Source organism: Amycolatopsis sp. NPDC059027 (assembly GCF_042739735.1).
GTDB lineage: Bacteria > Actinomycetota > Actinomycetes > Mycobacteriales > Pseudonocardiaceae > Amycolatopsis.
Genome location: NZ_JBHYIK010000066.1, coordinates 1 through 55,830, shown reverse-complemented (window position 1 = coordinate 55,830; position 55,830 = coordinate 1). Strand labels below are relative to the sequence as shown.

General features: G+C 69.8%; 55 protein-coding genes. 23 read left to right on the top strand and 32 right to left on the bottom strand.

Annotation, left to right across the window (positions count from 1 at the left end):
- Positions 1 to 44 precede the first annotated feature (44 nt).
- From ACFWY9_RS34995 to ACFWY9_RS34985, 3 genes are read right to left on the bottom strand one after another with little or no spacing between them, the layout of a single operon-like run.
- Positions 45 to 827 (bottom strand): purine-nucleoside phosphorylase, encoded by a 783-nt coding sequence (locus tag ACFWY9_RS34995; protein ID WP_378340867.1) that lies wholly within the window; start codon positions 825 to 827, stop codon positions 45 to 47.
- The gene (locus tag ACFWY9_RS34990; protein ID WP_378329461.1) at positions 824 to 1,252 is read right to left on the bottom strand and encodes an ABA4-like family protein; all 429 of its coding nucleotides are present in this window, start codon (positions 1,250 to 1,252) and stop codon (positions 824 to 826) included. The genes ACFWY9_RS34995 and ACFWY9_RS34990 overlap by 4 nt, the downstream gene beginning before the upstream one ends.
- A gap of 4 nt (positions 1,253 to 1,256) precedes the next feature.
- A complete protein-coding gene (locus tag ACFWY9_RS34985; RefSeq protein ID WP_378340866.1) occupies positions 1,257 to 2,228 on the bottom strand; it encodes a hypothetical protein in 972 nt (323 codons plus the stop codon).
- A 76-nt stretch (positions 2,229 to 2,304) separates the two neighbouring features.
- Between ACFWY9_RS34985 and ACFWY9_RS34980 the strand changes: the two genes are divergently transcribed.
- Positions 2,305 to 2,991, top strand: a complete 687-nt coding sequence (locus ACFWY9_RS34980; protein ID WP_378329459.1) for a MerR family transcriptional regulator — start codon at positions 2,305 to 2,307, stop codon at positions 2,989 to 2,991.
- On the opposite strand, the gene ACFWY9_RS34975 is transcribed toward ACFWY9_RS34980, so the two are convergent.
- A complete protein-coding gene (locus ACFWY9_RS34975; RefSeq protein ID WP_378329504.1) occupies positions 2,988 to 4,730 on the bottom strand; it encodes a serine/threonine-protein kinase in 1,743 nt (580 codons plus the stop codon). The two genes, ACFWY9_RS34980 and ACFWY9_RS34975, sit on opposite strands and share 4 nt — an antisense overlap.
- 204 nt (positions 4,731 to 4,934) lie before the next feature.
- On the opposite strand from ACFWY9_RS34975, the gene ACFWY9_RS34970 reads away from it, so the two are divergent.
- The 6 genes from ACFWY9_RS34970 to ACFWY9_RS34945 all read left to right on the top strand — a co-directional run bounded on the left by ACFWY9_RS34970 (position 4,935) and on the right by ACFWY9_RS34945 (position 12,979).
- Positions 4,935 to 6,812: a methylmalonyl-CoA mutase family protein gene (locus ACFWY9_RS34970; RefSeq protein WP_378340865.1), complete on the top strand. Its 1,878-nt coding sequence runs from the start codon at positions 4,935 to 4,937 to the stop codon at positions 6,810 to 6,812.
- A complete protein-coding gene (scpA, locus tag ACFWY9_RS34965) occupies positions 6,809 to 8,977 on the top strand; it encodes a methylmalonyl-CoA mutase (protein WP_378340864.1) in 2,169 nt (722 codons plus the stop codon). Before ACFWY9_RS34970 ends, scpA begins: the two co-directional genes overlap by 4 nt.
- A gap of 3 nt (positions 8,978 to 8,980) precedes the next feature.
- Positions 8,981 to 9,979: a methylmalonyl Co-A mutase-associated GTPase MeaB gene (meaB, locus tag ACFWY9_RS34960; protein ID WP_378329456.1), complete on the top strand. Its 999-nt coding sequence runs from the start codon at positions 8,981 to 8,983 to the stop codon at positions 9,977 to 9,979.
- 55 nt (positions 9,980 to 10,034) lie between these two features.
- Positions 10,035 to 10,349, top strand: coding sequence for a hypothetical protein (locus tag ACFWY9_RS34955; protein ID WP_378329455.1), 315 nt, complete (start codon positions 10,035 to 10,037; stop codon positions 10,347 to 10,349).
- A gap of 254 nt (positions 10,350 to 10,603) precedes the next feature.
- Positions 10,604 to 11,914, top strand: coding sequence for an amidohydrolase (locus ACFWY9_RS34950; RefSeq protein WP_378329454.1), 1,311 nt, complete (start codon positions 10,604 to 10,606; stop codon positions 11,912 to 11,914).
- A gap of 165 nt (positions 11,915 to 12,079) precedes the next feature.
- Complete coding sequence (locus ACFWY9_RS34945) at positions 12,080 to 12,979, top strand: DUF559 domain-containing protein (protein WP_378329503.1); 900 nt, start codon at positions 12,080 to 12,082, stop codon at positions 12,977 to 12,979.
- A 63-nt stretch (positions 12,980 to 13,042) separates the two neighbouring features.
- Here ACFWY9_RS34945 and ACFWY9_RS34940 read toward each other — a convergent pair whose 3' ends face one another.
- On the bottom strand, positions 13,043 to 13,495 hold the full coding sequence (locus tag ACFWY9_RS34940) for a gamma-glutamylcyclotransferase (RefSeq protein ID WP_378329453.1): 453 nt from the start codon (positions 13,493 to 13,495) through the stop codon (positions 13,043 to 13,045).
- A 129-nt stretch (positions 13,496 to 13,624) separates the two neighbouring features.
- Between ACFWY9_RS34940 and ACFWY9_RS34935 the strand changes: the two genes are divergently transcribed.
- The 8 genes from ACFWY9_RS34935 to ACFWY9_RS34900 all read left to right on the top strand — a co-directional run bounded on the left by ACFWY9_RS34935 (position 13,625) and on the right by ACFWY9_RS34900 (position 20,191).
- Entirely contained in the window at positions 13,625 to 15,028 is a 1,404-nt protein-coding gene (locus ACFWY9_RS34935; RefSeq protein WP_378329452.1) for an NAD(P)H-quinone dehydrogenase, read from the top strand.
- A 77-nt stretch (positions 15,029 to 15,105) separates the two neighbouring features.
- Complete coding sequence (locus tag ACFWY9_RS34930; RefSeq protein WP_378329451.1) at positions 15,106 to 15,567, top strand: hypothetical protein; 462 nt, start codon at positions 15,106 to 15,108, stop codon at positions 15,565 to 15,567.
- A 243-nt stretch (positions 15,568 to 15,810) separates the two neighbouring features.
- On the top strand, positions 15,811 to 16,452 hold the full coding sequence (locus ACFWY9_RS34925; protein WP_378329450.1) for a hypothetical protein: 642 nt from the start codon (positions 15,811 to 15,813) through the stop codon (positions 16,450 to 16,452).
- Between the two features lie 231 nt (positions 16,453 to 16,683).
- A complete protein-coding gene (locus tag ACFWY9_RS34920; RefSeq protein WP_378329449.1) occupies positions 16,684 to 17,349 on the top strand; it encodes a hypothetical protein in 666 nt (221 codons plus the stop codon).
- A 138-nt stretch (positions 17,350 to 17,487) separates the two neighbouring features.
- Positions 17,488 to 18,147 (top strand): class F sortase, encoded by a 660-nt coding sequence (locus tag ACFWY9_RS34915; RefSeq protein ID WP_378329448.1) that lies wholly within the window; start codon positions 17,488 to 17,490, stop codon positions 18,145 to 18,147.
- Positions 18,148 to 18,152: 5 nt separating this feature from the next.
- Entirely contained in the window at positions 18,153 to 18,701 is a 549-nt protein-coding gene (locus ACFWY9_RS34910) for a hypothetical protein (RefSeq protein WP_378329447.1), read from the top strand.
- Positions 18,702 to 18,788: 87 nt separating this feature from the next.
- Complete coding sequence (locus ACFWY9_RS34905) at positions 18,789 to 19,595, top strand: VOC family protein (RefSeq protein WP_378329446.1); 807 nt, start codon at positions 18,789 to 18,791, stop codon at positions 19,593 to 19,595.
- Between the two features lie 110 nt (positions 19,596 to 19,705).
- Positions 19,706 to 20,191, top strand: coding sequence for a hypothetical protein (locus ACFWY9_RS34900; protein ID WP_378329445.1), 486 nt, complete (start codon positions 19,706 to 19,708; stop codon positions 20,189 to 20,191).
- 79 nt (positions 20,192 to 20,270) lie between these two features.
- Here the strand turns inward: ACFWY9_RS34900 and glpK are convergent, their stop codons facing one another.
- Both glpK and ACFWY9_RS34890 read right to left on the bottom strand, forming a co-directional pair.
- Positions 20,271 to 21,785: a glycerol kinase GlpK gene (gene glpK / locus ACFWY9_RS34895; RefSeq protein ID WP_378329444.1), complete on the bottom strand. Its 1,515-nt coding sequence runs from the start codon at positions 21,783 to 21,785 to the stop codon at positions 20,271 to 20,273.
- A 34-nt stretch (positions 21,786 to 21,819) separates the two neighbouring features.
- The gene (locus ACFWY9_RS34890; RefSeq protein ID WP_378329443.1) at positions 21,820 to 22,566 is read right to left on the bottom strand and encodes an MIP/aquaporin family protein; all 747 of its coding nucleotides are present in this window, start codon (positions 22,564 to 22,566) and stop codon (positions 21,820 to 21,822) included.
- Between the two features lie 237 nt (positions 22,567 to 22,803).
- Here ACFWY9_RS34890 and ACFWY9_RS34885 point away from each other — a divergent pair, with 237 nt between their 5' ends.
- The gene (locus ACFWY9_RS34885) at positions 22,804 to 24,543 is read left to right on the top strand and encodes a glycerol-3-phosphate dehydrogenase/oxidase (RefSeq protein ID WP_378329442.1); all 1,740 of its coding nucleotides are present in this window, start codon (positions 22,804 to 22,806) and stop codon (positions 24,541 to 24,543) included.
- A gap of 386 nt (positions 24,544 to 24,929) precedes the next feature.
- Here the strand turns inward: ACFWY9_RS34885 and ACFWY9_RS34880 are convergent, their stop codons facing one another.
- From ACFWY9_RS34880 to ACFWY9_RS34850, 7 genes are all read right to left on the bottom strand, one after another.
- A complete protein-coding gene (locus ACFWY9_RS34880; protein WP_378329441.1) occupies positions 24,930 to 25,460 on the bottom strand; it encodes a GNAT family N-acetyltransferase in 531 nt (176 codons plus the stop codon).
- 10 nt (positions 25,461 to 25,470) lie between these two features.
- Positions 25,471 to 26,109, bottom strand: coding sequence for a response regulator (locus tag ACFWY9_RS34875; RefSeq protein WP_378329502.1), 639 nt, complete (start codon positions 26,107 to 26,109; stop codon positions 25,471 to 25,473).
- Positions 26,106 to 27,377 (bottom strand): sensor histidine kinase, encoded by a 1,272-nt coding sequence (locus tag ACFWY9_RS34870; protein ID WP_378329440.1) that lies wholly within the window; start codon positions 27,375 to 27,377, stop codon positions 26,106 to 26,108. The genes ACFWY9_RS34875 and ACFWY9_RS34870 overlap by 4 nt, the downstream gene beginning before the upstream one ends.
- Before the next feature lie 71 nt (positions 27,378 to 27,448).
- The gene (locus tag ACFWY9_RS34865) at positions 27,449 to 27,820 is read right to left on the bottom strand and encodes a DUF1707 domain-containing protein (RefSeq protein ID WP_378329501.1); all 372 of its coding nucleotides are present in this window, start codon (positions 27,818 to 27,820) and stop codon (positions 27,449 to 27,451) included.
- Positions 27,821 to 27,853: 33 nt separating this feature from the next.
- Positions 27,854 to 28,357, bottom strand: a complete 504-nt coding sequence (locus tag ACFWY9_RS34860; RefSeq protein WP_378329439.1) for a DUF1707 domain-containing protein — start codon at positions 28,355 to 28,357, stop codon at positions 27,854 to 27,856.
- Between the two features lie 57 nt (positions 28,358 to 28,414).
- Positions 28,415 to 30,193: an acetyl/propionyl/methylcrotonyl-CoA carboxylase subunit alpha gene (locus ACFWY9_RS34855; protein ID WP_378329438.1), complete on the bottom strand. Its 1,779-nt coding sequence runs from the start codon at positions 30,191 to 30,193 to the stop codon at positions 28,415 to 28,417.
- A 127-nt stretch (positions 30,194 to 30,320) separates the two neighbouring features.
- The gene (locus tag ACFWY9_RS34850) at positions 30,321 to 30,623 is read right to left on the bottom strand and encodes an SAV_915 family protein (protein ID WP_378329437.1); all 303 of its coding nucleotides are present in this window, start codon (positions 30,621 to 30,623) and stop codon (positions 30,321 to 30,323) included.
- A 29-nt stretch (positions 30,624 to 30,652) separates the two neighbouring features.
- Between ACFWY9_RS34850 and ACFWY9_RS34845 the strand changes: the two genes are divergently transcribed.
- Positions 30,653 to 31,384 (top strand): hypothetical protein, encoded by a 732-nt coding sequence (locus ACFWY9_RS34845; RefSeq protein WP_378329436.1) that lies wholly within the window; start codon positions 30,653 to 30,655, stop codon positions 31,382 to 31,384.
- Positions 31,385 to 31,487: 103 nt separating this feature from the next.
- Here ACFWY9_RS34845 and ACFWY9_RS34840 read toward each other — a convergent pair whose 3' ends face one another.
- Together ACFWY9_RS34840 and ACFWY9_RS34835 are read right to left on the bottom strand one after the other, a co-directional pair.
- A complete protein-coding gene (locus ACFWY9_RS34840; RefSeq protein WP_378329435.1) occupies positions 31,488 to 32,843 on the bottom strand; it encodes a dicarboxylate/amino acid:cation symporter in 1,356 nt (451 codons plus the stop codon).
- A gap of 99 nt (positions 32,844 to 32,942) precedes the next feature.
- Entirely contained in the window at positions 32,943 to 33,572 is a 630-nt protein-coding gene (locus ACFWY9_RS34835) for a Maf family protein (RefSeq protein WP_378329434.1), read from the bottom strand.
- Positions 33,573 to 33,770: 198 nt separating this feature from the next.
- On the opposite strand from ACFWY9_RS34835, the gene ACFWY9_RS34830 reads away from it, so the two are divergent.
- Positions 33,771 to 35,576: a glycoside hydrolase family 3 protein gene (locus ACFWY9_RS34830; RefSeq protein ID WP_378329433.1), complete on the top strand. Its 1,806-nt coding sequence runs from the start codon at positions 33,771 to 33,773 to the stop codon at positions 35,574 to 35,576.
- Between the two features lie 63 nt (positions 35,577 to 35,639).
- On the opposite strand, the gene ACFWY9_RS34825 is transcribed toward ACFWY9_RS34830, so the two are convergent.
- The 3 genes from ACFWY9_RS34825 to ACFWY9_RS34815 all read right to left on the bottom strand — a co-directional run bounded on the left by ACFWY9_RS34825 (position 35,640) and on the right by ACFWY9_RS34815 (position 39,637).
- Entirely contained in the window at positions 35,640 to 37,253 is a 1,614-nt protein-coding gene (locus ACFWY9_RS34825; protein WP_378329432.1) for a DHA2 family efflux MFS transporter permease subunit, read from the bottom strand.
- Positions 37,234 to 37,854: a PadR family transcriptional regulator gene (locus ACFWY9_RS34820; RefSeq protein WP_378329431.1), complete on the bottom strand. Its 621-nt coding sequence runs from the start codon at positions 37,852 to 37,854 to the stop codon at positions 37,234 to 37,236. Before ACFWY9_RS34820 ends, ACFWY9_RS34825 begins: the two co-directional genes overlap by 20 nt.
- 178 nt (positions 37,855 to 38,032) lie before the next feature.
- The gene (locus tag ACFWY9_RS34815) at positions 38,033 to 39,637 is read right to left on the bottom strand and encodes a purple acid phosphatase family protein (protein ID WP_378331511.1); all 1,605 of its coding nucleotides are present in this window, start codon (positions 39,635 to 39,637) and stop codon (positions 38,033 to 38,035) included.
- A gap of 244 nt (positions 39,638 to 39,881) precedes the next feature.
- On the opposite strand from ACFWY9_RS34815, the gene ACFWY9_RS34810 reads away from it, so the two are divergent.
- Positions 39,882 to 41,273: a hypothetical protein gene (locus ACFWY9_RS34810; RefSeq protein ID WP_378331513.1), complete on the top strand. Its 1,392-nt coding sequence runs from the start codon at positions 39,882 to 39,884 to the stop codon at positions 41,271 to 41,273.
- Here the strand turns inward: ACFWY9_RS34810 and ACFWY9_RS34805 are convergent.
- The 10 genes from ACFWY9_RS34805 to ACFWY9_RS34760 all read right to left on the bottom strand — a co-directional run bounded on the left by ACFWY9_RS34805 (position 41,266) and on the right by ACFWY9_RS34760 (position 49,383).
- Complete coding sequence (locus ACFWY9_RS34805; RefSeq protein ID WP_378331514.1) at positions 41,266 to 42,171, bottom strand: nucleotidyl transferase AbiEii/AbiGii toxin family protein; 906 nt, start codon at positions 42,169 to 42,171, stop codon at positions 41,266 to 41,268. The genes ACFWY9_RS34810 and ACFWY9_RS34805 overlap by 8 nt on opposite strands.
- Positions 42,168 to 42,770 (bottom strand): type IV toxin-antitoxin system AbiEi family antitoxin domain-containing protein, encoded by a 603-nt coding sequence (locus tag ACFWY9_RS34800; RefSeq protein WP_378331515.1) that lies wholly within the window; start codon positions 42,768 to 42,770, stop codon positions 42,168 to 42,170. Before ACFWY9_RS34800 ends, ACFWY9_RS34805 begins: the two co-directional genes overlap by 4 nt.
- Positions 42,771 to 42,893: 123 nt before the next feature.
- On the bottom strand, positions 42,894 to 43,115 hold the full coding sequence (locus tag ACFWY9_RS34795; RefSeq protein ID WP_378331516.1) for an acyl-CoA carboxylase epsilon subunit: 222 nt from the start codon (positions 43,113 to 43,115) through the stop codon (positions 42,894 to 42,896).
- A 7-nt stretch (positions 43,116 to 43,122) separates the two neighbouring features.
- Positions 43,123 to 44,760: an acyl-CoA carboxylase subunit beta gene (locus tag ACFWY9_RS34790; protein ID WP_378331517.1), complete on the bottom strand. Its 1,638-nt coding sequence runs from the start codon at positions 44,758 to 44,760 to the stop codon at positions 43,123 to 43,125.
- A 118-nt stretch (positions 44,761 to 44,878) separates the two neighbouring features.
- Entirely contained in the window at positions 44,879 to 45,550 is a 672-nt protein-coding gene (locus ACFWY9_RS34785) for a response regulator (RefSeq protein ID WP_378331518.1), read from the bottom strand.
- Positions 45,547 to 46,674: a sensor histidine kinase gene (locus ACFWY9_RS34780; RefSeq protein WP_378331519.1), complete on the bottom strand. Its 1,128-nt coding sequence runs from the start codon at positions 46,672 to 46,674 to the stop codon at positions 45,547 to 45,549. The genes ACFWY9_RS34785 and ACFWY9_RS34780 overlap by 4 nt, the downstream gene beginning before the upstream one ends.
- 78 nt (positions 46,675 to 46,752) lie before the next feature.
- On the bottom strand, positions 46,753 to 47,052 hold the full coding sequence (locus ACFWY9_RS34775) for a DUF397 domain-containing protein (RefSeq protein ID WP_378331520.1): 300 nt from the start codon (positions 47,050 to 47,052) through the stop codon (positions 46,753 to 46,755).
- Complete coding sequence (locus ACFWY9_RS34770; RefSeq protein WP_378331521.1) at positions 47,040 to 47,825, bottom strand: Scr1 family TA system antitoxin-like transcriptional regulator; 786 nt, start codon at positions 47,823 to 47,825, stop codon at positions 47,040 to 47,042. The genes ACFWY9_RS34775 and ACFWY9_RS34770 overlap by 13 nt, the downstream gene beginning before the upstream one ends.
- A gap of 155 nt (positions 47,826 to 47,980) precedes the next feature.
- Positions 47,981 to 48,910 (bottom strand): SRPBCC family protein, encoded by a 930-nt coding sequence (locus ACFWY9_RS34765; RefSeq protein ID WP_378331522.1) that lies wholly within the window; start codon positions 48,908 to 48,910, stop codon positions 47,981 to 47,983.
- 56 nt (positions 48,911 to 48,966) lie between these two features.
- Entirely contained in the window at positions 48,967 to 49,383 is a 417-nt protein-coding gene (locus tag ACFWY9_RS34760) for a MarR family winged helix-turn-helix transcriptional regulator (protein ID WP_378331523.1), read from the bottom strand.
- An 87-nt stretch (positions 49,384 to 49,470) separates the two neighbouring features.
- On the opposite strand from ACFWY9_RS34760, the gene ACFWY9_RS34755 reads away from it, so the two are divergent.
- The gene (locus ACFWY9_RS34755; protein ID WP_378340863.1) at positions 49,471 to 50,037 is read left to right on the top strand and encodes a flavodoxin family protein; all 567 of its coding nucleotides are present in this window, start codon (positions 49,471 to 49,473) and stop codon (positions 50,035 to 50,037) included.
- 127 nt (positions 50,038 to 50,164) lie between these two features.
- On the opposite strand, the gene ACFWY9_RS34750 is transcribed toward ACFWY9_RS34755, so the two are convergent.
- On the bottom strand, positions 50,165 to 51,889 hold the full coding sequence (locus tag ACFWY9_RS34750) for an FtsX-like permease family protein (RefSeq protein ID WP_378331525.1): 1,725 nt from the start codon (positions 51,887 to 51,889) through the stop codon (positions 50,165 to 50,167).
- A gap of 209 nt (positions 51,890 to 52,098) precedes the next feature.
- Between ACFWY9_RS34750 and ACFWY9_RS34745 the strand changes: the two genes are divergently transcribed.
- Positions 52,099 to 52,281, top strand: a complete 183-nt coding sequence (locus tag ACFWY9_RS34745) for a hypothetical protein (RefSeq protein WP_378331526.1) — start codon at positions 52,099 to 52,101, stop codon at positions 52,279 to 52,281.
- A gap of 427 nt (positions 52,282 to 52,708) precedes the next feature.
- Here the strand turns inward: ACFWY9_RS34745 and ACFWY9_RS34740 are convergent, their stop codons facing one another.
- Positions 52,709 to 53,467, bottom strand: coding sequence for an ABC transporter ATP-binding protein (locus ACFWY9_RS34740; RefSeq protein ID WP_378331527.1), 759 nt, complete (start codon positions 53,465 to 53,467; stop codon positions 52,709 to 52,711).
- An 11-nt stretch (positions 53,468 to 53,478) separates the two neighbouring features.
- On the bottom strand, positions 53,479 to 53,787 hold the full coding sequence (locus ACFWY9_RS34735) for a hypothetical protein (RefSeq protein WP_378331528.1): 309 nt from the start codon (positions 53,785 to 53,787) through the stop codon (positions 53,479 to 53,481).
- A gap of 129 nt (positions 53,788 to 53,916) precedes the next feature.
- Here ACFWY9_RS34735 and ACFWY9_RS34730 point away from each other — a divergent pair, with 129 nt between their 5' ends.
- The gene (locus tag ACFWY9_RS34730; protein ID WP_378340862.1) at positions 53,917 to 55,059 is read left to right on the top strand and encodes a sensor histidine kinase; all 1,143 of its coding nucleotides are present in this window, start codon (positions 53,917 to 53,919) and stop codon (positions 55,057 to 55,059) included.
- Positions 55,050 to 55,712, top strand: a complete 663-nt coding sequence (locus ACFWY9_RS34725; RefSeq protein ID WP_378340861.1) for a response regulator — start codon at positions 55,050 to 55,052, stop codon at positions 55,710 to 55,712. Before ACFWY9_RS34730 ends, ACFWY9_RS34725 begins: the two co-directional genes overlap by 10 nt.
- The last annotated feature ends 118 nt before the right edge of the window (positions 55,713 to 55,830 follow it).

Here is a 55,830-nt window from a genome sequence, read left to right as displayed (position 1 = left end):
CCTCGCATGCCATGCGAGGAAAGTCCCCTTCAGCAGCTTTTCGCTCAGGCGCGGGAGACGAGTTCGCGCAGCAGCTCGCCCATCCGGGTGGCGGCCGCGCGGCCCGCTTCGAGCACCTCTTCGTGGTTCAGCGGTTCGCCGGTCATCCCGGCCGCCAGGTTCGTCACCAGTGACAGCCCGAACACTTCCAGCCCGGCCGCCCGCGCGGCGATCGCCTCCAGCACCGTCGACATCCCGACCAGGTCGGCGCCGAGCGTGCGCAGCATCCGGATCTCCGCCGGTGTCTCGAAGTGCGGCCCGGTCAGTCCCGCGTAGACACCCTCCTCCAGCGACGGGTCGATCTCCTGCGCGACCCCGCGCAGCCGCGCGGAGTACAGGTCGGTCAGGTCGACGAAGTTCGCCCCCACGATCGGCGAACGCGCGGTCAGGTTGAGGTGATCGGAGATCAGCACCGGCTGGCCGACCCGCATCCCCTCCCGCAGCCCGCCCGCCGCGTTCGTCAGCAGCACCGTCCTGGCACCGGCGGCCGCGGCGGTGCGCACGTTGTGCACCACCGGGTCGATGCCCTTGCCCTCGTAGAAATGCGTACGCCCCAGCAGGATCAGCGCCCGTTTGTCCCCGACGCGCACCGACCGGACCGTCCCGCCGTGCCCGACCGCGCTCGGCTGGACGAACCCGGCCAGCTCGCCCAGCGGGATCTCCGCCTCCGGCGTGCCGATGACGTCCGCCGCCGGGCGCCAGCCCGATCCCAGCACCACGGCGATGTCGTGTTTCCCGACGCCCGTGCGCTCCGCGATGGCGGACGCGGCGACCTCGTGTTCTGTCATGTGCGCGAGCGTATCCGGACGCTCCTGGCCACCAGGAACGCGACCAGTCCGAACGGGGACAGGAAGATCGTCAGCGCCAGGATCGGGCTCGTGACGAGCGGGTGGATCCGGTGCTCCCGTGCTTCGAGATACATCCACCGGCCGATGAACAGGTCGAACGCGATCAGGTGCGCCCAGATCAGCGCCGTCCCGTACGGAGTGCCCAGAAACCCTTGCAGCACACCGAGATCCGGCCTGCTGACCGCCCGCCACAGCTCGCCGAAGTGCGGGATCGCGAGCGCGAAGTAGCACACCAGCGGCAGCAGCGGGACCCACGGCGAGGCCAGGATCCGGCGTGTCCACGACCACCCCGGCAGGAAGATCATCAGCGCCCAGAACGGCGCCGCGATCGGGAAGGTCCAGCCGAACAGCGTCGGAACCGTCATCGCGTCAGACCGCCGTACCGAGCTGGGCGCGCTTCGCCGGGCGGCCGATCGCGGCCAGCGCACCGAGCGTGACGGCCAGGACCAGCGCCCCGAACGCCAGCAGCGTCAACCCGTCCGGGCGCACGATCGACTGGCCGCGCTCGGCCTGCCACGTCACCAGCGCGACGAGCCCGGCGTACCCCGCCGAGCCGGCGAGCACGAGCCGGGCCCGGACCGCGCCGTCGGCCAGTACCGGGAACCGCTTCGCCAGCGCGAGCAGGCCGAGTGCCAGCAGCGGCAGCAGCTGCAGCGCGTGCATGCCGACGAAATGCGGGATCCGCAGGTCGCCACCGGCCGTGCTCCAGCCGAGGATCGGCAGGCCCGGCCCGCCGTCCGCGAGGCCGACGGTGTGCCCGCCCCGCATGTCCGGCCTGATCCCGGCGTGCGCCAGCGCGAGCTGCTCCGGCGTCGGGCTGGTCATGAGCTGGCCGAGGGCGAGGCCGACGAGCGAGATGACCCCGCCGAACCGCACCGCCCAGAACGTCCCCCGGTCCCGCTGACGGCTGAACGTCAGCAGCACGGTCAGGATCAGCGTCGCGACGAACAACGCGGCGACCATGATCGCCATGACGTTGAACACCTGGGCGTCGAACGGGGTCGCCCGGTTGAAGTGGCTCGCCGTCCCGCGGATCGCCTGCATGGTGAGCAGGACGTACTCGCCGGCGAACAACGCGACGAGCACCGTGGTGACCCACCACGCCGTCCGGCGGAACCGGGGCAGCAGCGAGACCAGCCAGCTCCAGGTGAAGAAGTACAACGCCCCCGAAATCGCGAACTTGAGCGGCTTGGCCCAGATCGGCGCGCCGGCCAGCGTCCGCTGGTCGGCGAACAGGCCGAGGACGCACAGCACGGCCGCGCCCGCCATCGCGAAGGCGAACCCGGTCGCGGGCCGGTGCCACTGCCACGGCTTGGTCCGGATGTCGGCCAAGATGGTCATGAGATCCTCCCAGAATGGATAGTCAAGCTCTCCGTTATGGGAAGTTAAACTATCCATCCTGAGGAAGTCTTCAGGGATGTCCCTGAGATCCCTCACCGAGATCGGAGTGAGACGGATGCGGATGGCGGAGCTGAGCGCCGAGTCCGGGGTGCCGGTGGCCACCGTCAAGTACTACCTGCGCGAAGGCCTGCTACCGCCCGGCGAGCGCACCAGCCCCAACCAGGCCCGCTACGACGCGACGCACGTCCAGCGGCTCAAGCTCGTCCGCGCGCTGCGCGAGGTCGGCGGGCTGTCCCTGGCCGCGGTGGGTGAGGTGCTCAAGGCCGTCGACGGCAGCAAGACGACGCACAACGCGCTCGGGATCGCGCTCGACGCGCTCAGCCCGGAACCGGCCGAGGTGAGCGCGGAGGACCACGCCTGGGCGCGGGGCCTGCTGGAGCGGCTCGCGGAACGGCACGGCTGGAAACTGCACGACGACGACCGGACCGAGCAGAACGTGATCGACGTCCTGTGCCGGATCCGGGACCTCGGGCACGACGAGCTGATCGCGCGGCTCGACGAGTACGCCGACCTCGCGCAGAAGCTCGCGGTGGTCGACCTGGGCATCACCATCGGCCTGCCGACGCTGGAGCGGATCGTCGAGGCCGCCGTCGTCGGCAGCGTGCTCGGGGATCGCCTGTTCGCCGGGCTGCGGAGGTTCGCGCAGGAACGCGAGTCGCGGCGCCTCTTCCAGCCGGGCTACCGGTCCGGCGACGACTGTTAGCCGGTGATCTTCAGTGTCGGGGCGACCCGGTCGAAGATGTCCGTGCGCGCGGTGTCCTCCTGCTCGGACGGCGCCGTCAGCGAGAGCACCCAGAGATCGTCGTGGGACACGATCAGGTTCGCGAAGGTCGACCGGGTGATCGCGCCGGAGGTCTCGGCGCCCCTGGCGGCGGCACGTTCCGTGGTCCGGTAGGTCAGCGCGCGCCCGTTCTTCGACGGCAGGTCCTCCTCCTTCGCCAGGTAGAACGTGTCCCCGGGGTAGCTCTTCTTCAGGTCGTTGACGTAGTCGGCGAACGAGTTGCCGGTGTAGGCCATGTAACCCGCCAGCCGCTCCACCCGGATGGCCTGGCGCCCGTCCGGCGACACGAACTGCACCACGGTGGTGGTGATGTTGGACGGCGTGCGGTGCGGGGCGACGAACTTCAGCCAGCCGTCGGGGACCTGGAGCGTGAACTGCCCGCCCTTGACCCCGTTGACCGCGTTCGAGTTGCCCTGTTGCGTGACGAGCATCGGCGGCGGGACCACCGCGGGCTGCCCGCTCGAGACCGGCGCCCCCGCGGCCACCGGCAGCAGCGACTGCCCGCCGACGGTCCTGGCCAGTACGAACCCGCCGCCCGCGGCGATCAGGAAGATCAGCACCGACACGACCGCGAGCACCGCGCTCGCCTTCGCGCTCCGACGCGCCGGGGCCAGTGCGGCGAGCGGGGCCAGTGGGGCGGCCGGGACCGGAGGTGGCGGGAGGACGGGGGACTGCGGCATCGGGGGCGGCGGGAGCGAGGGCAGGGCCGCCGACGCGGTGGCCGGGCTCTCGGCGCCGCGCAGGAACGGCAGCGGTCCGGGATCGGCCGCGAGCGCGGCGCCGCTTTCCTCGGCCTGCCGTTCCGGGGTGACCGTCTTGATGATCTGGGTGTCCGTGGCGTCCGGCTGCGCTGAAGTCTTCTTGCCGTCAGGGGTGCGGAACAGCTCGGGACCGAACAGGTCGAGTGCCGATCCGGTCTGCAGCGGGTACAGCCGGTGCCGCACTTCGCGCAGCGAGATGCGCTTCGCCGGCTCCTTCTTCATCAGCGCCGAGATGACGTCGGCCAGCTGGCCGGGGGAGGGCTTCGGGACCTTGCCGTTGACGACCTTGCCGACCGTCTCCAGCGGATCGCCGTCGGCGTCGTAGGGTGCGGCGCCCTCGACGGCGGCGAACAATGTCGCGCCGAGGCCCCACAGGTCGGCGGCAGGGACGACCGCCCCGCCCGAGGCGACCTCGGGCGCGATGTAGGCGGGCGAGCCGAGCATGATCCCGGTGCGGGTCATGGTCGCCTCGGAGACGTTGCGCGCGATCCCGAAGTCGGTGAGCTTGATCCGGCCGTCCCCGGCGACCAGCACGTTCCCCGGTTTGACGTCGCGGTGCGTGATCCCGGCGGCGTGTGCGGCCTCCAGCGCCGAGGCGACGGCGATGCCGACCGCGGCGGCCTGCGCCACGGTGAGCGGGCCGTGGTCGCGCAGGATGTGCGCGAGGCTGCGCGAGGGCAGCAGCTCCATGACCACGAACGGCTCGTCGTTGTCGCGGGCGACATCGTGCAGGATGATCACGTTCGGGTGTGACAGGACCGCGATCGCGCGGGCCTCGCGCAGCGTCCGCTCGCGCAGCTCGTCCGCCTGCGACGCCGGGACGCCCGGCGGCAGCTTCATCTCCTTGACCGCGACCGGCCGGTGCAGGAACTCGTCGTAGGCCGACCAGACGGTGCCCATCGATCCGGCTCCGAGCACCGACCGCAGCCGATAGCGCCCGGCGACGACGCGGGAGGATTCGCTGGAGGTGGACACGCGCCCAATTGTGTCGTATCACCCCGACAGCCGCGGACTCAGCGTGCGTCTTCGGGCACGGGAACCAGAGCGTTCGACGCGACAAGTGTCACAGAACGACGCAGGGTGAGGGCTCTACCATCGTTGGGTATGACACACGAGGCTGGGCCGGGGTCAGTGCAGACCGCCGACGCCGCACTCGCCCTCGCCGCCGAGTTCCCGGCGGCGGAGCGGGCGCAGTGGCAGGAGCTGGTGGCCGCCGTGCTGCGCAAGAGCGGCAGACTCCCCGAAGACTTCGCTGGCGCGCCGGAGAGCAAGCTCGTCACGCGGACCTACGACGGCATCGAGATCCAGCCGCTCTACACCGCCGGCGACGCGCTCGGCGAGCCCGGCTTCCCCGGTCTCCCGCCGTTCGTGCGCGGTGCCCGCCCGCAGGGCCTGGTGAGTACCGGGTGGGACGTCCGCGCCCGGCACGTCCTGCCTGATGCCAAGGCCGCGAACACCGCCATCCTCGCCGATCTCGAAGGCGGCGTCGGTTCGGTCTGGCTGCGCGTCGGCGAGGGCGCGTTGCCGGTGTCCGCGCTGGCCGACGCGCTCAACGAGGTCTATCTCGACCTGGCCACCGTCGTCCTCGACGCCGGTGCCGGCTACGAGGCCGCCGCCGAAGCGCTGTTCGAGATCTACGCCGAGCGCGAGATCCCGGCCAGCGCGGCGCTGGGCACGCTCGGTGCCGATCCGATCGGCGTCGCCGCCCGCACCGGCGCCGCGACTGCCGTGGCACCTGCTGCCGCGCTCGCCGCCCGCGTGGCCTCGGCGTACCCGAAGCTGCGCACGATCGTCGCCGACGGCCTGCCGTTCCACGAGGCGGGCGGTTCGGACGCGCAGGAACTGGGCGCCACGATCGCCGCCGGGGTCGCCTACCTGCGGGCGCTGACCGAGGCGGGCCTCGACGTCGACGCCGCGGCAGGGCAGCTGGAGTTCCGGCTCGCCGCCACCGCCGACCAGTTCCTCACCATCGCGAAGTTCCGTGCCGCGCGGCGGTTGTGGGCCCGCGTCACGGAGGTCTCCGAGGTGAGCGTCGAGGCACGCGGCATGCGGCAGCATGCCGTGACCTCGCCCGCGATGCTGACGCAGCGCGACCCGTGGGTGAACATGCTGCGCACGACACTGGCGTGTTTCGGCGCCGGGGTCGGCGGCGCGGACGCGGTCACAGTGCTCCCGTTCGACGCCGCGATCGGCCTGCCCGACGCGTTCTCCGCGCGGATCGCGCGCAACACCCATGCCGTGTTGCTGGAGGAATCCCGGCTGGCCGGGGTGATCGACCCCGCCGGTGGCTCCTGGTACGTCGAGAACCTCACCGACGAACTCGCGCGCGCCGCGTGGGCGGAATTCACCGCGATCGAGGCCGAAGGCGGGATCGAGGCCTCGCTCGCGTCCGGTGCGCTGGCCGCGCGGCTCGCCGAGACCTGGGAGAAGCGCGCGAAGCGGCTCGCCACCCGGCGCGACCCGCTCACCGGCATCAGCGAATTCCCGAACCTGACGGAGAAACCGGTCGAGCGCGCGCCCTTGCCGTCCACTGTGGAGGGTGGGCTGCCCCGGCACCGGTACGCCGAGGCGTTCGAGGCCCTGCGCGACGCGTCCGACGCGTACCTGGCCGAACACGGCGTCCGGCCCCGCGTCTTCCTCGCCACGCTCGGCCCGGTCGCCGCGCACACCGCGCGGGCCACGTTCGCGGCCAACCTGTTCCAGGCGGGCGGGATCGAGCCGGTCAACCCCGGCGCCACCGACGATCTGCCCGGCGAGTTCCGCGCCAGCGGCGCGAGGATCGCGTGCCTGTGCGGTACCGACGACGCCTACGCGGCCGATGCGGTTCAGGCGTCGGCGTCCCTGGCCGAGGCGGGCGCGGAAACCGTGCTGCTGGCCGGAAAACCCCAGGACTACGCCGGTGTCGGCGGGTACGTCTTCGCCGGGTGCGACGCGCTCGACGTCCTGCGCGGCATCCACGCCCAGTTGGGAGTTTCGCGATGAGTGTTCCGAACTTCGCTTCCGTCGAGCTGGGCTCGGCGCGGCCGGGCGAGCGCGCGGACTGGGCGCGGGCCGTCCAGGAGGCCACCGGTAAGGGCCCGGACGCGCTGGCCTGGGAAACCCCCGAGGGCATCGGCGTCAAGCCGGTGTACACCGGCGAGGATCTGTCCGATGTGGACTTCCTGGGCACATACCCCGGCATCGTGCCGTTCCTGCGCGGCCCGTACCCGACGATGTACGTCAACCAGCCGTGGACCATCCGCCAGTACGCGGGTTTCTCCACCGCCGAGGAGTCGAACGCCTTCTACCGCCGCAATCTCGCGGCCGGGCAGAAGGGCCTTTCGGTCGCCTTCGACCTCGCGACCCACCGCGGCTACGACTCCGACCACCCGCGCGTGTCCGGCGACGTCGGCATGGCGGGCGTGGCCATCGACTCCATCTACGACATGCGGCAGCTCTTCGACGGGATTCCCCTGGACAAGATGAGCGTGTCGATGACCATGAACGGCGCGGTGCTGCCCGTGCTGGCCTTGTATGTGGTCGCGGCGGAGGAACAGGGTGTGCCGCCGGAGAAACTCGCCGGGACCATCCAGAACGACATCCTCAAGGAGTTCATGGTCCGCAACACCTACATCTATCCGCCGCAGCCGTCGATGCGGATCATCTCCGACATCTTCGCGTTCACTTCGCAGCACATGCCGAAGTACAACTCGATCTCCATCTCCGGCTACCACATGCAGGAGGCCGGAGCCACCGCCGACCTCGAACTCGCGTACACCCTCGCGGACGGCGTCGAATACATCCGCGCGGGCATGGACGGCGGACTGGACATCGACAAGTTCGCGCCACGGCTGTCCTTCTTCTGGGCCATCGGCATGAACTTCTTCATGGAGGTCGCCAAACTCCGCGCCGCGCGGCTGTTGTGGGCGAAGCTCGTGAAGGGCTTCGATCCGAAGTCGTCGAAGTCGCTCTCGCTGCGTACGCACTGCCAGACGTCCGGCTGGTCGCTGACCGCGCAGGACGTCTACAACAACGTCGTCCGCACCTGCGTCGAGGCGATGGCGGCGACCCAGGGCCACACGCAGTCCTTGCACACCAACGCGTTGGACGAGGCGCTGGCGCTGCCCACCGACTTCTCCGCGCGGATCGCGCGCAACACGCAGCTGGTGCTGCAGCAGGAATCCGGGACCACGCGGGTGATCGACCCGTGGGGCGGCAGCGCGTTCGTCGAGAAGCTGACGCACGATCTCGCGCTCAAGGCCTGGGGCCACATCACCGAGGTCGAACAGGCCGGTGGCATGGCGAAGGCGATCGACGCCGGTATCCCGAAGCTGCGCATCGAGGAGGCCGCCGCGCGCACGCAGGCGCGGATCGACTCGGGTCGTCAGCCGGTGATCGGGGTCAACAAGTACCAGCTCACCGAGGACGAGCAGGTCGACGTGCTCAAAGTGGACAATGCCGGTGTCCGCGCACAGCAGATCGAGAAGCTGCGGCGTCTGCGTGAGGAGCGGGATTCCGCGGCTACCGAGGACGCGCTGCGGCGGCTGACCGAGGGCGCGGGCAACGGCGGGAACCTGCTGGAGCTGGCGATCGGCGCGGCGCGGGCGAAGGCCACCGTCGGCGAGATCTCCGACGCGCTGGAGAAGCTGTGGGGGCGGCATTCCGGCCAGATCCGTACGATTTCCGGCGTGTACCGCGAGGAAGTCGGTAAGTCGCAGAACGTGGAAAAGGCTCGCGAACTCGTCGACAAGTTCGCCGAGGAGGAGGGCCGCCGTCCGCGCATCCTGGTCGCCAAGATGGGCCAGGACGGGCACGACCGCGGCCAGAAGGTGATCGCCACCGGCTTCGCCGACATCGGCTTCGACGTCGACGTCGGCCCGCTGTTCTCCACCCCGGCCGAGGTCGCGCGGCAGGCCGTCGAGGCGGACGTGCACGTCATCGGCGTGTCCTCGCTGGCCGCCGGGCACCTCTCGCTCGTCCCGGCGCTGCGTCACGAACTGGCCGAGCTGGGCCGCTCCGACATCATGGTGGTCGTCGGCGGCGTCATCCCGCCGCAGGACTACCCCGCGTTGCGGGAGGCGGGCGCGGCGGCGATCTTCGGGCCTGGCACGGTGATCGCGGACGCCGCCATCGACCTGCTGTCCCAGCTTTCGGTGCAGGAGTCCTGAGTTTTGCCCCGCAAGATCGACGTCGCGGCGTACGCCAAGGGAGTCCTCGCGGGTGACCGCGGGACCCTGTCCAAGGCGATCACGCTGGTCGAATCGAACCGCGAGGACCACCGCGCGCGGGCGCAGGAACTGCTCGTCGAGCTGCTGCCGCAGGCGGGCGGGGCGCAGCGGGTCGGGATCACCGGCGTCCCCGGTGTCGGCAAGTCGACATTCATCGACCAGCTGGGTACGGACCTGACGTCGGCCGGGCATCGTGTGGCAGTGCTGGCGGTGGACCCGTCGTCCACCCGGACGGGTGGTTCCATTCTCGGGGACAAGACCCGAATGGCCCGGCTCGCGGTGGACTCGAACGCGTTCATCCGGCCGTCGCCGACGTCCGGCACACTCGGCGGCGTCGCGCGGGCGACCCGCGAGACGATCGTGCTGATGGAGGCGGCCGGGTTCGACATCGTGCTGGTCGAGACGGTCGGCGTCGGGCAGTCCGAGGTCGCGGTGGCGAACATGGTCGACTGCTTCCTCTTCCTGACCCTGGCGCGGACCGGCGACCAGTTGCAGGGCATCAAGAAGGGCGTGCTCGAACTCGCCGACGTCATCGCCGTCAACAAGGCCGACGGCAACCACGAACGCGAGGCGAAACGGGCGGCGCGCGAGCTTTCCGGCGCGCTGCGGATGATCTACGGACCGGACGCGGCGTGGACGCCACCCGTGCTGACCTGCAGCGGGCTGACCGGGACCGGGCTCGACGGCGTGTGGGCCGAGATCACCCGGCACCGCGACCAGCTGTCCGCGTCCGGCGAACTGGCCGAGCGGCGGCGGCAGCAGCAGGTCGACTGGACCTGGTCGATGGTGCGGGAGCAACTGCTCGGCCGGTTGTCGGCGCATCCGGAGGTACGAGCGGTCGTTCCGGACGTCGAGCGGGCGGTCCGGGACGGTGAGCTGACCGCGACGCTCGCCGCGCAGCGGATCCTGGACGCGTTCTCCGCGCCCCCGCGTGGCGGGTGACACCCCGGCCGGAGAGCGGGCACAATGTGGGACGCACCGGTGACGGAGGGAAGTCATGACGAAGCTGCGGAGTCTGGTGGTCACGGGGTTGCTGGGACTGGTGGTGCTCTGCGCCGCGCCCGCGCAGGCAGCCCAGGTACCCGCCGCTTCTTCTGTCGTGTACTCCGTAAATGCTCAACTCGCTGGGGCGGCGTCGGTGTCGGTGGCACCGCGGCAGCAGCCGCCAGGGCCGGTGCTGGACCCCGCTGAAACGGACAAAGCGAACAAAGAGAAGAGCCGCAACAAGATCATCGCGGGCGTCGTCGCCGCCTTGCTGCTGCTGATCGTCATCCTGGGCCGCAGGCAGCGCAAGAAGAGCAAGTCGTCCTGACCTGGTTCCCGGCCGCGACCAAGCGCGAGCCGAGCAGCACTCTCCGTTCACCCAGGCCGAATTCGGCGACGCCGTTCGTCGCAGATCCACTACCGGCCGTCTGCCTTCGCCGTCCGGAAGGCGCCTCTTGCCGCCTGCATGGTGCACGATCATCGGCAAATGGGTAAGACTGGATTGACGGCACGTTGCGTGACACCCGATACGTCCATCTCGGGCATCGGGTCGGCCAGCCGTGTTGCGGGAGGAGGTGCGGCGTGACGGTGCTCGATTCACGACCGGACGTTCCAGGCGACCAGAACGACTCCGAGGGTCGCCTGGTCACCACGGCCGAGGCGCCCGGCGCGCTGATCTCCGAAGCCGGGGTCAGCATGGCGCCGGTGCAGGATCTCGGCGAGGGCCGCGGCCCGTTCTGGCTCGACGACTGGCTGCGCGCGAACGCGACGGACGTCGTCGCCTGGCGCAGGCACATCCACGCGCACCCCGAGCTGTCCCGGCACGAGTTCGCGACCACCGAACTGGTCGTCACTCTTTTGCGCGCCGTCGGCCTCAAGCCGTGGGTCCTGCCCGGCGGGACAGGGGTGGTCTGCGACATCGGCCAGGGTGACCGGTGTGTCGCGCTGCGTGCCGACATGGACGCGCTGCCGCTCACCGAGGCGACCGCGCTGCCGTACGCGTCGACCGTGGACGGCGCGGCGCACATGTGCGGGCACGACGCGCACACCGCGATCCTGCTGGGCGCGGCCCGCGCGCTGGCCGGTGCGCCCGAGCTGCCCGGCAAGGTGCGGCTGATCTTCCAGGCCGCCGAGGAGGTCATGCCCGGCGGCGCGCTGGACATGATCGCGGCCGGCGCGCTCGACGGCGTCGAGCGGATCTACGGGCTGCACTGCGACCCGCGGCTCGAGGTCGGGCGCATCGGGACCAGGGTCGGCGCGCTGACCTCGGCCGCCGACCTCATCGAACTGCGGCTGACCTCGCCCGGTGGGCACACCTCACGGCCGCATCTGACCGCCGACCTGGTGCACGCGCTCGGCACGGTCATCACGTCGCTGCCGTCGGTGCTTTCGCGGCGGGTCGACCCGCGGTCCGGGACCGTGCTGGTCTGGGGCGCGGTGCACGCCGGTCAGGCCGCCAACGCCGTCCCGCAGGACGGCGTGCTGCGGGGCACGCTGCGCACCGCCGACCACGAGGTCTGGACCATGCTGGAGCCGCTGGTCGCCTCGTCGGTGGAGTCGCTGCTCGCGCCGACCGGGGTCGGGTTCTCGCTGGACTACCGCCGCGGCGTCCCGCCGGTGATGAGCGACGCGGAGAGCGTGTCCCTGATGCGCGCCGGTGTCGAGGCCGCGTTGGGGGAGAAAGCGCTCGCGGGCACGGAGCAGTCCTCCGGCGGCGAAGACTTCGGCTGGTACCTCGAACACGTCCAAGGCGCCTTCGCCCGCCTCGGCGTCTGGTCCGGCGGCACCACCCCGATGTCGGACATCCACCGCCCCACCTTCGTCCTCGACGAACGCGCCCTCCTCGTCGGCGTCCGCACCCTAGTCCACACCGCCCTCACCACCCTCGCCTAATCACGCGAGATCTCCGTCTGATCACGCGACATCGCCTCGTAAGCACGCGGGTTCGCCTTTCTGTCACGTTCCCGCGTGTCGCGGGGTTATCCACAGCCGGTGGAGTTATCCACAGATTGCGCGGAGTGTCATCGCCCGGTGCGGAAAGCGCCGATCCTCGACGGTGTGATCGACTGGAATAGCCGACGAGGTGTGGTCACCCGCCGTGAAGCCGACGAGTTGCTTGGCCGGAGAGCTGTGCTGGCGGGCTTGGCGAGTGGCGTGCTCACCCAGCCGTGGCGAGGGGTGGTCGTACACGCGGCCGCTTCCCTCGATCTGGCGACTCGCGCCCGAGCGGCCGTGCTCGCGACGGATACGACCGCGGTTCTGTCCGGGACGACTTCTGTTGCCCTACATGGGATTTCCGCGATCGACAGCGCCGAGATCCACATCACTGTGCCGCCGGAGCGGAAGATCAAGTCCAAGTCGGGGTTGGTGGTGCATCGTGGCGAACTCGCGCCGACTGACGTCATCGAACTCGACGGGCTGAGAGTCTGCGCCGTAGATCTGGCCTTGGCGGACCTGCTCTGTACGGGTGACAAGCACATGGCCTTCGCGGCGCTTGACGAGGCCCTGGGGGAGCTTGTTCCCGACCACCGCTGGCGCCTGCGGGAGAACGTGCGTGATCGCTTGGACGAGCGGCCGAGCAAGCGAGGTATCCACAGGGCGCGGACGCTGCTCGACCTCGCCACGGGCCTGGCCGCATCACCACCGGAGAGCGTTCTCCGGTTGATCGTGGTGGAAGCGGGGTTTCCGATTCCGGAAGCACAGTACGAGATCACCACGATCGACGGCCGCAAGCTCTACGTGCTCGATCTCGCTTGGCCATCGTGCCGGATCGCGCTGGAATACGACGGATTCGCCGCTCACGAGGAGCGGCATGGCTACGACCTCGAACGGGACGCACGGATGGCGGGCCGCGGTTGGGTCACGATTCGAGCTTCAGCGGCAGATCTCCGTGACCCGCGCCGGATGCTGCGGGCATTGGGCGCGGTGTTCGAGCAGCGAGGCCACAAGATCGCGTGATCAGGCGGGAATCTCGTGTGCTGGGGAGGCGAACTGGCGTGATTGGACGGAGAACTCGCGTGATCAGCCGGTGATGCCTTGGCAGGGGCGGGTGCGGAGGTTGTCGACGTAGTCGGCGGGGGCGCCGGCGGCTTCGGCGGCGTCGGCGAGGACGCCGAGGTAGCGGGCGGAGGGGAGGCCGCCTTCGTAGGCGTCGAGGACGTAGAGCCAGGCCAAGACCGAGCCGTCCATCGTCTGGACCCGGAGGCGGATCTTGTTGTGCATCCCGAGCTCGCCGCCTTCCCAGCGGTCGAGCCCCTCCTCGTCCAGCGAGATGACGTCGTAGAGCACGACGAACACCCGCGAGCCGGGATCTTCGACGATCGTGGCCAGTGCACCTTCCCAGCCCAGATCCTCGCCACCGAAGGTCAGCCGCCAGCCCTCGAGCCAGCCGGTGCCGGCCATCGGTGAGTGCGGGGCGCGCTCCAGCATCTGGGCGGGCTCCATGTTCGATCCGTACGCGGCATACAACGGCACGCCGACAGCCTAGCGACCCATCCGTCACCCGAGTGGACGCACATGCCGTGTCCGGCCACTTCGTCTGTCCGTCAACCCGCCCGCGTACCGTGAAGCCGCACCCCGTACGCGCGTACTAGGAGGACTCAGGTGACCAGGATCGTGATCATGGGCGGCGGCCCGGCGGGTTACGAAGCGGCTCTGGTCGCCGCGCAGCACGGCGCCGACGTGACGATCGTCGAGCGTGACGGCCTCGGCGGCGCCTGCGTGCTCTACGACTGCGTGCCGTCGAAGACGTTCATCGCCTCCTCGGGCGCGCTGGCCAAGCTGCACGATCTGGGCGAGCTCGGCATCAACACCGACCTCGCGGACACCGGCATCGACCTGCCGACCGTCCACGGACGAGTGAAAGGTCTCGCACTCGCGCAGTCCGCCGACATCCGCGCCAGGGTGCAGCGCGAGGGTGTTCGCGTGGTCACCGGCGCGGCGCGCTTCTGCGACGACGAGCCGGGCCTCGCCACGCACAAGGTCGCTGTCACCCATCCGGGTGGAGAATCCGAGACGCTGCCCGCCGACGTCGTCCTGATCGCCACCGGCGCGACCCCGCGCGTGCTGCCCGGCGCCGTGCCGGACGGCGAGCGCATCCTCGACTGGCGTCAGCTCTACGACCTCGCCGAGCTGCCCGAACACCTCGCGGTGATCGGTTCCGGCGTCACCGGCGCCGAGTTCGCCTCCGCCTACACCGAGATGGGTGTCAAGGTCACCGTCGTCTCCAGCCGTGACCGCGTTCTCCCGCACGAGGACGCCGACGCCGCCGCGGTGCTGGAGGAAGTGTTCTCCCAGCGCGGCACCGAGGTGGTCAAGCACGCTCGCGCCGATCGGGTCGAGCGCACCGAGAAGGGCGTCGAGGTCCACCTCGCCGACGGCCGGGTGATCGAGGCCAGCCACGCGCTGATGACCGTCGGCTCGATCCCCAACACCACCGACATCGGCCTGGAGCGAGTCGGCATCGAGCCCGGCCCCGGCGGTTTCATCACCGTCGACCGGGTCTCGCGCACCAGCGTCCCCGGCATTTACGCCGCCGGTGACTGCACCGGTGTCCTGATGCTCGCCTCGGTGGCCAGCATGCAGGGCCGGATTGCGATGTGGCACGCGCTGGGCGAGGGCGTCGCGCCGATCAAGCTCAAGACCGTCGCCGCCAACGTCTTCACCCACCCGGAAATCGCCACCGTCGGCATCAGCCAGCAGGCGATCGACTCCGGCGAGGTGCCCGCACGCACCATCATGCTCCCGCTCGCGACCAACGCCAGGGCGAAGATGGAGGGCCTCCGCCGCGGCTTCGTGAAGCTGTTCTGCCGCCCCGCCACCGGCGTGGTCGTCGGTGGGGTGGTCGTGGCGCCGACGGCGAGCGAGCTCATCCTTCCCATCGCACTCGCCGTCCAGAACCAGCTCACAGTGGACCACCTGGCACTGACATTTTCGGTGTACCCGTCGCTGTCCGGATCGATCACCGAGGCGGGTCGCCAGCTCATGCGCCACGACGATCTGGACTGATCGCGTTCGCGGCGCAACCCCGTAACACCCGATGCGTCCTGACCGTTGTGGGGAACGGGAAGACAAGGAGTTCGCGGGTGCGCAAGACGGCGGTTTTCGGTGCGGTGGCGGTACTGGGGGCGAGCCTGCTCGCCGTCCCGGCGGCGGCTCAGCCCACTCCCGTCAGCCCCGCGGCGCCCGCCCCGGCGGGGGTGAGCGTCCAGCTCAACGCCGACACGGCCGCCAAGCACGGCTCGGTGAACAAGTTCGTGCGGGACTCGCAGAACGTCGCGCTGGCGCAGTGCCCGACACCGAAGACCGCGACCTTCTCGTCCCCGGTGCTGGCCTTCGGCCGCTACGACTTCGGCTCGGTCATGGGGGTTCAGGCGAACGTCAGCGCGGTGGCGTGGCTCAACTCCGGAACCGCGGCCGGGGACTACCCGCTCACTGTGACCTGCGAGGGAAAGTCTTACACCGCAACGTTTTCCGTGTCCGCTCCGCAGGTCGAGAAGGTGCCGTCGGGCGCCGCGAAGGCAGGCGACGGGAGTCTGGCCGAGTAGGCACGGCAGGAGATCCGGCCGCCGGGGACAAGGGTTTCCCGGCGGCTTTTTCGTGCGCCTGACAACGAGTTCCCGGCGTAGGCGTATCGCGATCGGTTCGTTATCCAGTCGGACAACCGCGCGTACGCGGAGAGCGTCTTCCGAGTGTTGGGAAAAGGTGCCGACCGGCGGCAGGGGGAACTGTGCGCGGCGCACCGGAATTCTCTTTCTCCTGCCCGAAACAATGGTATCCAGAGGTGTGTCATGAAACGTTCCGCCGCTCTCGTCGCATTCGCGGCCGCGGGATTCCTCGCCGCGGCGCCGGCCGCGTTCGCGACCGATTCGCCGACCTCCACCACGACGCCCGCGACGCCCACCGCGCCGACATCTCCGACGTCGAGTCCCACGACCACGCCGACATCTCCGACGACGACGGCGACCACATCGACCACGCCGACGACGCCGCCGGGGAACCCCAAGGCGTTCCTGAAGCTGCAGCCGAACGCGGCACACGCCGGGGACAAGATCACGGTACTGGTCGGCTGCGAGGCGAAGTACATCAAGAACCTGAGTTCGCCGGTCCTCGATTTCGGTGCGCTGAGCCCGAGTGGTCCGCAGGACGACCCGGCCAAGGCGCCCGTGTCGCGGGGCCAGGCCACCGTGAAGAAGGACGCCGAGCCGGGCGAATACCCCGCTTCGTTCCAGTGCGACACCGGCAAGGTGAGTGTCACCTTCACTGTGCTCGGTGCCAAACAGGTGACGCAGGTGCCGTCCGGGGCGCCGCAGACCGGCGGTGGCGACATGCCGGGGCGGGACAACGGGCCGTTCGTGGCGGCGGGAGCGCTCGGCGTGCTCGCTGTGGGTGCCGCGGGTTGTGTGCTCTATCGGCGTCGTCGCGAAGACTGACAGCGTATTCGGCGGTCCGAAAGAAAACAGTCCGGGTGCTCGCCCGGACTGTTTTCTGTGCGCGAAAACCACGTCGGAACGGTGATATTTTCGTTATTTTGCCGAGTAAACCTCGCCCTCGTTCCCGGCGTCTTGGGGATGTCAGTTAAACGGGGGCTGACTGTGGGGAAACCGGGGCTGTCCAGGTTCCGGTCATTCTGGGGAAATCCCATTACGTGATGAGGGGAAATCATGAAGTACGGCATTGCCGCGGGTGTGACCGCCGGATTCCTGCTGCTCGCGCCCGGCGCCGCGTTCGCGGCTGAGCAGCCTTCGCCGAGCACGAGCACGAATCCGCCGGTGAGCACCAGTGTCACCGCTCCGCCGCCGTCGAACACCCCGACCCGGACCCCGCTGAAGCCGGGGCAGATTCCGGGCACCATCTCTATCGGCCCTGGGGGGAACCAGCCCGGCCCCGGGTATTTCGTGCCAGGGCAGGAGGTGTCCATCGGCGGCCAGTGCTGGGAGAACTTCCGGACGAAGCCCCAGTACACCTCTTCGCTGCTGGGGACGGGTGAGTTCACGATGGTCGGATGGGACAACATCTCGGTGCTGGAGACCAAGGCCACTATCCCCGCCACCGCGAAACCGGGGACCTACACGGTCTCGTACACCTGCTACGGCGTCGAGCTCACCGCCGAATTCGTGGTCAAGAACGCGCCCGCGGAGCGGGCACCGGCCAAGCCCGCGCCGCCGGGCAAGCAGGTGGCGAAGGTGCCCGCGGGCGCTCCGCAGACCGGCGGCTCCGACGCGCCGGAGCAGGACAACGGCCCGCTCGTCGCGGCAGGAGCGGCCGGTGTGCTCGCCGCGGGTGGTGCGGGGTTCGCGCTCTATCGTCGTCGTTCGGTGAAGCGCTGACCGGGTTCGAATCGTGACACTGGCGGGGGCAACTCCGCCGGTGTCGTCCCGCGTCTGTCGGACGTGGGGGACAAGCGGGCCGCCTCGTCAGGGGGACGGGGCGGCCCGCGCTCACCACAGAGGTACCGAGGGGACGAAATGACGTCGACGATGGTGCGCAGCCGGCGGGCGCTGATCGCGCTCGTGGTGGTCCTGCTCGCGGTGATCGCGGCACTGGTGCTGGTGTTCTCGACGGCCAGGTCCGGTGGCCAGACGCGTGCCCAGCCGCCGGTGAACACGCAGCAGGAGGCGAAGAGCCCGGCCGGCGGGGAGAACGTCGCGCAGCCGCAGGCACAGGGCATGGCCAAGGCGACCCCGGTTTCGCTGGACATCCCGAAGATCGGGGCGCGGTCTTCGCTGATCCCGCTGGGGCTCAACCCGGACAACACCGTGCAGGTGCCGCCGGTGGAGACCCCCTTGCAGGCCGGCTGGTACGAGAACGGTCCGACGCCGGGGGAGACGGGGCCCGCGGTGATTCTCGGCCATGTCGACGGGAACAAGCAGGCGGGGATTTTCTACCGGTTGCGCGAACTCGCGCCGGGTGACCAGGTTTCGGTGTCCCGCAAGGACGGTTCGACCGCGTGGTTCGCCGTCACCAAGGTGGACCAGGTCGCCAAGGACCGCTTCCCGACCGACGCCGTCTACGGCGACACGAACACGCCGGAGCTGCGGCTCATCACGTGCGGCGGGGCCTTCGACCGGAACGCGCACAGCTATCTGGACAACATCATCGTCTACGCGCAGCTGATCGTGAGGTGACCAGGGTGAGACTTTCGATCGCCGCGACACTGGCGTGCGGACTGGCGCTGGCGGTGCCTGCCGCCGGATTCGCGGACCCCGCTCCACTGGGGACCTCCGAGCAGCCGGCACCGTCGCAGCCGCCGGACGCCGAGCCGTTGTCGCCTTATCCCTATGTGTCCGTCTCGTTGCAACCCGCGTTGCCGGGTGACGACGTGCTCGTGGCCGTCGGCTGTCCGCGTGAGGAACTCGGAAAGGTGACTTCGCCGGTGCTCGACGTCGGTGCGTTCGAAATCGTCACCGAAACACCGAAGCTGGTCCAGAACGCGATCGGGCATGTGCACCCGGACGCCAGACCCGGGTTCTACCCGGTCTCCGCGCTGTGTGGAAAGCGCACGGTCAGCGGGAATTTCGCGGTCAAGGCGCCCAGGACGGCCACGACCACGCCCGCTGCTCCCGCGCCGCCGAGGCCCGTGCCGCGGCCGGTACCGAAACCGGTGCCCGCGAGCGGGCGCCAGGTGAGCAGGGTTCCGGTCGGGGCCCCTCAGACGGGTGACGGCGGGACGATGGGCTGAGCGGACGCTCCCGTTTTTGTCGGTCCCCGGTGCAACACTGTGACGGCCGACACAAGCCGGCGTTGCCTACGGACCGGGAGATCCGAAATGTTGTTCCGCGATGAACGCTGGCCGGATGGGACACCCTGCTGGGTGGACCTGATGGCGCCCGACCAGAGAAAGGCCGTCGGCTTCTACAGCGCGCTGCTCGGCTGGGAGGTCCAGGTGGGCGGCGAGGAGACCGGCCACTACGGGATGGCGATGCTGGGTGGCCGCCCGGTCGCCGGGATCGGTCAGATCCCGCCGGAGCAGGCCGGGATGCCGACGGTGTGGACCACCTACCTCGCGGTGTCCGATGTGGACAAGACGGCGGGCGCCGTCACCGCGGCGGGCGGGCAGATCCTGATGGCGCCGATGGACGTGCTGGCGGAGGGAAGGATGGCCGTCGCGGCCGATCCGACCGGTGCCGTGTTCGGCCTGTGGCAGCCGGGCAGGCACTTCGGCACACAGGTGCTGGAGGCGCCGGGAACGCAGGCGTGGAACGAGATCATGACCCGCGACTACGAAGCGGCGAAGACGTTCTACGGCGAGGTTTTCGGCTACTCGTTCGGTGATATTTCCGCCGAGGGATTCCGGTACGCGACGCTCGACATCGACGGCCGTCCCGCCGGTGGCATCGGGCTGCTGCCCGCGGACACCCCGCCCGAGGTACCCGCCAACTGGACGACGTACTTCGCCGTCGCGGATGCGGATGCCGGTGCGGCCAAGGTGAGCGAGCTGGGCGGCACGGTCGTGGCCCCGCCCGCCGATTCGGCGTACGGCCGGGTCACGGCGGTCGTGGACGATCAGGGCGCGTCGTTCCGGCTGATCGCGCCGAACGAGCGGTCCGGGAGCCCGGAAGGGTGGGATGCCTGAGTATTCGTTCGTTTCACCGACAACTTCACAGCGACGCCAGGCGTATTCCGGGTATGACAAAAGGAAAGCGCGCGAGCGCGCACAATGCCGGAACGCGCGGACGTTCCCGGGTGGCGGCTGCCTTGGTCGCGGGTGGTGTGCTGGGGTCGGCGGTGTTGTTCGCGGCGGCTCCGGCTGGTGCCGCGGAGGAGGACAGCCTCATCGTCGAGCCGAATCCGGTGCGGGCAGGGGAAATCCTCACGGTGACGGCGGGGTATCCGATCTGCGGTGCGACCGAGCAGGCGCATTCGGACGGTTTCGCGGAGCCGATCCAGTTGTCCAAGCAGGCGGGTATCGAGGGCGTGTGGAGTGGCAAGGGCAAAGCCACTTCGCGGCCCGGGACTTACAAGGCCAGCTATCTGTGCAAATACAACGGGAAGACGCTGACCGCCACGTTCACCGTGGTGCCGGGGCCGACGTCGCCCGCGCCACCGAAGCCGCCGTCGGCCTCGACCGCCAAGCCCGTGCCGGCGAAGCCGGGCGGGCAGGTGGCGGTCAAACCCCGAGGTGCACCGCAGACAGGTGGCGGTGCGCTGGCCGCTGCGCCGACGTCGTGAGGTCCGGGCCGGAGGAGCGAGGGACCTTTGCTCGCGCCGAACGAGAGCAAAGGTCCCCCGATACCGCTGGCCCCGGTGGTCAGGCTTCGTCGGTGACCCAGTCGAAGGTCTTGGTGACGGCCTTCTTCCAGTTGCGGTACTCGGATTCGCGGCGGGCGTCGTCCATCGACGGGTCCCACTGCTTGTCCTTGGCCCAGTTGGTGCGGATGTCGTCCTCGGTCTTCCAGAAGCCGACGGCGAGCCCGGCGGCGTAGGCGGCGCCCAGCGCGGTGGTCTCGTTGACCACCGGGCGGATCACCGGCACCCCGAGGATGTCGGCCTGGAACTGCATGAGCAGTTCGTTGACGACCATGCCGCCGTCGACCTTGAGCGACTTCAGCGGTACGCCGGAGTCGGCGTTCATCGCGTCGATCACCTCGCGCGACTGGAACGCCGTGGCCTCGAGCACCGCACGGGAGATGTGGCCCTTGTTGACGTACCGGGTGAGGCCGACGATGGCGCCCCGCGCGTCGGAGCGCCAGTACGGCGCGAAGAGGCCGGAGAAGGCCGGGACGAAGTACGCGCCGCCGTTGTCCTCGACGGTGCCGGCGAATTGCTCGATCTCGGCGGCCGACGAGATCAGGCCGAGGTTGTCGCGCAGCCACTGCACAAGCGAACCGGTGACCGCGATGGAACCTTCCAGCGCGTACACCGTGTCGTTGGTGCCGATCTTGTAGCAGACCGTGGTGAGCAGGCCGTTCTCCGACATCACCTTCTCGGTGCCGGTGTTGAGCAGGACGAAGTTGCCGGTGCCGTAGGTGTTCTTCGCCTCGCCGGGCGAAAGGCACGCCTGTCCGAAGGTCGCGGCCTGCTGGTCGCCCAGGATGCCCGCGATCGGTACCCCGGCCAGCGCGCCCCGCGCGCGGACCCGGCCGTACTCCTCCGAGGACGAGCGGATTTCCGGCAGCATCGACAGCGGGACGCCCATCTCCGCGGCGATGTCGGCGTCCCACGACAGGGTGTCGAGATCCATCAGCAGGGTGCGCGAGGCGTTGGTCGGATCGGTGACGTGCACGCCGCCGTCGACCCCGCCGGTCATGTTCCACAGCACCCAGGTGTCCATGTTGCCGAAGATCAGGTCGCCCGCCTCGGCCTTCTCGCGGGCACCTTCGACGTTGTCGAGGATCCACTTGATCTTCGGTCCGGAGAAGTACGTCGCCAGCGGCAGCCCGGTCTTGGCGCGGTAGCGTTCCTGCCCGCCGCCGAGGTCGCCCAGGTCGGCGACGATGCGGTCGGTGCGGGTGTCCTGCCACACGATCGCGTTGTACACCGGCTTGCCGGTGGTGCGGTCCCAGACGAGTGAGGTCTCGCGCTGGTTGGTGATGCCGACCGCGGCGATGTCGCCCGGCTGCAGGTCCCCCTTGGCCAGCGCGCCGGCGGCGACGGCGCGGGTGTTCTCCCAGATCTCCTCGGCGTTGTGCTCGACCCAGCCCGCCTTCGGGAAGATCTGCTCGTGCTCGCGCTGGTCGACCGCCACCACCCGGCCCGAGTGGTTGAAGATCATGCAGCGGGTCGACGTGGTGCCCTGGTCGATCGCGGCTACGTAGGAAGTCATGCTTGTCGGCTCCAAAGTCGTTGCTGGGGTGGGCTCAGGTCAGGTTGTGCACGCCGAGGTAGAGCAGCGCGGCCAGCGCCCCGCCTGCCAGCGGGCCGACGACCGGGACCCACGAGTAGCCCCAGTCCGCGTCCCGCTTGCGCTTGATCGGCAGCAGGAAGGCGTAGGCGATGCGCGGGCCGAGGTCGCGGGCGGGGTTGATGGCGTAGCCGGTCGGCCCGCCGAGCGAGATGCCGATCACCAGGACCACAAAGGACACACCGGCGTAGCCGAGCGCCGAGTTGCCGAAGTTCGGTGTGCCTGCGGTACCGCTGAAGGTCGGGCTGAGCAGGATCCAGGCCACCAGCACGAAGGTGCCGATGATCTCGGTGACGAGGTTCCACACCTTGTTCGGGATCTGCGGTGCGGTGGAAAAGATGCCCAGCGTCTCGCCCGGCTCGGGGTGGTCGTCGAACTGGAGTTTGTACGCCGCCCAGCAGAGCACGGCGCCGATGATCGCACCGACCATCTGGCCGAGCACGTAGAAGGGGACGTCGGCCCAGGAGGTCTTCCCGGCGATGGCGAGGCCGAGCGTCACGGCCGGGTTCAGGTGCGCTTGGCTCGGCGCGGCGATACTGGCGCCGGTGAACACGCCGAACGCCCAGCCGAAGGTGATGAACAGTGTTCCCGCGCCGTGGCCGTTGTTCTTGCGCAGCACATGGTTCGCCACGACACCGTTACCCAGCAAGATGAGTGCCGCTGTCCCCAGCAGCTCCCATACGAAGATGGCTCCCGCACTCACGTTCTGACCTCCACACTGGACACTTTGCGCGCAGGGCCGAGCTCAGCTGCGTTGTACGGCGCCATTGCCGACCCACGTCCCGGGGACGTTACCTGTGCGTACGAGTTGCTTCCAGCGCCGTACGCAGTCATGTTTCCAAGATCGTCGAGGGTTACGCCACACGTGTCATCCCAGGGTGCGCGGATGGTCACCGGGACGTGCCATGCTGGAACCCTGAGTACCGAGGAGGAGTGTCACGTGACCAGCTCTCAGCGCGAAGCCGACCAGAACCCGGCGCGGCTGGGTCCGCTCCATCGCGAGGAATCCTGGCAGCGCCTCGGCAAGGAGACCTTCGATCTCGTGGTCATCGGCGGGGGTGTCGTCGGCGCGGGCACCGCGCTCGACGCGGCGACCCGCGGGCTGCGGGTCGCGCTGGTCGAGGCCCGTGACCTCGCGTCCGGCACGTCGAGCCGGTCGAGCAAGCTGTTCCACGGCGGGCTGCGCTATCTGGAGCAGCTGGAGTTCGGCCTGGTGCGGGAGGCGTTGCGGGAGCGCGAGCTGATGCTCACCACGATCGCGCCGCATCTGGTGAAGCCGGTCAGCTTCCTGTACCCGCTGACGCACCGAGTCTGGGAGCGGCCCTACACCGCCGCGGGGCTGCTGATGTACGACACCATGGGCGGCGCGCGTTCCGTTCCGGGGCAGAAACACCTCACCCGTGCGGGTGCTTTACGGATGGTTCCGGCGCTCAAGCGGTCCGCGCTGATCGGCGGGATCCGGTACTACGACGCGCAGTCCGACGACGCCCGGCACACCATGACCGTGGCGCGGACCGCCGCGCACTACGGCGCCGTCGTCCGCACCTCCACCCAGGTCGTCGGCTTCCTGCGTGAGGCGGACCGGATTTCCGGGGTGCGCGTGCGGGACGTCGAGGACGGGCGGGAGACCGAGATCCAGGCCGGCGCGGTGATCAACTGCACCGGGGTGTGGACCGACGAGCTGCAGCGGCTGTCCGGTGGCCGTGGCCGGTTCCGGGTGCGCGCGAGCAAGGGCGTGCACATCGTCGTCCCGCGCGACCGGATCGTCTCGGAATCGGGCATGATCCTGCGCACCGAGAAGTCCGTGCTGTTCGTGATCCCGTGGCGCAACCACTGGATCGTCGGCACCACCGACACCGACTGGAACCTCGACCTCGCCCACCCGGCGGCGACCAAACACGACATCGACTATCTGCTGGAGCACGTCAATTCCGTGCTCGCGACACCGCTCACGCACGACGACATCGAAGGCGTGTACGCGGGGTTGCGTCCGTTGCTGGCGGGGGAGAGCGAAGAGACGTCGAAGCTCTCGCGCGAGCACGCTGTCGCGCGGGTCGCGCCGGGGCTGGTCGCGATCGCGGGCGGTAAGTACACGACGTACCGGGTGATGGCGGCCGACGCCGTCGACGCCGCGGTGGTCGACCTGCCTGGCCGGCCGCCGTCCTCGATCACCGACAAGGTCCCGCTGCTCGGCGCGGACGGCTACCACGCGCTGGTCAACCAGGCCGATCACCTCGCCGCGGAGCACGGCCTGCACCCGTACCGGGTGCGGCATCTGCTCGACCGGTACGGCTCGCTGGTGCACGAGGTGCTCAAGCTGGCCGACGGGCGCCCGGAGCTGCTCAAACCGCTGGAGACGGCGCCGGACTACCTCGGGGTCGAGGTGGTCTACGCCGCCAGCCACGAGGGCGCGCTGCACCTGGAAGACGTGCTCGCGAGGCGGACGCGGATCTCGATCGAGTACGCGCACCGCGGCGTCGACTGCGCCGAGCAGGTGGCCGGGCTGGTCGCCGAGGTGCTCGGCTGGTCGGCCGAGCAGATCCGGCGCGAGATCGAGCTGTACAAGGCGCGGGTCGACGCCGAGCGGGAATCCCAGTCACAGCCCAGCGACGAGGCCGCCGACGCCCTCCGCTCCGCCGCCCCTGAGGCCCGCGCGGGCCTCGTCGAACCCGTCAGCTGACCCGTCCGCCTGCCCGTACCCCTGAGAGCATCCCCCACCCTGTATCCCTGAGAGCATCCCCCACCCTCCCGGGGGCACCCCTGCAACCAGCGTATCGAGGGTGGGGGCCGTTTGGCGGGGCCGCGGGAAATCTGTGGATGGCCGGAGCCGTTGTGGACAACTCCAGCCGCCCGCTGAAGGAATGAACGGAAGATTCAGGACACCCGGAGCGCCCCTGCCAAACAGCCTACGGACAGGGGCTGAGAAAGGGCGCAGGCGATTCGCCGCCGTGAAGGCCTCCTTACCGGCACTGAGCGCCGGTAAGGAGGCCTTCACGGGCTGGCGCATGGCGGGACCCCCGGGCGATAGCAAAGGTCCCTTGCTCTCCCGGGCAGCGGGGGCGCAGGTCAGGCGGTGCGGAGCCAGCGGATGAGGGATTCCCCGGTCGGCGCGAGTTCGGGTTCGGGGCCGATGCGGGTGAAGCCGCAGCGGCGGGCGACAGCGGCGGAGTCGGCGTTGCTCTCCTCGTACCGATAGCTCACTTCGCGGAGTCCGAGGACGTCGAAACCGAAGCGAAGCGCGGCATCCAGCGCGGTACTCGCGATTCCCCGGCGGCGTTCGGCCGGGTGCACCCACACCGCGGCCTCGGCGTACCCGGCGGCGAGGTCGAGTTCTCGCAGGCCGACCTCGCCGAGCAACCGTCCCGTCTCCGGTTCGGCGACCGCCCACGAGCAGCGTTCGTCGCCCGCCCACTGGGCGAGCCGCAGCGCGATGTACTCCGTCGCCTCGTCGAGGGTACGGACGCGGTAGTTCAGCACGTAACGACGATGTGCCGGGTCGGCGAACGCCTCGATCAGCGCGGGCCGGTCGTCGAGGCGGCGGTCGGCCCGCAGCTGGCGCAGGGAGTACGCTCCCGCGTTGATCTCCACCGGTTCCACCCGGCCGAGCCTAGTCAGCCCCGTCGCCGGGCTGGAGAAGGCCGCGACGGTAGGCCTCGCCGACGGCGGCCGCGCGGTCGTTCACGCCGAGTTTGGCGTACACGTGCAGCAAATGCGTCTTCACGCTCGCTTCGCTGATGAACAGCTTGCCCGCCGCGACCCGGTTCGTGGCGCCGGCCGCGACGAGCCGGAGCACCTCGAGTTCCCGGCGCGTCAGCGAACCCCGCGCGGGCTCGCGCACCCGGCCCATCAGCCGCACCGCGACGCTCGGCGCCAGCACGGACTCCCCGTGCGCGGCCGCCCGCACCGCGCGCAGCAGGTCGCCGACGGGCGCGTCCTTGAGCAGATAGCCCGTCGCGCCCGCCTCGATCGCGGGCAGGACGTCGGTCTCCGCGTCGAACGTCGTCAGCACCAGCACCCGGACAGCCGGGAACTCCGCCGTGAGCCGCCGGATCGCGCTCACCCCGTCCAGCTGGGGCATACGCAGATCCATCAGCACCACGTCGGGACGGTGTTTCGCCACGAAGGCGAGCGCTTCGGCGCCGGTGGCGGCCTCGCCGATCACCTCGATGTCGTCCTCGCCGGTGAACGCGCCGCGCAGGCCGTCGCGCACGATCGGATGGTCGTCGGTCAGCAGCAGCCGGATCACCAGCACGCACCGTCCTCGCCGCCGAAGGCGGGGATCGCCGGGACCTGGGCGTTGATCGCGGTTCCTTCGCCGGGTGCGCTTTCCACCGCCAGCGAGCCCGCGACCCGGCGTACCCGCTGCCGCATCGACTGGAGCCCGAACCCGCTGCCATCGGTACGCGGTGCCTCGACGTCGCCGGGCCGGAATCCGACGCCGTCGTCCCGGACGTCGAGCATCACCACATCGTCCGAATAGGACAGTGAGAGGCCGATTCTTGTTGCCTGTGCGTGCTTTCCGGCGTTCGCCAGCGCCTCCTGCGCGACGCGGTACAACGTGACCTCCAACTCGGGAAGCAGGGGTCGCGCGTCGCCGGTCGTCTCCGTGCGGACGTCGGCGTCGGAGGTTTCGGCGAAACGCCGTCCCAGTTCGGCGACGGCGTCGGGGAGCCGCGATTCCGCGAGCGGCTCCGGTCGCAGAGCCTGCACGGCGCGGCGGGCTTCGCTGAGGCTGTCCCTCGCGAGCGTGTTCGCCTGCGTCAGATGCCGCCGGTGCCGGGGCGGGTCCTCGACGGCCCGTTCGGCGGCCTGGAGCTGGGTGACGATGCCGGTGAGCCCCTGCGCGAGCGTGTCGTGGATTTCCCTGGCCATCCGCTGCCGCTCGTCCAGCACGCCCGCCTCGCGCGCCTGCGTCAGCAGCTGGGCGTGCAGTCCGGCGTTCTCCTCCAAGGCCTTCTCCAGCCGCGCGTTCGTCTCGGCGAGCGCGGTGTTCGCGCGACGTCGCCGGTCGCTCTCCACGCCGACGAACCACGCCGCGTAGAGCATCGGTCCCGCCACCGACGCGACGATCACCCAGGACGGTGTTTTCGTGTCCGCCCCCAAACCGCCCTTGACCAGCAACGGAATCACCGCGGTGGCCGCCACCGCGAACACGCTCCAGCGGGCGGGGAACAGCGCGAATGCCAGCGAATATCCCATCGACGCGAAGGCGGTGAACAGGTCGGCCCTGCTGACCAGGAGCGCGGCTCCGAGCAGGACACCGGCGTAGTAGCAGGCGGTGAGCGCGGGATGCCGGTGGCGGCGCGGGAACAGCGGGACCAAGCCCAGCAGCCACACCGCGGTCGCCCCGGCGATGGCCAGCGTGCCGGTCCAGTACGTGCTGTCCCCATGCTCGGAGAACGCGGCCCAGATCGTGCTGCCACCGAGCACGAGCAGGCTGACCACGCTGAGGATCGGACCGCCGAGACGCTCTCCGCGCGCGTCGATCTCCCTCGGCAGGCCCACCATCCACATGAGCGGATTCTCCCAGCCCGCAGGGTCTCGCGGGATCAGCCGATGAGCGAGGACATCCACCGATCGGTGGATCAGCGGCGCCAGCGGCTGCCCAGGGCCAGCGCGACCCCGATCGGCAGCAGGAACACCAGGAACGTGCCCCGGGTGAGGAAGAACAGCGCGATCGCCACGACAGCGGCGATCGGCACCGCGCTCGCGGTGAGCCAGCGTCCCGGCGAGGGGGTGTCCGGCACGCGCGGCGCGGCGGGGACGGGCGCGGCGAGCAGGACGCCCGGCCGCGGCGACGGGAGATCTTCGAACAACGGCACCAGTTCGCTGACGCGCTTCGCCGCGGTCACCTTCGCCGAGCGGTCACCGTATTCGTCGAGGTCGAGCCTGCCCGTGCGGACGTGCTCCTCCAGTACGTCGAGCGCGTCCTGGCGTTCGGCGTCGGAAAGGCGCATGTCCGGTTTGTTGCCCACGACGGCTCCTCGTGCTCAGCCGTCGACTTCGCCGCGATAGCGGCGGCGGTCCCGCAGCTCGCGGCGGTGCCGGTCGTGACCGTGCCAGTCCTGGCCCCACAGGCTCTTCCCGACCGCGGTCAGCCCGATCGGCACCAGGATGATCAGCCAGGAGATGCCGGTCGTCACCATCAGCAGGATCGCCGCGATCCAGACCAGCGGCAGCATCCCGGCCAGCACCCGCTGCGCCGGTGACCACGCGGTCGCGCCCGGCGCGGCGGGCGGCTGCGCCGTGGCCTGGGGGACCGGCGGTGCGGACACCGCCTGCCAGGTCTCGTCGAACCGGGGATGCGGCTCGGGGAGATCGGCGAAGACCCGGACCAGATCACCGCGGGTCTTCGCCGCGGTGATCTGGGCGGATCGTTCACCGAATTCGTCGATGTCGATCCGCCCCGCACTCATGTGCTCGCCGAGCGCGGTCAGCGCCGTTTCGCGGTCACGGTCGCTGATCCGGAGCTCTGGAGACGGAACCTCGTTCACATCACCGATGGTAGGCCGAGTCGGGAGTGACCAGCCATGACATCCGTGCCTATTCGGCTATTTGATCTCGAAGAGCTGCGTGCCCTGCGTCACGGCGGCGCCGACCTCGACCGCGAGACCCGTCACGACACCCGATTTGTGTGCGGTGACCGGGTTTTCCATCTTCATCGCCTCCAGGACGACGACGAGTTCCCCGGCCTCGACTTGCTGGCCTTCCTCGACCGCCACCTTGACGATGGTGCCCTGCATCGGCGCTGTCACCGCGTCGCCGCTGACGGACGCCTTCGCCCCGCCGGCCCGCTTGCGCGGTTTCGCCTTGACGGCCGTACCGCCACCGGCGCCTTCGAGTGCGAACCCGCCCGGCAGCGACACTTCGAGACGCCGTCCGCCGACCTCGACGACGACGTTCTGGCGAGGCTGCTCCTCGGCTTCGACCGCTTCCGGCGCGACGAAGGGCTCGATCTTGTTGTCGAACTCGGTCTCGATCCAGCGAGTGTGCACCGAGAAGCCGTTCTCGTCCCCGACGAACGCGGGGTCGTCCACGATCACACGGTCGAACGGCAGCACCGTCGCCATGCCCTCGACGACCATCTCCGCGAGCGCGCGGCGGCTGCGCTCCAGCGCGTTCTGCCGGTCGGAGCCGGTGACGATCAGCTTCGCCAGCATCGAGTCGAACTGCCCGCCGATCACGCTGCCGTCCTCGACACCGGAGTCGACCCGCACGCCGGGGCCGGACGGCGCGACGAACTTCGTCACGGTGCCGGGCGCGGGCAGGAAGCCGCGGCCGGCGTCCTCGCCGTTGATGCGGAATTCGATCGAGTGCCCGCGCGGTTCCGGGTCCTCGGTGAAGCGCAGCTTCTCCCCACGGGCGATGCTGAACATCTCGCGGACGAGGTCGATCCCCGTGGTCTCCTCCGACACCGGGTGCTCGACCTGCAGCCGGGTGTTGACCTCCAGGAAGGAAATCGTGCCGTCGGTGGCGACGAGGTACTCGACGGTGCCCGCGCCGTAGTACCCGGCTTCCTTGCAGATGGCCTTCGCCGATTCGTGGATCCGCTTGCGCTGCTCGTCGGTCAGGAACGGCGCCGGGGCCTCCTCGACGAGCTTCTGGTGCCGCCGCTGCAGCGAGCAGTCCCGCGTGCCGACGACGATCGCGTTGCCGTGCTGATCCGCCAGGACCTGCGCCTCGACGTGCCGCGGCTTGTCGAGGTAGCGCTCCACGAAGCATTCACCACGGCCGAACGCGGCGATCGCCTCGCGGGTCGCGGATTCGAAGAGTTCCGGGATCTCTTCGCGCGTCCGCGCCACCTTCAGCCCGCGGCCGCCACCGCCGAACGCGGCCTTGATCGCCACCGGCAGCCCGTGCTCGTCGGCGAACGCGACGATCTCGTCGGCGCCGCCGACCGGCTCCTTCGTGCCCGGCACCAGCGGGGCGCCGGCACGCATCGCGATGTGCCGCGCGGTGACCTTGTCGCCGAGGTCGCGGATCGCCTGGGGGCTCGGCCCGATCCAGGTCAGCCCGGCGTCGATGACGGCCTGGGCGAAGTCGGCGTTCTCGGAGAGGAAGCCGTAGCCGGGGTGGACCGCGTCGGCGCCGGAACGCTTGGCGACGTCGAGCAGCTTGTCGAACACGAGGTAGCTCTCGGCGGCGGTCGTGCCGCCCAGCGCGAAAGCCTCGTCGGCCAGTCTGACGTGCGGCGCGTCGCGGTCGGGGTCGGCGTAGACCGCCACGCTGGCCAGTCCGGCATCCTTCGCCGCCCTGATCACGCGGACCGCGATCTCGCCCCGGTTGGCGACCAGGATCTTGGTCACCGTCGCGCTGACCTGCTCGGTCACCACGCACCTCCTCCTGTCCCGACAGCTACTCTGCTGACCGCATGACACGGCACCTGGGGAGTCTACGGATCAGACGTCGTGGATTGCTTGTGTTCTTCATCGCGCCGAATCGGCCGTAACCTCGCCGTCAGGCGTGCTCCGTGTGGCGGAGATGCTGGGGCAGCGGCGAGTCCAGGACGATCACGTCGTACGGGCGGGCCTGGTGGATCGACGGCAGGTAGTCGGTGGCCACGCGTGCCCACGGCTGGTGCTCGCCGCAGCAGGAGACCAGCTGGTCGAGCGAGGTGAAGGCGACCAGCGCGGTCCGGCCGTCCGGGGTCTTGCGCAGTTCGATCGACGCGCCCGAGTGATCTTCCGACGTCTCACTCGTGGGCAGGTACAGGGCTGGAGGCAAATCGGGGTTCGTCACGGGCACAACATAGACGGACACCGAGAGCGAGGTCGCTTACGCTCTGGGACATGCGGAGTACAGGACTGCGGCCGCCGCGATCGGCGCTGCTCACCGCGCTGCTCGCGGCGGTGGTGACGGCGGCGGCGCTGGCAGGCGTCGTGCTGCTGCGGCCGCATCCGGACACGGACGGTGGCGACGGCGCCGCAGCGGCCCCCTCGGCAAGCCCGCCGCCGCCGACGTCGACCTGCGGTGCGGGCCCGTGCCATCAGCTCGCGGCGATGACCGTCGGCAGCACCCCGGTGGTCCTGCTCGACTCCGCCCAGGGCGGCGCCGGGCGCGTCCGGATCGGCCCCGAGCCGGGCATCACGATCGAGCTGACGATCGCCGAGATGGGCGTGCGGCTCGGCAAGGATTCGTTGCGCTGCATCGAGGGGTCGACGTCGGCCTGCCTGATCCGCGGCGAGGCGAACGACGCGGCGGGCGGTTCCTACGGCGAGCTGATCGTCAATCGCGGCGGCACGTGGGAGGACTCGGGGAAGCCGTACTTCGCCGATGCCGGGACGCTGTCGCTCTACGACGTCAGCGCGGACGGTGCCCCCGACGTGATCGTGGTACGGCACGAATGCCCCGGTTCGACCCCGGGGACGCCGACGTGCCAGGCCTCGCCCGTGCTGGCCGAGGTGTACGACCTCACGGGCACGTCGATGGGCTGCACCTGGAAGGTGACGTCGCCGTCGGAACTGCGGGGCTGGCCCGATGTCCGGCTCACCCGCGCCGACCTGCACGCCTGCCCGTCGTGAGTCGACCATCCGGGCCCCGGAGGTGAGCAAGGGACCTTTACGCACGCTCGTTTAGCCACGCTAACCAAACGTGAGTAAAGGTCCCTTGCTCCCTTTTCGCAGGTCAGGCGGGGGACGGAGAGGTGATTGTGCGGGCCGCGGCGCCGTCGTCGCTGTGCTGCGGCGGGGTGGTGGGCGCGTTGAGGATGCCCTCGTCGAGCAGGCCCTCGCCGCGAGCGACGACGACCGGGACGACGATCTGGCCCGCCACGTTCGTCGCGGTGCGCATCATGTCCATGATCGGGTTGACCGAGTAGATCAGCGCGAGGCCGAGCGCGACCTGCTTGGCGTCCAGCCCGATGAACGACGTCGTCAGCGTGAACGCGGTCAGCCAGCCGGTTGTCCCGGCGGTGGCCAGCGCGCCGACCACGGCGACCACGACGATCCCGGCGTACTGCCAGAAGTTCAGCGACACCCCGGAAAGGTTCGCGACGAAGATCGCCGCGATCGCCGGGAACACGGCCGCGCAGCCGTCCATCTTCGTGGCGCTGCCCAGCGGAGTCGCGAAGGCGGCGTACGCGGGCTGGACGCCGAGGTTCACCGCGGACTGGCGGGTCAGCGGCAGCGTCGCGGACGAGGACTGCGAGGCGAACGCGAACTGGATCGCCGTGCCCGCCTTCGCGAAGAACTTCAGCGGGCTCACCTTGGCGACGAACCGCAGCAGGATCGGGTACACCACGAACAGCACCAGCAGGCAGCCGACGTATACCGCGAGCGTGGTGGAGAACAGCGGCCGGAACAGCGCGTCGCCGTACTTCGCCACCGCCGCGCCGATCAGGCCGATGATGCCGATCGGGGCGAGCCGGACGATCCAGCCGAGGTAGCGCTGGATGACCTCGAAGACGCTGGTGGTGAAGTCGACGAACGGCTTCGCCCTGTCGCCCAGGCTGTACGCGGCGGCGCCGATCACCAGTGCCAGGAAGAGCACCTGCAGCGTCTCACCCTCCGAGAACGCTTTCACGAAGTTCTGCGGCAGCAGCCCGTTGATGAAGGCGTCCCAGGAACCCCAGTGGTCGACGCTCTTCGCGGCCTTGTCGGCGTTCTTCGCGGTCGCCGCGGCCCCGCCGAGGCCACCGCTGCCGGGGTTGAAGATCCGGCCGATCGCGATGCCGATGAGCGAGGCGATGAACGACGTGATCGCGAACCACAGCACCGTCTTGCCGCCGAGCCGGGCCGCGGTGCGCCCGCCGCCGAGCCCGCGCAGGCTGTTGATCCCGACCACGATGGCCGTGAAGACCAGCGGGATCACCGCGATCTGGAGGAGCGTGGTGAAGATCGTGCCGATCTGGTCGAGCAGGCTCGTCAGCCACTTGGCCCCGGTGCTCCGCGCCACGACGCCGAGCAGCGCGCCGACGACGAGGGAGCCGAGAACCGCGGCCGCGAAAACCTTCGGCTTGGTGTAGGTCCGTACGAAAGACACGAGGACGCTCCGGGAGTTCGGTGATTCCTGTCTGCCGGTTATGCAGAACGGTAGGCAGGGAGGAACTCTTCCGAATCACCCGATCGTGTGGTGACCTTCTCAGGATGTGGGAGGCTGCCAGAGATCCGCGACACTCACGCCGACATCGGCGAGCAGCCGGCGGGTCAACGGCAGGCTGATCCCGATCACGCTCGACGGATCGCCTTCGATGCCCTCGACGAACCAGCCGCCGAGACCGTCCAGGGTGAATCCGCCAGCCACCGCGAGGGGCTCGCCGCTCGCGAGGTAGGCATCGAGCTCGTCGGCGCTCGGGGTGCCGAAGTGGACCTTGGTGACTTCGGTGCCGGACGCCTCCTTCGTCACTTCGCCGCCTTCGACGCGGACGACGGCGTGGCCGGTGAGGAGTTCACCGGACTTGCCCGCCATCGCCTGCCACCGTCGCCGCGCGACCTCGGCGGTCCCCGGCTTGCCGACCATCTCGCCGCTGATCGAGAGCATCGAGTCGCAGCCGACGATCACCGCGTCGGTGTGCTCGCTCGCGATCGCGCCGACCACGGTCTCGGCCTTCGCCGTGGCCAGCGCGGTGACGAGTTCGGCCGGGGCAGGCTCGACCAGGGCGGCGGCCACCGCGTCCTCGTCGACGCCGGACACCACGACGCTCGGGTCGAGGCCGGCGGAACGCAGGACGGCGAGGCGGGCAGGGGACTGGGAAGCGAGGACGAAACGCACAAGCGGACGGTACCGGGGCGCCCTGTGTTGCCGAATTGTGACCGGCGACACGTGTCCTCCCGGCTAGTTTGTTGTGGCTCACAACATATGTCCGAAGGATCATCTCGGAGGGAACCCATGACGTCCCGCCTCCGCCCCGGAAGATCACGCACCGCAAGATCGCGCACTGGAAGGACGCTGCGCGCGACGCAGACCGCCGTGCTCGCCGGGCTTGTCCTGTCCGCGACAGCGCTGACGCCGGTGGCGTCCGCCGAGCAGGCACCGCTCTACAAGAACCCGCACGCTCCCGTGCCCGTCCGGGTCGCCGACCTGATGAAGCGGATGAGCCTCGACGACAAGATCGGCCAGATGACCGAGGGCGAGCGGCTGGCCGCGACCCCGCAGCAGGCCGCCGACGCGCGGCTCGGGTCCATCCTCTCCGGCGGTGGCTCGGTGCCGACGCCGAACTCGCCGCAGGGCTGGGCCGACATGATCGACGGCTATCAACGCGCCGCGCTCGCCACACCACTGGGGATTCCGACCATCTACGGCGCCGACACTGTGCACGGCCACAACAACGTCTACGGCGCGACGATCTTCCCGCACAACATCGGCCTCGGCGCCGCGAACGATCCGCGCCTGATGGAACGCATCGGCGCGGTCACCGCGAGCGAATCGGCCGCGACCGGCGTCAAATGGGGATTCGCGCCGTGCCTGTGCGTGGCCAGGGACGACCGCTGGGGCCGGACCTACGAGTCCTACGGCGAAGTGCCGCGCAACGCCGTCACCAACAGCGCGATCATCGACGGCCTCCAGGGGCGGCGGCTCAGTGACAGGGCGTCCGTGCTCGCCACCGCCAAGCACTTCATCGGCGACGGCGGCACCACCGGCGGCGTCGACCAGGGCAACACCCAGATCAGCGAGCGTGAGCTGCGCGCGATCCACCTGCCGCCGTTCCGCGCGGCCGTCGATCGCGGTGTCGGCTCGGTGATGGTCAGCTACAACAGCTGGAACGGCGTCAAGGACCACGGCAACAAGTACCTGATCACCGATCTGCTCAAGGGAGAGCTGCGCTTCTCCGGCTTCGTCGTCTCGGACTGGAACGGCATCGACCAGATCGACGGCAAGGAGGGCTTCACCCCGGCCGAGGTCGCCCAGGCGATCAACGCGGGCATCGACATGGTGATGGTGCCCTACGACTACCTCAAGTTCATCAGCACGCTGAAGGGCGAGGTCGCCGCCGGGCACGTCCCGCTGTCGCGGATCGACGACGCGAACCGGCGCATTCTCACCAAGAAGTTCGAACTGGGCCTGTTCGAGCACCCGTACACGGATCGCTCGCTGCAGAAGGATTTCGGGAGCAAGGCCCACCGTGACCTCGCCCGTCAGGCGGTGCGGGAATCGCAGGTGTTGCTGAAGAACGACGGTGTGCTGCCGCTGAAGAAGAACGACAACAAGATCTTCGTCGCCGGCAAGAACGCGAACGACATCGGCAACCAGTCCGGTGGCTGGACGTTGACCTGGCAGGGCCAGAGCGGTCCCGCGATTCCCGGCACCACGATCCTCGACGGACTCCGAGCGGGCGCCGGGAAGAACACCACGGTCACCTTCGACAAGGCGGGCAACGGGATCGACAAGAGCTACCACGTCGCTGTCGCGGTCGTCGGGGAAACCCCTTACGCGGAAGGAAAGGGGGACCGGCCGAACGGTCTCGGACTGGACGCCGAGGACCTCGCCACGATCGCGAAGCTCAAGGCGTCCGGGGTCCCGCTGGTCGTGGTCACCGTCTCCGGCAGGGTGCTGGACCTCGGCGCGCAGCTGCCGCAGTTCGACGGCCTGGTCGCCGCGTGGCTGCCGGGCAGTGAAGGCGCGGGCGTCGCCGACGTGCTCTACGGCGACTACAACCCGACCGGAAAGCTGAGCTTCAGCTGGCCGAAGAACTCCGCGCAGGAACCGATCAACGTCGGCGACGGCAAGCAGGCGCTGTTCCCGTACGGGTACGGCCTTTCCTACCGGCGCCGCTGAAAACCCGCTCCCGCGGTGTGGGCCTCCTTCGCAGCCTTCTGACGGCTGCGAAGGAGGCCAGTTTCAGCTCCGGGAAGCGGCTGGTTCGGCAGCCGGAACCGGCTGACGCGGGGCGACCCGCCGCAGCATCGCCGCGGCGCCGATGCCGAGCACCAGCACCGCGATCGGCAGCAACAGCGTCGTCTTCGCGGCGTCCGTAAGTCCATTGTGGACGGCGCTGAGTGCGAGTTGCTGTGCCTGCGCGGCGATGTCCGCCGGAAGACCGGGCATCGGGTTCGAGCCGCTCGAAGCGCTGAACTCACCCGCCGAGGCCGCGCCGCGGGCGACGCCCTCGGCGAACGGCGCCCGGTACTGCTCGGGCAATGACGTCGCCGCTTTCGTTGCCTCACTGGAGATCGACGCGGTGATCCGGGCCTGCAGCAGCACGCCGATCGCCGCGCTGCCGAGGACGCCGCCGACCTGGCGCGAGGTGTTGTAGATCCCGGACGCCGTCCCGGCGAGGCGGGGTTCCACCGAGGACATGGTGAGGTTGCTCATCGGCGCGAAGATGCAGCCGATGCCCAGCCCGCAGACCAGCAGCGCCGGGGTCAGCGCCCACGGGTTCGTCTCCGGCGTCGCCTGCCACGCCACGATGCCGAGCCCGGCCGCGAGCGCGGCCAGCCCGCCCATCACGAGGTACCGGCCGTTGACGCGGTCGGAGGCCCGGCCGACGAACGGGCCGATGATCCCGGACAGCAACGACATCGGCGCGGTGAGCAGGCCCGCCGTGGTCGGGCTCATCCCGCGCACCGTCTGGACGAAGATCACCAGCGGCAGGAACATGCCGGTCATGGTGAAACCGACCGTGACCGCGGTGAGGGTGCCCGCGGAGAAGTTGCGGTTCACGAACACCCGCAGCGGCACCAGCGGTTCGCGCTTGTTGAACCACTGCCACACCACGAACGCGACGAGCAGCACCACACCGGCGCCGATGATCTCGAACACGGTGACCGAGCCGAAGACCGTCCCCCAGTCGTAGTGCTGTCCATTTTGGACGCCGAAGACGACGAGGAACAGCCCGGCCGCGGACAGCAGGATGCCGAGCAGGTCGAAGGAGTGCGAGTGCTTCGGCTGCCAGTCCGGCACCAGGATCAGCGTGAGCACCAGCGCGACGACGCCGATCGGCACGTTGACGTAGAAGATCCACTCCCAGCCGAGGTTGTCGACGAGCACGCCGCCCAGCAGCGGGCCCGCGATCGTGGCGAGTCCCGCGACAGCCGACCACAGCCCCATCGCCGGACCGCGTTTCGCGGGCGGGAACAGGTGCGTGATGAAGGCCAGCGTCTGCGGCGTCAGCAATGCCGCGCCGAGGCCCTGCACCGCGCGGGCGACGATCAGCATCTCGACGCTGCCCGCCAGGCCGCACCACAGCGAGGCGGCGGTGAACACGATCAGCCCGGCGAGGTAGACGCGCTTGGGGCCGAACCGGTCGCCGAGGCGGCTGGTGAACAGCATCGGCACCGCGTAGGTGAGCAGGTAGACGCTGATCACCCAGACGATCGCGTTCAGGCCGGCGCTCAGCTCCCGCAGCATGGCCGGGATCGCCAGGGACACGATCGTCGTGTCCAGCAGGATCATGAAGAAACCCAGGCACAGCGCGGAAAGCGCGGCCCACGGGTTAGCTTGTCTTGCGTTCATCGTTCTCTTTCCCAATAACGAGCTTCAGCTCGTGGTCCTCTTTGAAGGGGAGCCGCCCCGACTGGAGGTCGTCGAGGAGCCGTTCGGTCCATTCGAGTTCGAAGACCCGGCGGTCGGTCGTGTAGCGCCAGTCGAGCCAGAAGATCTCCGGCGTGCCGTCGGCCGCCAGGCGGTCGAGCACGACGCGGTCGGCGGCCACCAGGCCGCGCAGCTTGACGGCCCGGATCTCCAGTTCCGCCAATGTTGCCTCGCGGCCGAGGTCGTCGATGACGGCGAGCCCGGAGAGGTATTCGGGGTACTCCTCGGCGACGTTGCCGAGGAGATGCCGCGCCCGCTCGACGAAGGCGTCCCGGCCCGCGTCGGTCATCCCGTAGACGGTCCGCTCCGGGCGCCTGCCGTCGCGCTGGGTGTCGACGACCTCGATGAAACCGTTGCCCAGCAGGCGTTCCACCGTGTGGTAGAGCGACCCGGCCTTCAGCTTGACCCGCGTGTCGACGTGGCGCTCCCGCATCAGCTGCGCCATTTCGTACGGGTGCATCGGCTTCTCGTGCAGCAGTTCGAGCACGGCGATGCCCAGCGGCGTCAGCTTGGTTGTCGCCATCGCGACGGTCCTCCCGAGTGCCCCAGTCCGTTTATTCCACATGGACTATACGACGCTGACTAGTCCCCGTCCATTGTGATCCCGGTCCCGTGTGCTGAAGGGGACGTTCCTCTCGTAAGACGCGCTGAAGGGGACTTTCCTCGCATCGCATGCGAGGAAAGTCCCCTTCAGCAGCTTTTCAGGCGTCGGAGCGGCGACGGTGCAGCGTGAAGGTCTCGAACGGCTGGAGCTGCCCGTCCGGGCCTACGACGTCGTAGTACGTGACCCGCATCGAGGTGGTCCCGCCGCGCCGGGTGCCGGGGTCGACGGTGAACGCGGCGAAGCCGTACGAGTGCGCCGCGTCCCGCGCGGCCGACCACGGGGCGTCCTCGCTGACGTACACCGGCGGCCGTTTGCCGGTCTTCGGGTCCGGCTCGCCGACCGCCGTGATGACGCGGCAGCGCGGCGGCGTGGTCAGCAACTGGTTCGACGGCGCCGAGGTCCCGCCGCCGCCGATGACCATGTGCACGGTTCCCTTGCCGGTGTCGACGACGTCGGTCTTCGTGGACACCGGGACCGGCGTGCGCGTCGCGTTCGGTGAAGCGCCGCGGATCGGGTGCGAGCGCTCGTAGTGGTGTTCGTGCCCGCACACCACCAGATCGACGCCGTAGCGGTCGAACAACGGCAACCACTCCTCGCGGACGCCGAGGTCTGCGCCGTTGAACTGGTCCGCGCTGCTGATCGCGACCTGGTGCATGCAGATCACGATCCAGTCGACGCCCTTGTCCCGCCGGGCCGCCGCGAGTTCGGTCTCCAGCCACGCCTTCTGCGCGCCGCGCGAATAACCGCGGACGTAGCTGTTGCCCGCGTCCTGATAGCAGATGTCGTCGTTGGCGAGGCTGATCACGCGGACCGAGCCGACGGTGAAGGAGTACCAGAGCCCCCGCGTGACGTCGGTCTGGCCGGACGCCGGGGGCACCGAGAAGTACGTCTGGTACGCGGCGTAGCCGATCGGGCCGTTGCCCAGCTCGTTCTCGTGGTTGCCCGCGGACGGCATCCACGGGCGGTTGCGTGCGCTGCGGCTGTTGTTCGCCCAGAAGTCCCACCAGGTCCGGACCCGGTCGGTGGCGAGATTGGCGTAGCAGAGGTCGCCGTTGAACAGGTGGAACAGCGGACGGACGCGCTCGACGCCCGCGGTCGTGTCACCCGCGGCGGGCGAGCCGAGGTTGTCGTTGACGAACGGCGGATTCGGCAGCGTCACCCCGGGCGGCGGGGTGTAGCGCTTGCCGAGGGTGGGCGTGCCCTGGTCGCCGAAGCTGGTGAAGGTGAACGCGCCGCGTCCGCGTGGCGCGGTGTGGAACGTCGCCATCGCCGGCTCGGCGCCGTCGTGCAGCGCGGCGTAGACGTACTCGGTGTCCGGCCGCAGGCCCCGCAGCGGCGCGTGGTGGGCGTAGACGACCTGGCCGGACTTGGCGTCGGTGTAGCTGACCGTCTTCGCGGGGGCGCTGCGCTCGTACCGGCCGTCGGGGTGCCCGAGCAGCGCGCGGGCATGGTGCACGGGCTGGAGGGAGTGCCAGGAAACCACGACCTCGGCCGAGGCGTCCGCACCGAACTGGAGGTGCAGGCCCGCGACGGCCGGGGTCCGCGCCGGGTCGCCGCCGGTGGTGGTCGCTTCCGGGGCCGGGTCGGCGGCGGCCTCGCCCGCCAGCGGCCCCGCCGCGAGCACGGCACCGGCCGCACCGGCGGTGGTCAGGAAGCCGCGGCGGCTGAAGTGAGTGGTGAAGAGGGCTTTGTCGTCGGTCACCCCGTCACGGTGCCTCGGGGGGCCGGACCGGACTACTACGAGCCGGTGAACGGCAGGGCACGAAAGGGACGTGACCATGCCGGGAATCTCCGGAAACATCCCCGGTGTCCACAATGGACCGACTTTCGTCGGTGCGCGGCGGAGGTACGTTGCTCAGCGTTCACCTGCCGGTTCCCTGACGCCACCCGGTGTCTCTTCTTCGCGGGTCAAGGTGTTCGGGCCAACGGCTCTGGGAGGAGCGCTCATGCTGTGCCGTTCGTTACGCCTCACCGCGATCGCCGTGCTCGCCGCCGGTCTGCTCGCCGTACCGGTTCCCGCGGTCGCCGCCACACCGCACCGTGTCCTGTTCGACAACAGCAAAGCCGAAACGGCGGGCAACGCCGATTGGATCATCGGGACCAGCCAGCCGGACCCGGCCGCGCAGAATCCCTCGCCGCAGAAGGAAACCGACTGGACCGGCGCGCTCTCGGCGTGGGGTGTCGCGCTGCGGAAGACCGGGCAGTACAGCCTGAAGACGCTGCCTCCCGGCAACACCATCAGCTACGGGAACACCTCGAACCCGCTGGACCTGGCGAACTTCGACGAGTTCGTGCTGCCCGAGCCGAACGTCGTGCTGAGCGCGCCGGAGAAGGCCGCGGTGCTGAAGTTCGTGCAGAACGGTGGCGGGCTGTTCCTGATCTCGGACCACACGGGCAGCGACCGGAACAACGACGGCTGGGATTCCCCGGCGATCATCAACGACCTGATGACGAACAACGGCGTGAACAACAATGATCCGTTCGGGTTTTCGGTGGATCTCAAGAACATCTCCAGTGATCACCCGGTGGCGGTCACGGACTCCGCGAACCCGGTGCTCAACGGCGCTTTCGGGACCGTGCGCCACAGCCTGATCGCCAACGGCACGACGTTCACGCTCAAGCCCGCCGACAATCCTTCGGTGAAGGGGCTCGTGTACCTGAGCACGGTCAGTCCCGGGAACACGGGCGCCTTCTTCGCGACCAGCACGTTCGGTTCCGGCCGGGTCGCGGTGTGGGGCGACAGTTCCCCGATCGACGACGGCACCGGCCAGCCCGGCAACACCCTGTACAACGGCTGGAGCGACCCGACGGCGGACAACGCGGCCTTGGCACTCAACGCGTCCGCGTGGCTGGCGGGCGGCGGTACGACTCCGCCCACGGGATGTACCGCCGGGCAGTTGCTGGCCAACCCCGGCTTCGAGTCCGGTGCCACCGGCTGGACGGACCCCGGCGGCGTGATCGCGCAGAACGCCCCGGACGAACCGGCGCGGACCGGGACATGGAACGCGTGGCTCGGCGGTTACGGCAGCGCGCACACGGACACGCTGAGCCAAACCGTGTCCCTACCGTCCGGGTGCTCGACGTACGCGCTGTCGTTCTGGCTGCACATCGACACTGCGGAGACGGGCACGACGGCGTACGACAAGCTCACCGTGTCCGTCGGCGGGGCCACGTTGGCGACTTACTCCAATGTGGACGCTGCTTCCGGGTACCAGCAGCACACGGTGTCGCTCGCGGCGTACGCGGGCCAGTCGGTCACGGTGACGTTCACCGGTACGGAAGGCACGAAACTCCAGACATCCTTCGCCCTCGACGACACCACCCTCAACGTCAGCTGAGGGAGTCCTCTTCGCCGATGCCGGTGCACGCATCCCAGAAACGAGTCACCAGCGAGTGAGCCTCGTCGACGGTTCGTGCTTCGACATCGAGATCCGCGGCCAGCCGGGTGTAGTCGCTGCGCCATGCCGCGGGCGGAGCGGGAAGCCGGAGCGGGAGAGTGTGGCTGCCCCGTACGGAGAAAACGGTGTCCAGCCGGTCGACGATCCGCTCGTCGGGAGCGATGAGCCCCTGCTCGATCAACAGGACGAGGTCCACGAGATCCTTCGCCCTGGTATTCGGCCTGTCACCGTAATCCCTGGTGAGTGCGTGGAACTTCTCGGCGGCGTGCTGGAACACGTCGATCGCGTCGACGGTCACCGCCTGGGGGTAACCGGCGAACGCGAGTGCGGACGGGAAGGTCAGCCGTTCCACACCGCCGTGGATCTCGTCCGCGCGCGCCACGACGTCCAAGCGCACGTTCACGAACGTCTTCCCGGCGAGCTTGACGTCGACGGGAAACCGCCAGCCGGGACGTCCGGCTTGGTCGTCCGAGAGCTGCTTCGGCAGGCCAATCGCGAAGACGAAGTGGTCCTCGGCGACATCTTCGGCCAGCAAGTCGAGCAACTGCGCGCGGATGTCTTCGCCGTGTTCGCTGCGGCTGGTGAACGCGATGTCAAGGTCCTTGGTGGAGCGGCTCCGGTCGGCGAGGCGCAGTTCGAGCGCGAGTCCTCCTTTGAGGACCCACGTGGCGCCGCTGTCGGCGGCCAGCCTGACCAGTAGCCGTTCGAAGGCCACCTGGCGGCGCAAGCGGTTGATGTCGAGCCCGCTGCCCTGGGCACGTGTTCGCAGGCGTGCGTCCAGGGCGGCCAGCAGCGCGGGCGCGGTGCGGTGCCGGTCGAATGGCTTTTCGGTGCTCATCGGCTCACCGCGCCGAGTGCTCGCTCGATCCGTAGCGCCGCGCGGTCACCATGATCGTCGGCGCGTTCCTGAAGGCGCCGTGGTGAGAACAGCCCGCGCTCGAACGCGTCGGCGAGCACGGTGTCGAGCTGTTCCTGGCCGAGATCTCCGGCCGACAGGTCGAGCACGGTGCGTTCCACGGTGGTGACCTGGAAACCGGCCCGTTCCTCGATGTCGCCCGGCGGTAGGGCCGCCCGGTGGAGTACCAGTCGCGGCTCCCGTGCGCGGAAGCCGGGGGGAACGGTGAGGTGGATCCGGGACGGATTGACATCGCCGAGATCGTGGACAGTCAGCGCCGAGTCATGGGAAACGACCGCGCGGTCGCCACTCCACAGCCTCCAGAAGATGAACGTGTCGTTGTCCCCGGGCGGCCATTCGGGGAGACGGAACAGCCCGCGATGCACGCGTTCCCAGTTCCCGCGCTGTACGTGGTATCGCTGGGCCTGGTACGAATAGCCCACCTCGAGCGCTTGCCCTGCCGTGAAGTAACCGGCCTGGCGCGTTGCCACTGCGGTGAGCTCGCGGCGCAGTTCAGCGGGGTCGGCAGAGTTGGCGGGCACCTAGCCAGTCTAACGCCAAACTACATCTGCGTTGTAGTTTGGCGTTGACTCTGCCGCGTGAAACTAAATGTCCGATGTAGTTTCGCGCACACCCGCGTGCGTGAAACTACATCGCTTGGGGGATCAGCGAGGGAAGGCGGAGGCGCGCCAGGCGCCTTCCCCCGGATGCAGCGGACGCCGCAGCGCCGACGCCCGGTCCGCCCACCACGACGTACGGCGGGCGGCGGGTGGCGGGGCAGGGGAAGCGGCGACCGCGGCGACGACGGCGGTCAGCGCGGCGACTTCGGCGTCGCTCGGGTTGCCGCGGACGATCCGCAGCAGCGGACGTTCGGGAGTTTCGCTCATCACGACCTCACAGCGGGATGTTGCCGTGCTTCTTCGGCGGCAGGGTTTCGCGCTTCTCCCGCAGCAGCGACAGCGCCCGCGCGACGTGACCGCGGGTGTGCGCGGGCACGATCACCGAGTCGACGTAGCCGCGTTCGGCCGCCGCGTACGGGTTGAGCAGCGTGTCCTCGTACTCCTGGATCAGCTCGGCGCGCAGCGCGTCGACGTCGCGGCCTTCGGCGGCCGCGGCGGCCAAAGTCTTGCGGTGCACGATGTTCGCCGCGCCCTGCGCGCCCATGACCGCGACCTGCGCGGTGGGCCAGGCGAGGTTGACGTCGGCGCCGAGGTGCTTGGAGCCCATGACGTCGTAGGCGCCGCCGTACGCCTTGCGCGTGATGACCGTGACCAGCGGGACGGTCGCCTCCGCGTAGGCGTAGATCAGCTTCGCGCCACGCCGGATGATGCCGTTCCACTCCTGGTCGGTGCCCGGCAGGAAGCCGGGAACGTCCACAAAGGTCAGTACCGGGATGTTGAACGCGTCGCAGGTGCGCACGAACCGCGCGGCCTTCTCCGACGCGTCGATGTCCAGGCAGCCCGCGAACTGCGTCGGCTGGTTCGCCACGACGCCGACGCTGTGGCCGTCCACCCTGCCGAAGCCGACGAGGATGTTCGGCGCGAACAGCTCGTGCACTTCGAGGAACTCGCCGTCGTCGAGCACGCGGGTGATGACCTCGTGCATGTCGTACGGGGTGTTCGGCGAGTCCGGGATGATCGTGTCCAGCTCGCGGTCGGTGTCCGTGGCCTCCTCGAAGAACCCTCCCGACGGCTCCGCGGCGTCGAACACCGGGGCATCGGAGAGATTGTTCGCGGGCAGGTACGACAGCAGTTCCTTGACGTAGGCGATCGCGTCCTCGTCGTCGGAGCCGAGATAGTGCGCGACACCGGACTTCGTGTTGTGCGTCCGGCCGCCGCCGAGTTCCTCGAACGTGACGTCCTCGCCGGTCACCGTCTTGACCACGTCCGGGCCGGTGATGAACATCTGCGAGGTCTCGTCGACCATCACGACGAAGTCGGTCAGCGCGGGGGAGTACACGTGCCCGCCCGCGTTCGCGCCCATGATCAGCGAGATCTGCGGGATCACGCCGGACGCCTTGACGTTGCGGTTGAAGATCTCGCCGTAGAGCCCGAGCGAGACGACGCCCTCCTGGATGCGCGCGCCGCCGCCCTCGTTGATGCCGATGATCGGGCGGCCGGTCTTGATCGCCAGGTCCATGACCTTGACGATCTTCTCGCCGTAGACCTCGCCGAGCGAGCCGCCGAACACCGTGACGTCCTGGCTGAACACGCACACGCCGCGCCCGTCGACCGTGCCGTAGCCCGTCACCACGCCGTCGCCGTACGGCCGGTTCTTCTCTTGGCCGAAGTTCGTCGAGCGGTGCCGGGCCAGTTCGTCCAGCTCGACGAACGAGTTCTCGTCGAGCAGCAGCTCGATCCGCTCGCGGGCGGTCTTCTTGCCCTTCGCGTGCTGTTTCTCCACCGCGCGGGCCCCGCCCGCGTGCACCGCCTCGTCGTACCGGCGGTACAGGTCGGCGAGCTTGCCGGCCGTGGTGTGGATGTCGGGTTCGTCCTCGGGCGGCGTCCCGAGCGGCTCCGTCGCACTGCTCATGACCCGGCAGCTTAGCTACTGATTGGTCACTTCGGCGGTGTGGCGTGGGCAACTTAACTGCGGGTGTTTTCCCGGTTCCGGGCCCGTGACAGGTGCTGATACCCAGGTCAGGAGCCGATCACCCCGGCTCCCGGCTCACCCGGACGAGACCGGATTCGTAGGCGGCGATGACGAGCTGGGCACGGTCGCGCGCGGCGAGCTTGTGCAGCAGCCGCCCGATATGGGTCTTCACCGTGGCGATCCCGAGGTGCAGGTGCGCGGCGATCTCGTCGTTGGACAGCCCGCGCGCGATCAGCGTCAGCACCTCCCGCTCCCGGGACGTGACGCCGTCGAGCCCCGGCGTGGCCGGGCCGCCGGGATCGGGCAGCCGGACGAACTCGGCGATCAGCTGCCGGGTGACCGACGGCGCGAGCAGCCCGTCGCCGTTCGCGACCACCTCGATCGCGGTGAGCAGTTCGGCGGGCGGGGTGTCCTTGAGCAGGAAGCCGCTCGCCCCGGCTCGCAGTGCCGAATAGACGTACGCGTCGAGGTTGAACGTCGTCAGGATGAGCACCCGCACGGCCGCGGTCTCCGGGGCGCCGCAGATGCGCCGGGTCGCCTCTATCCCGTCCATGCCCGGCATCCGGATGTCCATCAGGACGACGTCGGGCTTTTCGCGCCGGGCGAGCGCGACCGCCTCCGCGCCGTCCCCGGCTTCGCCGATGACGGTCAGCTTCGGCGAGCTGTCGACGAGGACCCGGAAACTGCCGCGCAGCAACGCCTGGTCGTCCACCACGAGCACGCGGGTCATCCGGACACCTCCGCGACGTCGTAGGGCAGCCGGGCGAACACGCGGAAACCCTTGTCCGGCAAGGGTTCCGCGCTGAACTCGCCGCCGTAGACCGCGACGCGTTCGCGCATCCCGATCAGCCCGTGCCCCGGCACGACCGGACCGTTCGCGGCGCCATCGTCCGTCACCTCGATGCTCACCTGTCCCTCGCCGCCGCGTACCAGCACCCGGCAGGTGCTCGCCCCGGCGTGTTTGACCACATTGGTCAGTGCCTCCTGGGCGATCCGGTACACCGATTGCCCTATCCCGCCGGGAAGTTCCGGCAGATCCTCGACGTCCAGTTCCACCGACGGCCCCGCTTGGCCCGCGCGTTCGACGAGCGCCCGCAGGTCGGCCAGGGTCGGGGCGGGCGCCAGCAACGCCTCGGGTTCGCCCGTTCCGCCACGCAGGACGCCGAGCATCCGCCGCAGTTCGGCCAGCGTCTCGCGGCTGGTGTCCTCGATGACGCGCAGGGCGTCGCGCGCCTCTTCGGGTTGGTCGAGAGCGACGTGGTTGCCGACCCCCGCCTTCACCGCGATGAGGCTCATCGAGTGCGCGACGACGTCGTGCATCTCGCGTGCGATCCGCAGCCGTTCCTCCGAAACCGCTTGGTGTGCATAGGTTTCCCGCAGCTGCGCGGCGTGTTCGCGGCGGGCGAGCACCGTGTAGCCGAGCGCGTAGGACACGCCCAGCGCGGAGATGCCGAGGGAGAGCGTCGCGGGCTGCGCGGGGGACGGAATGAGCACCGACACCAGGACGACCTCGATCCCGGCGACGACCAACGCTACCATTGATGTGCGCTGCGGCCCGTACGCGGCGAGGACGTAGAGCGCGCATCCGGTCGCGGCGAGCGGCACTCCCACGATCGGCCCGCCGATCGGCGCGCTCACCAGGATCATCACCAGCCCGGCCGCGAACGCGGGCATCGGCCACGACCAGCGGATCAGCAACGGGACGACGGACAGGCCCATGATCGCCCAGCCGAGCCACGGCGTCATCCAGCCCGGCAGCGGCCAGGCCCCCGCGGCGAGGTTCCCGCCCGCGCCGACGGCCAACAGCACGGCCGCCAGCGCATCGACGGCGCGACGGACAACCCGGGATCTCATGCCGACGAACCTAATCGCCGTCGTGGCTCCGCGCGTCCACCCGGCGAAGGTCATCCCCCGGGCGGACGCGCGCCGGGGTCAGTGGTTCCGGAGGACGCGGGTGAAGGCGTGCCAGGCGGCTGGAGGGACGGTGAGCATTCCGGAGTGGGGTGCCTTGGAGTCGCGCACGGCGGTGTACTGGTCGCTGGCGGCCACCTCGACGCAGTTTCCGTTGTTGGAGCCGCTGTGGGAGGACTTGTACCAGGCGAAGGCGACCTCGACGCAGTCTCCGTTGTTGGAGGTGCTGTAGGAGGATTTGCGCCAGGGGAGGGCGACCTCGACGCAGTCTCCGCCGTTGGAGCCGCTGTGGGAGGACTTACGCCAGATCAGGGGTGCCATTGGCTCGCGATCCTTTCGATCAGCTCGATGGACTGCCGGTTGGGCAGGGCATCGGCGCGGAAGTAGTCGAACTGCTCTCGCAGAAAGGCTACGTCCTCGGCGCGTTCCACTACCTCACCGCGCAGTTGGTTATCCACGTAGGCCACTTCGCGGCCGCCGTCGAAGGCGGCCACGACGAACGGCCCGGCGAACTTGGCGTAGCACGGGGAGTCCAGCGGCACGATCTGGACAGCGATCCGGGGCCGCCGGGCCATCGTCGCCAGATGCGTCAGTTGTTCGGGCATGACGCGCTCGTCGCCGACTCGGTGATGCAGGACGTATTCGGGCAGGAGCACCACCAGCATCGGCGGCACCTCGCTGTCCAGCACGCGCTGACGCTCCAGCCGTTCGGCGACATAGTCGTCGTTGTCCTGCACGGCCCTGGCGTACTCCTTGGTCTGCAACAGGCCAGGGATCACGGTGGGCTGGAAGGACAGCAAGGTGGTGGCGCGCTGCTCGACGCTTACCCAACGGTCCATCCATTCGTGGTCGACCTCGCGGGACACCAGCAGGTCGAGCATCCGGCTCAGATACCCGTTGGTGCCGAAGAGTTCCTCGCAGCGCACCAGGTCCGGGTGTTTCGGCACGCGGCGGCCGGTCTCCCACATCGCGACCAAGGACTGGGACAGGAACAGCTGCTTGGCGAACGCTTCCTGGCTCAGCCCGGTCGCGCCGCGGGCCAGCGCGAATTCGCGTCCCCAGATCTCCTGCGCTGTCGGGCGTCGATCGGCCATCGTCGGTGCGTCCTCACCCCGGGCATGAACGGATATGTCCCAGCACATAGTAGTCGCGCGTACCGCCACTGTAACCAAGGACACACTGTTCCCGGGCTTCGGGGGAAGGTCTCTGAAGGCCACCTTGAGGGACTTGAACGCCCTGAAGGTGGCCTTCAGAGACCTTGCTTCGCGTAGTGCTCGGTCAGGGCCTCCACTCGGTCCGCGGGCCAGGGTTCCGGCTCGACGCCGAACGTCGCGGCGAACAGGGCGGCCATCCGCTTGTGCCACGCGGCGAGCTCGGCCGCGAGCGCCGGATGGTCGCCGGGCACGGTCTGCGTCAGTTCGGCACGCACGCCGTCCAGCGCGTCGAAGACGATCTCCCAGCGCACCTTCCCGGCCGGATTTCCGTTGTCCAGCACGGAGAATTCCAGCGTGTGCGGCGCGTCGGCGACCGTCACCTCGCCAGGGGTGAGCCGTCCGTTGCCCGCCGACGCCGGTGCGGTGTCGCCCGGCTTCAACGCCTCAGGGGCCAGCAGCGCCCAGACCTCTTCGACCGGCTTCCACGCCAGATCACGCCGGAAGCGGATGACGCCGTCGACGACCTCGCCCTCGCCGAGGTGCCATTCCTCGACGTAGGCGGCCATCCGGTCGTGCCAGTTCGCAGGCTGCTCGGGGGTTGCGCCGATGAGCCGCGCGTCGAGCGCGTCCAGGCAGGTGTCCCAGCCCGCCGCGTTGCGCCCGGCCGCGAGCCGGGCAATCGCGGATTCGCCGCGGCCGAAGGTGTGCGTGAACTCCAGCAGGCAGCCGTCGCCGTCCGGGGTGAGCACCCACCGCAGCACGTCGGAGTTCCAGCTGAACGCGAACTCCCGGGGCGGATCGACGGTCAGCACCTCGCCGTCGGTGCTCTCGTCCTGGCCCTCGAAGGTGAACGTGATGACGCCGCCGGGCCGCAGGTCGCCGCTCACCGCGGCGGGGAACCAGTGGGCGAGTTCGGCCGGATCGGTGATGGTGTGCCACACCTTTTCCGGGCTGTGCGCGAGACGGCGTACGAACCGCAGCACGGGACGCTCGTCGACGGTTTCCAGTTGCGTGCTTCCGGACACGGCCGCCTCCCTCGTGGTTGCCTGTGTCGGTATATAACCACTGAGGAATATAGGCGTCAAGCGGAGCGGATCGCGGCCACCGCCGCGGCGAGTTCGGGGTCGCCCGCGGCCTTGGAGAGCGCGGCGCTCAGCACGGTGAGGTACGTCGGTTCGGCGTCCTCGTAACGCTTGCGGCCTTCCTCGGTGATCACCGAGTAGACGCCGCGGCGGTCGTCCTCGCAGATGTCGCGCACGGTCAGTTCGGCGTCTTCGAGCCGCGCCACCATGCGGCTGACCGAACTCTGGTTGAGGCCGATCGCCTCCGCGAGTTCCTGCATCCGCAGCCCGCTCTTGGGGGAGTCGGCGAGCCTGCGGAGTGCGCGGTACTCGGACAGGCCGAGGCCGTGCTTCCGGTGCAGCGCCTTGGTCAGCTCCTGCTCGACCCGCGCGTGCAGGGCGAGAACCCGGTCCCATGCCTGGGCGTCGGCGATCATTCCGCCTCCTCGACTCTTGACGCCGAGTATATGCAGTGACAGTCTCTGTGTGTACATGCATATACTTTCCCGTCGAACGGAGTCCCGATGTCCGATCGGAGCTACCTCTTCCTGCTCGGCGCCGCCCGTGCGGGTGGGAACACCGAGATCCTGGCCCGCCGGGCCGCGAAGGAACTGCCGAAGGCCGACGAGCAGCGCTGGATCCGATTACCCGAACTGCCGCTGGAGCCGTTCGAGGACCGGCGTCACGGGGTGGGCGAGCACGCCGTGCCCGAAGGCAACGAGCGGGTGCTGATGGACGCCACCTTCGCCGCGACCGACCTGGTGATCGCGTCGCCGGTCTACTGGTACAGCGTGTCCGCGAGCGTGAAGCTCTACCTCGACTACTGGTCCGGCTGGATGCGCCGGCCCGAAGCGGAGTTCAAGGCGCGGATGCGGGGCAAGACGCTGTGGGGCGTCACGGTTCTCAGCGAGGAGCGGGAGCAGGCGGACCCGTTCGTCGGCACGTTGCGCAAGACCGCGGACTACCTGTCGATGCACTGGGGTGGCGTGCTGATCGGCAACGGCAGCAGGCCGGGGGACATCCTGCTCGACACGCGAACGCTCGGCGAGGCCGAGACGTTCTTCGCCTCCGCGAATCTCGTCAGGGCCTAGCGGCGGGCAGGTCCGTGAATGCCACATTGAGAGACTCAGAGTCCCTCAATGTGGCATTCACGGACCAGGAATCCACAGGACACTCTGGGGGCGGTGCCGCCGCGCGCCTTCGGGAAGTTCGGAACTCTTACTGTCCGGGGAGTGTGACCGCTTCGATCGGGCTGCGGCGCATCGCCAGGCGTGCGGAGAGCGCGGTGACCGGCCACGCGATCAGGAAGACCGCGCCCACCACGCCGGGGAACACCCAGACCGGCCCGGACGGAACGATCTGCCCGGTCGTCACCGCCATGGGCAGCACGGTGAACAGCGAGATGATGGTGCCCAGTACCAGCCCGGCCACCGCGACGATGCCGCTCTCGACGAACAACATCCGCCGGACCTGACCGCGGTCCGCGCCCGCCAGGCGCTGCGCGCCGAACTCCCGGCGACGGGCCAGCACGGCCACCGCGAGGGTGTTCACCGCCGCGATCGCCGCGTAGGCGATGGCGAGCACGGCCAGCAGGTAGTTGATCATCGCCTCCACATCCGCGCGGGCCTGGAAGTTGTTCGCCAGCACCGAATCGTCGCCGACGGTGAGGCCCGGCCAGTCCTTCAGGCGGCCGGTCAGCGCGGAGACGACGTCGTTCGAGCCGGCCGCCTTCACCAGCACCTGCGCGGGCAGTCCGCTGGTGGTGTGCGGCGTGAGGAGGTCGGCAGGCAACACCATGCTCGCGTAACTCGACGGGCTGTCGAGCAGCGCGACGACGGTCACCGGAGCCCGCGCTCCGTCGCCGAGTCGCAGGGTGATCTTGTCGCCGACCTTGAGCGTCAGACGGTCCGCGACGTCCTGCGGCAGCGCGACGGTGTCGCCGGTCAAGTCCTTCAGCGAGCCCCGTGTCACGTCGGTGGCCAGCACCGTGCCGCCCTGGTCCTCGGCGGAGACGCCGAGCAGGCGCAGTGGGTCGCTGCCGTTGCCGTCGTAGGGCTGTTCGATCCAGCCGGAGCTGGTGACCAGCGGCGACGCCGTGCCGACGCCCGGTGTGCTGCGGATCCGTGCGAGCGCGTCCGGCGAGATCCCGCCGGTGGCCGTGCTGATCACCGCGTCCGCCTTCAACTGGCTGGTGTACGCCGCCACTTGAGCCTTCTGCGCCGTGGTCTCGGAGTAGACGTTGCCGAGCGCGACCGCGCTGGCGAGCGTGATCGGCGTGAGCACGGCGGCGAACATCACCGCGCGGGCGCGGGAGTTGATCACCGCGAGCGTGGCGTCGCGGCCCGCGATCCGCCGGATGAACGGGCCGAAGCGATCCGCGACGAACGCCATGATCTCCGGTCCGATCAAGGCCACCGCGATGGCGCCGGTGAGCACCGCCGGGCCGCCGATCGCCGCCGCCGTGTCGGCGGGCATGAACATCGTGGTGCCCGCGAGCAGCACGGTCGCCGCGGCGCAGACCACCGCACCGGTGCGGCGCAACGGGTGCACCCTCGCACTCGGGATCGCGGCCTCGGCCAGCGCCTGGATCGGCCGGGCCCGCGCCGCGGCCAGCGCGGCGAACCACGCGGCGGCGTAGACGATCGCGAGCGTGGCGAGGAGGCCCGCGGCGAACGCGATGACGTCCTGCTGGAAGAGCAGCTCGTCCGGCACGATCCCGAGCGACACACTGGTGTCGAAGATCTGGTTGCCGAGCAGGTAGCCGAGGACAACGCCGCCCAGCGCGGCGATCGCGCCGACGACCATGGTCTCGGCGAGCACCATCCGGTGCACCTGTTTCGGCGTCGCGCCGGTGGCCCGCAGCAGCGCGATCTCCTGCCGCCGCTGCCGCACGGTGAGGCTGATCGTCGCGGAGACGACCAGTGCCATGACCACCAGCACCATCCCGCCGAACACCGCGGCCAGGAGGATCAGGGGGGAGCCGGCTGCCGGCCACCCCGAGGAACTCGGCCGCGCCTCGGTCGTCGCCGGTCAGCACGCTGACGTCCGGCATCAGCCCGGAGATGCGCGCGGCGAGATCACCGGCGTCCACGCCTTCGGACGGGAACACGCCGACCAGGTCGACGCGGCCTGGATGCGGCGAAAATCGCTGGGTGTCGGCCGGGGAGAAGAAGAACGCGGTCCGCCGCACGTGCTCGGCGATCCCCGTGACGACGAAGGACCGCTTCTGCCCGCTCACCACGACGTCGACGGTCGCGCCCGCGCTGATCCCGTTCGCGTCCGCGGTGGCCGAGCCGACCACGACCTGGTCCGCGGCCGGTGCCTGGCCGCCCTGACGCAGGACGTAGCCGCCGAGCACGGCAGAGTCCCAGCTGTGTCCAGAAAGGACAGACGGGCCGGAGACCTGGGGCGTCCCGTCGCGCAGCAGGGTGGCCGGGAACGACACGTCCGCGACCACGCGTCGCACGCCCGGCACCGCGGCGATCCTGGCGGTCTGGTCCACGGGCAGCCCGGCCCGTTCGACGTACGGGACTACCTGCGACTCCTCGTCCGGCAGCTTGAAGGCCGCCGGACCGCCGACCACGACCGGGGCCGCCGCGAGCCGCTGCGGCTGCGCCCGCAGCACGAACGCGGTCTCGAACAGCCCGGCACACGCGATCAGCAGGCCGCAGCCGATCAGGATCGCGACGAACGACGCGAGCGACGCGGCCACGCGGTACCGCAGGCCGGCCAATGCCAGGCCGAACACCACCCGCCGCGGGTTCACCGCTGTCCCCGGGCGTGCTTGGCCTGGGCACCGAGTTGCGCCAGGGTGGCCGCGACGGCTTCGACATCCGGCGTCGCCATCCGCGTGACGATCCGGCCGTCTACCAGGAAGAGCACGGTGTCCGCGAACGACGCCGCCACGGGGTCGTGCGTGACCATCACGACGGTCTGGCCCGCGTTCACCAGCTCGCGCATCAGGTTCAGCACCTCGAGCGCGGTGTTCGTGTCCAGCGCGCCGGTCGGCTCGTCGGCGAACACCACCGCCGGGCGGGTGGCCAGCGCACGGGCGATCGCCACGCGCTGCTGCTGGCCGCCGGAAAGCTCACCGGGCCGATGGCCGACGCGCTGCGCCAGCCCGACCCTGGCGATCACCTGGTCCACCCACGCCCGGTCCGGCTCGCGGCCGGCCAGCAGCGTCGGCAGGGTGACGTTCTGCTCGACGTTCAGCGCGGGCATCAGGTTGAAGGACTGGAAAACGAACGCGACGTGCTGGCGGCGAAGCTCGGTCAGCTCGGTCTCGCTCTTGCCCGTCAGGTCGGTCCCCACCAGGGTGACCCGGCCCGCGCTCGGCTTGTCGAGCCCGGCCGCGCAGTGCAACAGCGTGCTCTTCCCGGATCCCGACGGGCCCATCACCGCCGTGAAGGTGCCGGGGAGGAAATCCGCGGAGACCCCGGAAAGCGCTTCCACCGCGCCCTCGCCGGAGCCGTAGGTCTTGCGCACCGAGTCCAGCTGGACCGGGCAATCGACGGACGTCATCGTGGACACGGTCATTCGCCCCGATCCGGCAGGCACCGGTCGATGCCGGTGAGCACGCCGGCGGCGAGCACCACCGGGATCGCGGTCCACAGCCACCACGGTTCGCGCAGGCCCCCGCCGAGAATGGCGATCATCAGCCAGACGATCACCTGGACCAGGGTCATCGCCGCGCCGGCGAGGACCACGACCTGCCGGGCGACGAGCAGCCGCCTGCGCGCCGGGTCGAGGTCGTGCCGGACGGGCCGGACGAGGTCGGTGACCAGCGTCCGGAAGGGGTGCGGGGCGGTCCCGCCGCGGGACGCGTCGTTGTCGTAGCTCATGGCGGCAACACTGGTCGTCGAGGGCGTCGGCGGCATCGGCGCCGGGTGGCCATCCGATCGACGAAAGTCGTAGCCGCCGCCCATCGATCGACGGATGCCCGAGCGACGGCACTGGCTAGTCTCGGGCAGGTGATCCAGAACGCGGAGGCCACCCACCCGGGGCCGGACTGGTTGGCGACAGGGCGCACGGTGACCTTGGTGCTGCTCTCGTTCGCTGGCGGACTGTCACTGCTCTACGGAGTGCTGGAGACCGGGCCCGGCGGTGTGGCGCGCGTGCTGGACGTCGCGGTGGGCGCACTCGCCAGCCTCGCGCTGGTCCTGCGTAACCGGGCACCCGTCGTCGTGGCCGTGACCCTGGCCGCTGTCGCCTCGGTCGTCGCCTCCGCCGGATTCGCCAACATGCTCGCGCTTTACGCGGTGGCTCGCCGTCGCCGGCTGCGGGTCGCGCTCGCCGTCGCCGCCATGAACGTCGTCTCCGGCTGTGTGTTCTGGCTGGTGTATTCGGGCAACAACTCCCTGGGCCTGACCATCGTGGTCAACGCGGCGATGGCGGCGGCGTTCAGCGCCTGGGGAGCCCTGCAGCAGGCGCAGCACAAGCTCGTCGACATCTACCGCGAACGGGCCGAACGGGCCGAGCAGGAGCAGGAGCTGCGTGCGGCCGAGGTCAGGTACGCCGAGCGGGCGCGGATCGCTCGTGAGATGCACGACGCGGTCGCGCACCGCATCTCCCTGGTCACCCTGCACGCCGGTGGGCTGACCGTGGCCAACGGCCTGTCCCAGGACGACGTACGAGCCGCGGGCGATCTCATCCGGTCGGCGGCGGTGCAGGCGCTGGAGGAGTTGCGCACCGCACTGGGCGTGCTGCGCGCCGACGAGGCCGTGTCACTCGAACAGCCGGGACTCGACCGGCTCGACGACCTCGTCGACGAAGCCCGCGCCGCAGGTCAACGGATCACGCTGACGGTGCACGGGGATCTGCGCGACGCGCCGCCCGGCATCGGCCGGGCGGCTTACCGGATCGTGCAGGAAGGACTGACCAACGCCCGTAAGCACGCCACGGGAGCCGAGGTCACGGTGCTGGTGAACCACGCCGACGATATGTTGCGGGTGCGCGTCGCCAACCGGGTGGTGGCCGACGCGCTGGACGTGCCAGGGTCACGTCGGGGGCTTCTCGGCCTGCGGGAACGGGCTGTTCTCGCGGGTGGGTGCCTCAGCCATGGTCGAACCGACGCAGGAGAGTTCGTGCTGAACGCGGAGCTGCCGTGGACGTGACACAAGTGCTGCTGGTCGATGACGACGCCATGGTGCGGACCGGGCTCCGCATGGTGCTGTCCGCCGACCCCGCCCTGCGTGTCGTCGCCGAGGCCACCAACGGCCGCCAGGCGGTGGCGATGGTGCGTGAGATGGCGCCCGATGTCGTCCTCATGGACCTGCAGATGCCGGTACTGGACGGGATCGCGGCCACCCGTGAGCTGCGGGCGAGCGGCTACTCGAACCCGGTGCTCGTCCTCACCACGTTCCAGCTCGACACCTACGTCGTGGAGGCGCTGCGGGCCGGCGCCAACGGCTACCTGCTCAAGGACACCGCCCCCGAAGAGATCATCCGGGGCGTGCACGTCGCCGCCGCGGGCGACTCCGTGTTCTCCGCGGCGATCACCAAGCGGCTCGTCGCCACGATCGGGCAAGCGGACTCCGCCGCGACCGCCGACGCACGCGACAGGCTCGCGCGGTTGACCGATCGGGAACGTGAGGTGGCGGAGGCGGTCGCCGCGGGCAGCTCGAACGCGGTGATCGCGGCCGACCTGCACATGAGCGAGGCCACGGTCAAGTCGCACGTCTCCCGCATCTTCGCCAAGACCGCCGCCGAGAACCGGGTCCAGATCGCCCTGCTCGTCTACCAGGTCGGTGCGAATCCCGGCCCATGACGGTGTACGGCTCCGGCGTCCGGGGCTCGCCGACCAGGAATCCACAAAGGACACTTCGGGGTGGGGCCGCTTTGTCGCGAACGCTCCGTTGCCGACGTTCAGCGTCTCGAACGGAGCG

Bases quoted from the DNA above. Each gene is read 5' to 3' on its own strand.
- ACFWY9_RS34995 (WP_378340867.1), bottom strand. From the start codon at position 827: ATGACAGAACACGAGGTCGCCGCGTCCGCCATCGCGGAGCGCACGGGC.
- ACFWY9_RS34990 (WP_378329461.1), bottom strand. From the start codon at position 1,252: ATGACGGTTCCGACGCTGTTCGGCTGGACCTTCCCGATCGCGGCGCCG.
- ACFWY9_RS34985 (WP_378340866.1), bottom strand. From the start codon at position 2,228: ATGACCATCTTGGCCGACATCCGGACCAAGCCGTGGCAGTGGCACCGG.
- ACFWY9_RS34980 (WP_378329459.1), top strand. From the start codon at position 2,305: ATGTCCCTGAGATCCCTCACCGAGATCGGAGTGAGACGGATGCGGATG.
- ACFWY9_RS34975 (WP_378329504.1), bottom strand. From the start codon at position 4,730: ATGGGCACCGTCTGGTCGGCCTACGACGAGTTCCTGCACCGGCCGGTC.
- ACFWY9_RS34970 (WP_378340865.1), top strand. From the start codon at position 4,935: ATGACACACGAGGCTGGGCCGGGGTCAGTGCAGACCGCCGACGCCGCA.
- scpA (WP_378340864.1), top strand. From the start codon at position 6,809: ATGAGTGTTCCGAACTTCGCTTCCGTCGAGCTGGGCTCGGCGCGGCCG.
- ACFWY9_RS34955 (WP_378329455.1), top strand. From the start codon at position 10,035: ATGACGAAGCTGCGGAGTCTGGTGGTCACGGGGTTGCTGGGACTGGTG.
- ACFWY9_RS34925 (WP_378329450.1), top strand. From the start codon at position 15,811: ATGAAACGTTCCGCCGCTCTCGTCGCATTCGCGGCCGCGGGATTCCTC.
- ACFWY9_RS34920 (WP_378329449.1), top strand. From the start codon at position 16,684: ATGAAGTACGGCATTGCCGCGGGTGTGACCGCCGGATTCCTGCTGCTC.
- ACFWY9_RS34915 (WP_378329448.1), top strand. From the start codon at position 17,488: ATGACGTCGACGATGGTGCGCAGCCGGCGGGCGCTGATCGCGCTCGTG.
- ACFWY9_RS34905 (WP_378329446.1), top strand. From the start codon at position 18,789: ATGTTGTTCCGCGATGAACGCTGGCCGGATGGGACACCCTGCTGGGTG.
- glpK (WP_378329444.1), bottom strand. From the start codon at position 21,785: ATGACTTCCTACGTAGCCGCGATCGACCAGGGCACCACGTCGACCCGC.
- ACFWY9_RS34870 (WP_378329440.1), bottom strand. From the start codon at position 27,377: ATGTGGATGGTGGGCCTGCCGAGGGAGATCGACGCGCGCGGAGAGCGT.
- ACFWY9_RS34865 (WP_378329501.1), bottom strand. From the start codon at position 27,820: ATGCGCCTTTCCGACGCCGAACGCCAGGACGCGCTCGACGTACTGGAG.
- ACFWY9_RS34845 (WP_378329436.1), top strand. From the start codon at position 30,653: ATGCGGAGTACAGGACTGCGGCCGCCGCGATCGGCGCTGCTCACCGCG.
- ACFWY9_RS34825 (WP_378329432.1), bottom strand. From the start codon at position 37,253: ATGAACGCAAGACAAGCTAACCCGTGGGCCGCGCTTTCCGCGCTGTGC.
- ACFWY9_RS34820 (WP_378329431.1), bottom strand. From the start codon at position 37,854: ATGGCGACAACCAAGCTGACGCCGCTGGGCATCGCCGTGCTCGAACTG.
- ACFWY9_RS34810 (WP_378331513.1), top strand. From the start codon at position 39,882: ATGCTGTGCCGTTCGTTACGCCTCACCGCGATCGCCGTGCTCGCCGCC.
- ACFWY9_RS34805 (WP_378331514.1), bottom strand. From the start codon at position 42,171: ATGAGCACCGAAAAGCCATTCGACCGGCACCGCACCGCGCCCGCGCTG.
- ACFWY9_RS34795 (WP_378331516.1), bottom strand. From the start codon at position 43,115: ATGAGCGAAACTCCCGAACGTCCGCTGCTGCGGATCGTCCGCGGCAAC.
- ACFWY9_RS34790 (WP_378331517.1), bottom strand. From the start codon at position 44,760: ATGAGCAGTGCGACGGAGCCGCTCGGGACGCCGCCCGAGGACGAACCC.
- ACFWY9_RS34785 (WP_378331518.1), bottom strand. From the start codon at position 45,550: ATGACCCGCGTGCTCGTGGTGGACGACCAGGCGTTGCTGCGCGGCAGT.
- ACFWY9_RS34780 (WP_378331519.1), bottom strand. From the start codon at position 46,674: ATGAGATCCCGGGTTGTCCGTCGCGCCGTCGATGCGCTGGCGGCCGTG.
- ACFWY9_RS34775 (WP_378331520.1), bottom strand. From the start codon at position 47,052: ATGGCACCCCTGATCTGGCGTAAGTCCTCCCACAGCGGCTCCAACGGC.
- ACFWY9_RS34770 (WP_378331521.1), bottom strand. From the start codon at position 47,825: ATGGCCGATCGACGCCCGACAGCGCAGGAGATCTGGGGACGCGAATTC.
- ACFWY9_RS34760 (WP_378331523.1), bottom strand. From the start codon at position 49,383: ATGATCGCCGACGCCCAGGCATGGGACCGGGTTCTCGCCCTGCACGCG.
- ACFWY9_RS34755 (WP_378340863.1), top strand. From the start codon at position 49,471: ATGTCCGATCGGAGCTACCTCTTCCTGCTCGGCGCCGCCCGTGCGGGT.
- ACFWY9_RS34750 (WP_378331525.1), bottom strand. From the start codon at position 51,889: ATGGTGCTGGTGGTCATGGCACTGGTCGTCTCCGCGACGATCAGCCTC.
- ACFWY9_RS34740 (WP_378331527.1), bottom strand. From the start codon at position 53,467: ATGACGTCCGTCGATTGCCCGGTCCAGCTGGACTCGGTGCGCAAGACC.
- ACFWY9_RS34735 (WP_378331528.1), bottom strand. From the start codon at position 53,787: ATGAGCTACGACAACGACGCGTCCCGCGGCGGGACCGCCCCGCACCCC.